Origin of the sequence: Rhodococcus coprophilus NBRC 100603, assembly GCF_001895045.1 — a bacterium.
GTDB lineage: Bacteria > Actinomycetota > Actinomycetes > Mycobacteriales > Mycobacteriaceae > Rhodococcus > Rhodococcus coprophilus.
The window spans coordinates 227,302-283,744 of sequence record NZ_BDAM01000009.1 but is presented as its reverse complement, the minus strand read 5'-3'; the positions used below and the strand labels follow the sequence as shown (position 1 = coordinate 283,744).

The following is a 56,443-nucleotide window of genomic DNA, read 5'->3' as shown; positions in this document are numbered from 1 at the left end:
CTAGACGGGTGTGAATTCGAGGTGGATCGAAGCTAGCCCGCGGAGGATGTACGTCGGCTCGTAGGTGAAGTGACGATCGTCGGCCGGCCCGTGCTTCTCCTCGGAGATCTTGATGTCTGCCATGCGGTCGAGCAGTCGTTCGATCGTGACCCGAGCTTCGACTCGCGCGAGAGGTCCTCCCGGGCAGGAATGCACGCCCCGTCCGAAAGCGATGTGTTCGCGGGCGTTGTCGCGGTCCAACCGGAATTCATGGGGGTCCGGGAAGCGCTGCGGATCGCGATTGCCGGCGGGCAGCGACACCATCACCGGGGTCCCCGCGGGTATATCGACGCCACCGAGCGTCGTCTTCTTCTTCGCGAGCCGAAAATCACTCTTGACCGGGCCTTCGAGGCGCAGTGCTTCTTCCACGAATTGCGGGACGAGACTGTGGTCTTCGCGCAGCTGTTTCTGTAGTTCCGGGTTCTCGCCGAGCAGCCTGAACGAAGCGGTGATCAGGCGGGCAGTCGTGTCCTGGCCGGCGCCGAACAGGAATGTGGCCAGGCGTACGAGTTCGACCACGTCGGGTGTCTCCCCGTCGGAGTACCTCGACTCGGCGAGTATCGACAGGACGTCGCCGACAGGTTCTCGTCGTCGGGTTTCGATGTAGTTCGAGAACTTGGAATCGAGGAACTCCAGGGGATTGGCGCCGAGTGCGCCGTCTTCTGCCATCGCGCCGGGAGTCTGGGAAGACAGGTGCGCGACGAATGCGGCGTGATCGGCCTCCGGAACACCAAGGAGATCCGCGACGGTCAGCAGTGCGAACGGTTGTGCGTATTCGTGGAGCAGTTCGACCTTGCCCGAGGCGTGGAACGTATCGATCAGTCGGTCCGCGAGCCGCCACATGAACTCTTCGTTCTCGTCGAGACGCCGAGGTGTGAACAGGCCGGCGAGCAGCCTGCGAATCCGGGTGTGCTTCGGCGGGTCCATGGTGACGAGGTGCTCGTTGAGGGGGATTTCGGGCCGATGCTGTTCGATCTGCTCGCTGATGTCGTCGCCCTCGGGCGTGAACGGCATGCCCGGAAACGGCCCTGTGGCGGCGTTGATGTTCGAGTACGTCGACGTATCCCGCAGTACCGCAAGGCATTCGTCGAATCCTGTGACGGCGACGACGCCACGTGGCTCTATGAACTGCACGGGGCATTTCGACCGGAGGTGGTCGAAGTAGGGATGCGGATCCGGGATGAAGGACGGGTCGGTGAAGAAATCCTTCGAGTCGAAGTCGTTCAATCGGGTCTCCTGACGTCGGCGCACCGGCGAGGTGCACAACTGAAGGTGGTACCGATGTCAACGCCAGCTTCGCCCGATGCTGAGCGCCTGCCTAGCAGTGCTGGATATATGGATAGCACGGTGCATGAATGTGGTCAAGGCCACACTCGGCATGGCGCTAGCATGATCGGAATCGTGCGGTACCGGCCGCCGGGCATGGAGGTCGAGTATGGCGTCGTCCAGGCGAATCGGTGCACCGGACGCAAAGAACCGCACCGTCTTACTCGATGCGGCCGAGCAGTTGATGGTCGAAAGTGGCTACGCCGCGGTCACTTCGCGCCGCGTCGCGGACAGGGCGGGACTCAAGCCGCAACTCGTCCACTATTACTTCCGGACCATGGACGATCTCCTGCTCGAGGTGTTCCGGCGCCGCGCCGAGGAAGGCTTGCGCTTCCAGGAGGCAATTCTCGGCTCGCCTCGCCCGCTGCGCGCGTTGTGGGAGTTCAGCACCGACCCGACGGCGGTGGCCGTGACCACCGAGTTCATTGCCCTGGCTCGTCACCGCTCCGCTCTGAGGTCGGAGATCGCGCGCTATTCGGAACTCTTCCGGGTGGGTCAGCGAGCTGCAGCCGAAAAGGTCCTCGCAGGTACCCGGTACGACGTCTCGCGGATTCCTCCCGTGGTGGTATCCGTTCTGATGACGAGCATCTCCCGGGTCGTGGTGATGGAGGAAGCGCTGGGGGTCACCTCGGGGCACGCGGAGACGATCGAACTCGTCGAGTGGTGCCTCGGGATGATCGAGAAGGAATCGGAAGCGCGACCCGGCGAAGGCGGCGCGACGTAACCGTCGAGGTCCGTCCAGAAGGTCCTCCGGCGCTGGTAGGAGGCCGTGTCGAAAACCATCGTTGCAGAAAAGAGAACTATCTTCTACTTTGATTGCGGGGAATTCAACGGACTCGGCGCCCGATCGCCCGCGGACCGCCGAAGAGCTGCCCCTCGGGGGTCCGCCGACATCGGTGCCTGGTTTGCCGCTGCCTGAATCGTAGTGCCCGGCCGCCCGGGCCGATTCCAAATTTTTCGATAAGCACACGCGCACAGAGCTTTTCAATGATGCTTTCGGGTGTACCGACGAATGTCGCGTACACGCTTTCTCACTCTTCGGGGGGAATGACCGTGGCACAACAATTTTCGCCATGGACGTGGTGGAGGCGAACGCTGCCGGGATATGTAGGCGGCGGCCCTACGGGCCGGCAGGAGTTCTACTGATGGCGACTCCGGCGATGAGCGAAATCGGTGGCTGGGCCCGCGGTTATCTTCGCCGGCACCCGATCGCTGCGCTGGAGACCGTCGGTGACCAGTGCATACTGGGGATACGCGCCGTCCGGTATCTGATTCTCGACGTCCTCACCTTGCGCTTTCCGTTCGCCGAGTTCGTTCGTCAGGCCGCCTTCATGGCGTCGGCGTCGGCATTGCCGACGATGTTTGTGGCGATACCCATCGGGGTCACCCTCTCGATCCAGTTCGGTCTGCTGGCAGGCCAGGTCGGCGCGACATCACTGGCCGGCGCGGCGAGTGGCCTCGCGGTCATCAAACAAGGTGCGCCGATGGTGGCGGCGTTGCTCATGGCGTCGGCGGCGGGTTCGGCAGTCTGCGCCGACCTCGGGTCGCGGAAGATCCGCGACGAGATCGACGCGATGGAGGTCATGGGATTGTCTGTGGTCCGCCGCCTGGTGGTGCCGAGACTCGTCGCAGCCGTCGTCGTCGGACTCGCCCTCACGGGACTGGTGTGCTTCGTCGGATTCCTATCCGGCTACATCTTCAACACTTTTGTCATGAACGGCACCCCAGGTAGTTTCGTCAGCACCTTCGCCTCCTTCGCGACCGTCGGCGACTTCGTTCTGACCATGATCAAAGCCATGGTGTTCGGTGCGATCGTGGCCGTGGTGGCGTGTCAGAAAGGTTTGGCCACCAGTGGTGGACCTGCGGGCGTCGCCAATTCCGTCAACGCCACCGTCGTCGCGTCCATCCTCCTGCTGATGACGGTCAACGTCGTCTTCACGCAACTGTATGTGCTGATGTTCCCGCGGACGGGGTTCTGAGTGGCCTCCCGGTATCTGCCTCCCGGCGCACGGCCGTTCGTCGTTGCGGCCGGGGCACAGGTGCGACTGGTCCAGAGGCTCGGTCACATGGTCGTGTTCTTCCTCCGCGCGACCGCTGCCGTTCCCACCACGCTGCGCAACTATCGCAAAGAGTTCCTCCGAATCCTCTCCGACGTGACCTGGGGAAACGGCTCCCTGGTAGTGGGCGGCGGCACCGCGGGGGTGATCATCGTCCTCGGAGCGTCCGCGGGAGCCATCGTGGCGATCGAGGGATACAACGCACTGCATCTCCTGGGCCTCGAGCCCGCGACCGGCATGGTCTCCTCCACGGCGACAACCCGGGAACTCGCACCGATCATGGCGTCGCTCGCCTTTGCCGCCCAGGCCGGATGCCGCTTCACAGCACAACTCGGTGCGATGCGGATCTCCGAGGAGATCGACGCCATGGAAGCCCTGGCCATTCGGTCGATTCCTTATCTGGTGACGACGCGGTTGCTCGCCTCGGTTGTCGCGGTGGTGCCGCTCTATCTCGTGTGCCTCGCGGTGAACTACCTGGCGGTCCAATCGGTCATCGGACTCACCGGCGGTGTCTCGGCGGGCAGTTACGGGCACTATTTCGGGCTGGTACTCAGCGCGACGGACATCTTCTACTCACTTCTCAAAACGATCGTCTTCGTGATCATCACATCGACGATCCAGTGTTACTACGGTTTCTACGCGGCGGGTGGGCCGCAAGGAGTAGGCGCCGCTGCGGGCCGGGCGATGCGTGCCGGCATTTCCGCGATGATCGTCGTGAATCTGCTCATGACCGTTGCGCTGTGGGGAATCGGTTCGGGCGCAAGGCTCGGGGGCTAGCAGATGGCGATGATGCTCGAAAGCGATATCGGCCGTGCTACTCCCGCAAAGCTGTTCGTCGCCGGAGCGGTCGCGTCACTCGTCGTCCTGACATTGGTGGCTGCGGTGATCGCGAAGGCCGACGGACGGTTCACGCCGACTGTCGGTGTGGAGGCCGCACTGTCCGACATGGGGGACGGTCTTCCGGTCCGGGCAGACGTGAAGTTTCGTGGCGTGCTGGTCGGAGAGGTCAGCGAGGTTCTCCGTCCGGAGGAAGGCCGAATCGCTGTCGTACGAATCCTGCTGAAACCCGAGTACGCGAACTCCGTGCCGAGCAGCGTCACGGCTCGCGTCGTGCCTAGCAACGTGTTCGCGGTCTCGTCGGTGCAACTCGTGGACAACGGCGATGCTCCGCCCCTCCCGGCGGGCTCGGTGATCCCGCAGGATTCGAGCTTGTCGACCGTGCAACTGCAGACCGCGCTGACGAAGTTGCGTGAGATCGTTGCGGCGACTGCGCGTATCGACACACAGCACACTCTCGGTGTCCTCGCAGCGGTCGCGGATGCGACCGACCACAGGGGAGACGACATCGTCACCGCGGGTGCACAACTCGACCGGATCGTTCGCGAGATAGGCGCAGTGTTCGGGCCGGGTGAAGAGGCGTCGACGCTTGTGGCACTTTCCGATGCTCTGCTCGGCCTGAGCGAATCAGCCCCGGACCTGCTCGACGCGGTCGGCCACGCAGTGGTCCCGATGCGCACGATCGCGGAGAAAGAGGTGGAACTGGAGACGTTCCTCGCGGCTGGAGTCGGCACCGTGTCCACATTGGCGACCGGACTGGAGAATCAGGCCGACACCGTCATGGGAGTGACATCCGCGCTCACTCCCGTCCTCGGTGTGATGGCGGATGGTTCCTCGTCGTTCACTCCGATCACGACCAGGATGCGTCGAATCTCCGAAAGGTGGTTCGAGACTTTCTGGCCGGCGGGCGAGGCGCGGGGCATGGGCAAGTTCATCTTCCAGTTCACGCCGCACAGGATGTACACGAGGATCGATTGCCCGCGCTACGGAGACCTCGAAGGACCGAGCTGCGCGACCGCCCCGGAGACCGGTGCCCCGAAGGTCTCGTCCCTGGACGACGGCAGGCAGGTGCACACCACCGTGCCGGTCGGGGGAAACGTCGGTTCGATCGGAAGCGAGCAGGAGAAAGACCTTCTCGGCCGGATCCTGGGTGGGGATGTGTCGGCCGCGTCGGAGTTGCTGCTCGGCCCGGTGGCCCGGGGCGCGGTCGTGAGCGTCGTTCCGGACGGCGACGGGAGCCCGAGATGAGCTACCGGAAACCTCTGATCGGACTGAGTCTGTTCCTGCTCGTGTCCCTGGCCTTGACGTGGCCTGTGGTGGTGACACTGAAGCGGGGGGTGAACGGCGACACCGCGCCCTACGCGGCCGTATTCAGCGACGTGTCCGGTCTCAGGGTCGGTGACGACGTGCGGATGGCCGGTGTCCGCGTCGGACGGATCGACTCGATCGAACTCGACGAGACGGTGGCAAGAGTCGCTTTCCGAATCGAGTCGAACCAGGTCGTGCACGACAACACCGAAGCCGCGATCACCTATCAGAACATCATCGGCCAGCGGTATCTCGGCTTGTCTCTCGCCGGAGGAGCGGCGGGGGCTGCGCTTCCTCCGGGCAGCGAGATTCCTCTCGAGCGAACGGAGCCGTCGTTCGACATCTCGGTGCTGCTCAACGGTTTCGAGCCGCTCTTCAGCGTCCTGGACCCCGCGAAGGTGGACGAGATCACCGGGGCGATCATCACGGCGCTCCAGGGCGACGCCGGATCAATAACGACGCTGGTCGCCGAAACCACCCGCCTCGCCGAATCTCTCGCCGAACCCGACAGGATCCTGGGCGACATCATTGTCGACCTGGACGGTGTGATTGCCGATATGGCCACGCAGAGTCAGGACATCGACTCGGTCATCGGCAGTGCCCGTGCCATCTTCACCGAGCTGTCGGCACAGCGGGCCGAGACGGTCGAATCGATGGACTCGATCGCGACCACGGTCGACAGGCTGGCCACCCTCACCTCCGAGGTGGAACCCGAGCTACACGACCTGCTGGTTCGTGAACCCGGATTCTCGCAGCACTACATGGACAACCTCGACGAATTCGCCTATTTCGGGGCCAATCTGCCGGCCTTGCTCAAGGGGCTGGCGCGGGTGAGCCAGGACGGGAGCTACCTCAGTACGTACCTGTGCAATTTCAACGTGACGATGATTCCCGCGCTGAGCAATGTCATTCCGTCCCTCGTCGCGCAGGCCACTCCCGAAGGCCGGATCACCCAGTCTGCGGTGTGCAGATGAGAACCACGAATCGAGCGGTTCTCGACGAACGCAACCGCCTCGGCCTCGGCATCTTGACCGTCGCCGTCATCGTCGTGGCGCTCGTGGCGACGGTACTCGTCTCGGGGGCCGGCATCGGGTCGGTGCGGTACGAGGCGGAGTTCGCTCAGGCTGCCCGGATCACCTCCGGCGATGCCGTGACGATCGCCGGTATCCAGGTGGGGACCGTCGAGGGCGTGCGTCTCGACGGCACCCACGTGCTCGTCGAGATGGATGTCGACCGCAGTGTCGAACTGGGAGCCGACACGGTGGCCTCGATCAAGCTCACCACGCTGCTGGGGTCGCGGTACGTCGAATTGCGGCCCGCGGGTAGCGAACCGCTTGCGGAGCGACGGATTCCGTTGCAGAACAGTGTTGTCCCGTACGACCTCCAAGAGGTGCTGGCCGACGCCACCACCACGTTCGAGCAGGTGGACGCGGAACGGCTCGGCGCCACCCTCGACACGCTCGCCACCGAACTCGACGGCGTACCTGCGCTCCTGCCGCAGGTGCTCGCGAACATCGAAAGTCTGTCGGGCACGGTTGCCGACCGCCGCGAACAGATCGGCGCGATCCTCGACGCAACCGCGTCGATGACCAGTGTGGTGCGCGCACAACAGCACAGCCTGGGTTCACTGGTGCGCGACGGTCGTGATCTGCTTCTGGAACTCGAATCCCGGCAGAATCTCGTTCAGCGGTTGCTGACCGCCACCGCGGAGCTCGTCACGGTACTCGATTCGATCGTCGTCGACGACCGAGCGCAGATCGACGCCCTGATCGTCAGCCTGAACGGACTCCTGCGCACTTTGAGCGACAACGACGCGCTGTTCCGCAACATCCTCCAGATCCTTCCCGTCCCCATCCGGAACTTTGCGAACGCGTCGGGAACCGCAAACGAGGTCGATTTCACCGCTCCCGCGGGACCGATGATCGACTCCTGGATGTGTGCCCTCGCCGGGCACACCGACGACCCCACCTTGACCGCCTATCTCGGGGAGTGCGAATGAAAGCGAGGACCGCCCTCGTGACGATTGCGGCTGCCGCGGCACTCGTCCTCGTAGGAGGCTTGGTGGCAGAACGGATGTCGTCCGGCCCGGATTCGATCCTCGTGACCGCGAACTTCGACAACGCCGCGGGTCTCTACGAAGGAAACGACGTGTCGGTGCTGGGTATCCCGATCGGGCGGATTGTGAGCATCGACCCCACCGGTACCCACGTCGCCGTCGGTATGGAGATCGACGCCGGCACGCAGGTTCCTGCCGACGTTCGCGCGGTCGCAGTTTCCACCTCCGTGCTCACCGACCGCCACATCGAACTCACTCCCGCCTACGACGGCGGAGCGGTGCTCGAACACGGTGCCACCGTCGGCCTCGATCACACCCGCACACCCATCGAATTCGACAGGCTGCTCGCGATGGCCGACACGATGGCGGTGGAACTGGCAGGGGACGGGGAGGGCAACGGTCCGGTATCCGCTCTGCTCGACGTGGGCGTCGGAGCGACCGCCGGGAACGGCGTCGGAATCAAGAGCGCGCTCGGGACGCTCTCTCGAGCAATGGCATTGAGCGCCGATCAGGGCGCGGGTACACGAAACAGCATCACGGCGATCGTGGACAACCTGTCCGTCCTCAGCAGTGCCGCCGCCGCGAACGACGCCGACATCCGGGAGTTCGGAGAAGCAACGAAGAGACTCGGCGAGGTGCTCGCCGAGTCGAATCTCGGTGCGGGAACCACCGGTTCACAGATCAACGAGATACTCCAGCAGGCAGACCAGTTGCTGCAGAACCGCCGTGATGCGGTGCGCTCCACCGTCACCGATGCGCAGACGGTCACTCGTGCGCTCGCCGACTACCGCAACGAAGTCGGTGAGTTCCTGGATCTGACCCCGCTCTTGATGGACAACGCATACAACGCGATCGATCAGGAGACTGGCGCCGCCCGGGTCCACGCCCAGCTCGAGAAGGTCTTCTTCGACGGCGAACTCGTGTCCCAGGTGTGCAATCTGCTCGAGGTGCGCGATCTGGGGTGCACGACCGGCACAGTGAAGGACTTCGGCCCCGGATTCGGCATCGCGTCCATGCTCGAGGGAATCGCGGGGTTGCCGCGATGATCGCATTGTGCTGGAGGCGAACAGGTTCGGTGGCGGCCGGGCTTGCTGTTCTGGTCACGTCGGCGTGTTCGGCCGGACTGGAGGACCTTCCGCTTCCCGAACCCGGCGTCAGCGGCGGTACGTATTCGGTGCAGGCGACGTTCGACAACGCATTGAACCTTCCGACGAAGGCGAAGGTGAAACTGTCGGGCGCCGACATCGGAGAAGTCGGGTCGATGAAAGTGCAGGATTACGCGGCAGTGGTGACTCTGCGGATCGCCGAGGGGGTGATCCTCGAGCCGGGCACCACCGCAGAGTTGCGCTCGGCGACTCCCCTCGGCGACGTCTTCGTCGCGCTGCAACCCCCCGTGGGCCGGGAGTCCGGCGCCGTTCCGCTCGAAGACGGCGCCGTCATTCCGATCTCGTCCACGTCGTCGGCCGCGACCATCGAGGAACTGCTCTCCACCGCTTCGGTTCTCGTCAACGGCGGTGCGCTGCGCAACTTCACGAAGATCGTCAACGGACTCGGGGACGCTGTCGCCGGCCGCGGCGACAGGCTGGCGAGCCTGGTGGACGAATCGACGCGGCTCGCCGGTCTGATCGCGCAACGAACGGACGAGATCGAAGAGTCGCTCGCTCGCACCGGCCGACTCGTCGACACCGTCGCCGAACGGAGGTCGACCATCGACGACGTCGTGCAGGCCGCGCGGCCCGCACTGGAGGTCGTCGCTGCCGATACCGCGCGCGTACTCGATCTCGTCGGACAGGTCGATCGGATCAGCCGGCAGATTCAGCGGTTCCCCGCGGTACAGGACACCGATACGCGCAGCATGGTCGCGGACATCAATCGGATTGCCGCAGAGCTGAATGCGGCGGCAACTCATCCCGATGCCGAATTGTCGGCTGTCAACCGAATACTTGCCCCGATCATGAAGGTCACCAGCAGCACGGCCGCGAACACCGACGCAGATCTCGAGCAGTTGATCCTCGGCGCGGTTCCGGTACCGGGCCATCCCGGGGACCCGGGAAGCCGGCTACCCGACGGAACGGACGTGCAAGCCCTCGCGGGAACGATCGCGTACACCCTCCTGCGACTCCAGGGCCGACTGGAGAACGGCGGATGAGCGACGGATCGCAGCGGCGACGCATCCCCGAAGCGTTCGCAGCGGTGACGGTCGCCGGAGTTCGGCGCGGGTACGCGCATCGCGCGGGTCTCTCGGTGGCCGCCCTCGTGACGACCTTCGTCGTGGGGGTGGGTTATCTGGCGTTCGACGTGTTCGACCTGAACCCGGCGGACCGGCAGATCAGGGTGAGTGTGCATTTCGACGACTCGGGCGGAATTCTCCCGGGGCGCGACGTGACTCTGCGTGGTGTGCCGGTGGGGGAAGTGGCATCGGTCGACTTCACGGAGGACGGTGTCGTCGTGCTCGCCGAGATCGACGCGCGGACGAAGATTCCGGTCGGTGGCGAGGTGCGGGTCGCCGGATTGTCGCTGGCAGGCGAACAGTACCTCGACTTCAGGCCGACCACGGACGGTGGTCGTTATCTCGCGGACGGCGCCGAGATAACGTCCGAGAACACGACCACGCCCGTCCCGCTGTCGGCTCTCCTGCACGACATGGACGGCATGCTCGCGCAGGTCGATCCCGGAGCATTGCAGACCATCGTGGACGAGCTCGGGGTGGGACCCGAGGGGCCGCAGAAGTTGTCGGACATCGTCGACGGCGGCGCCTTTCTCCTGTCCACTCTCGACGGGGTGCTGCCGCAGACCGTGTCGCTCCTGCGAACGGGGAAGATCGTTCTCGGAACGCTGGCCGACGCGGCCCCCGGGTTGCAGGAAACCTCGAAGCAGGTCTCTCACATGCTCACCGGCGTCGAATCCATGGACGGCGGCTTCCGGTCGTTCCTCGACACCGCTCCCGGCACCATGCGGGTGATCGACGAGATCCTCGCCGAGAACTCACCCACGATGGTGCAGTTGCTGGGCAACCTCACCACCGTCGCGCAGATGGCGCACGTGAGAGTGCCTGCCCTCCAAGAGTTCTTCTTTCCGTCCGAACGCGACGGATCCACTCTGGAAGCGCTGATGACCGCCTTCCGCGACGACGGTGTGTGGGCACTGGTCAACATCTACCCCCGGTATTCGTGCGATTACGACCTATTGCGCGAGTCGCCGACCGTTCCGAGCTTTCCGGAGCCCTATCTGTACACGTACTGCAACGATCCGGATCCCTCCACGCTCGTCCGGGGCGCGCGCAATGCACCGCGGCCGCCCGGGGAGGAATACGCCGCCGGGTTGCCGCCCGGCGCCGATCCTCTCCGGCGATCCGATCCGACACCTGTCGGACCACACACCGTTCCGCTCGACTACGGCGGTCCGGCCCTTCCCTGGACCGGAGCCAACTGACATCTCCGAAGGAGACGCACATGAGCAGCGACAGCACTTCTGTCACCGCTGATCGAACCGGCGCAGATCAGGTCCTCGAGGACCCGGATGCCGACAGCGGAGACCGGTCGGTGGGCACTGCCGATCCGGGTAAGCCCGATGCGGACACACCGGCCCGGACTTCGCCGAGAGTGCGGCAGCTCGGCACGGCGCTCCTCGTCGTCCTTCTCCTCGTCGCCGCCACGGCCGCAGGTGTTCTCGGCTGGAAGTTGCTGGAGGCGCGGGCGGTCGAGACCGCGGCGCGCGCGGCCGCCGACGCCGCACGCACGTACGCGGTCACGCTCACGTCGGTCAGCGCCGACGACCTGGAGGGCGATTTCGGTGCGGTGCTCGACGGTGCGACCGGCGAGTTCAAGAAGATGTACACCGAATCGAGCGAACAACTCAGGCAGTTGCTCATCGACAATCAGGCACACGCGGAAGGAGTCGTCGTCGATTCGGGCATCAAGTCGGCGACACGGACGAAAGTCGAAGTTCTCCTGTTCATCGACCAGTCGGTGACCAACGCGCTCGTCACCGAACCGCGCCTCGACCGCAGCCGAGTCGCCATGACGATGGAACTCGTCGACGGTCGCTGGCTCGCCTCGAAGGTCGATCTACCCTGAACGGTCGCGTCGTGGCCGATCAGATTCTCGGTGGTGCCGGAAGTTCCCTCTGGCCCAGCCACGCATCCCACAGCGGGCGCAGCGACGTGTCGGAGAAGCGAGCAGCGAGATCTTTGAATTGCGTCGTCGTGACGTTGGAATGCCGGTGTTCCGACGTCCACGTCCGAAGCAGCGTGAAGAACGAGTCGTCACCCAGCGCCAGGCGCAACGCGTGCAGGGTGAGGGCTCCGCGCTTGTATATCCGGTCGTCGAACATGTCCTTGGCGCCCGGATTCTCGAGGAGGATGTCCTGAGGCTTGCGGGAGAGACCTCGATACGCGTCGGCTGCGAGGGCTTGGGCTGACGGCCCACCGGAGTTCTCGGACCACAACCACTCCGCGTAGCACGCGAAACCTTCGTGCAGCCAGATGTCGCACCAGCGCGACAAGGTCAGGCTGTTCCCGAACCACTGGTGGGCCAATTCGTGTGCGACGAGCCGTTCTTCGGTCCGGTGCCCATCGCAGAAGTTCGCGCCGAATGTCGACAGGCCCTGCGCTTCGATGGGGATCTCGAGGTCGTCGTCCGTCACCAGCGCCGTGTAGTGCGCGAACGGATACGGGCCGAAGAGTCGCGTGAACAGCTCGAGCATCTCGGCTTGCCGCCCGAAGTCCTTGTCGAACGCGTCGCGCAGACGTGGCGGATGCACCGCGTACTGCGGCACCGGCGACGACGCGATCTGGCGGATCTCGTAATGACCGATCTGCACGGTCGCCAGATAGGTCGCCATCGGCTCGGGCTGTTCGTACACCCAGGTCGTCCGGCTGGATTTCGTCGTCCTGTGTACGAGTGTCCCGTTGGCGATCGCCTGGAACGGCGCGTCCGTGGTGATCGAGATGCGGTAGGTGGCCTTCGATCCGGGATGGTCGTCGCAGGGGAACCACGACGGAGCGCCGTTCGGCTGGCTTGCGACCAGCGAACCCTCCTCGAGCTCCTCCCAGCCGACCTCACCCCACATGGTGCGCAGCGGCGTAGGGGTGCCGGCATACTGCACCGAGATCGTCAGCACCGCGCCCGCGGGGATCACGTCGGCGGGCGTGACGGTGAGTTTGCCGTTGCGGTGGACGTACTTCGCGGGCCGCCGTCCGTTGACCGTCACCTTGGACACGCGCATCGACGCCGCGAGGTCGAGTGCGAACTTCCCGCGCACATCGGTCGTGGTCGCGATGATCACGGCCCGGCCTTCCAGCCTGTTGGCCATGACCCGGTAGCCGAGTTCGAGTTCGTACCGGGACACGCGGTAGCCACGGTTGCCGCTGGTCGGCAGGTACGGGTCGAGGGGGCGGTCGGCGGCGACGGGCGGCACCGGCTTCGCGGCCTTGATCGGCTTCACCGCGGCGACCAATCACCCGGGGAGGTCCACGCCGAAATCGGATTGCCCTGCCAGCGGGTCGAGGGCGGTACGACGTCGCCCCGCATCACGAGAGATGCGGGTCCCACCGTGGCGCCGTCACCGATCCCCGATGCGGGCAACGCGACACACTGTGGGCCCAGGGTCGCGCCGTTGCCGAGCGTCACGGTGTCCATGGCCATGATCCGATCATGGAACAGGTGTGTCTGTACAACGCAGCCGCGTTCGACGGTCGCGCCGTCGCCCAATGTCACGAGATCCGCCTCGGGCAGCCAGTAACTTTCGCACCACACACCACGTCCGATCGTGGAGCCCAGCGCGCGCAGCCACAGATTCGTCGCGACGGTGCCCGTCGCCGCCCGGGCGAACCACGGTGCCGCGACGGTCTCGACGAAGGTGTCCGACACTTCGTTGCGCCACACGAACGAACTCCACAACGGATGCTCGTCGCGCCCGATTCGCCCGACGATCAGCCATTTCGCAACGATCGTGATCAGGCATGCGACGGCACCGGCCGCCATCAACACCACGCCGCCGAGCAGCGCGGCGAACCAGTAGCCGATATGTGCCGCGAAGGTGTTGAGGGTGAACAGGACTCCCAACCCGATTCCGAACGTCACGATCATCGGCACGAGCCGGCACGTCTCGACCAGGCCACGCGCGATCCGCAGCCGCGGGGAGGGCGTGAACGTGCGGCTCGAATCGGCGTCGCCCGCGGCGCGGCGCAGGCGCACCGGGGGACTGCCCAGCCAGGACGAACCCGATTTCGCTTTCTCGGGTGCGGCGGAGAGCACCGCGACGAGGCCGTGTTTCGGGACGCGCCGGCCGGGACCCGCCATGCCGGAATTACCGAGGAATGCCCGCTTGCCGACCTTCGCGTGCGAGATGTAGAGCCAGCCACCTCCGAGTTCGTACGACGCGACCATCGTGTCGTCGGCGAGGAAGGCGCCGTCGGCGACCTTGGTGAATTTCGGAACCATGAGCACTGTCGAAGCCTCGACGTCCTTGCCGATGTCGGCGCCGAGCAGGCGAAGCCAGGTGGGGGTGAGCATCGACGCGTACAGCGGGAACAGGAAGGTTCGCGACGAGTCCATCAGGCGCTCGGTTGCCCACACCTGCCACCCGACGCGACTCCGGACGGGATGCCACCCCTCGGTCATCCGGATCGACAACAACCGCACGGTGATCAAGGTGGTCAGGGCGAAGACGAACATCGTGAGCAGCGCGGCGACCGGCAGCATCGCGAGGGACCGGGGGACGGCCTCCGCGACGGTTGCGGTGTCGCGCACCCACCACACGAGCAGGGCGACCCCCGCCCCGATCGAGGCGATCGGGAGGCCACCGAGCAGGACCGAGGTCAACGCGTAGACCGGAATCCAGCGGGCTCCGCGGGGCGGTGCCTGGTCCGGCCAGGGACGATCGGCCTTGCCGGTCTTCTTCGCGGGCGAGCCCGCCCAGTGCTGCCCGGACTTCACCCGTCCGAACACCGCCGACCCGGCCTCGACCTCGGCGTTCTTGCCGATGCGAGCACCGGGGGCGAGGAACGAACGGGCACCGACCGCAGCGCCGGCACCCACCCGGATCGTGCCGATATGGACGAGATCGCCGTCGACCCAGTGACCCGAGAGATCGACCTCGGGTTCGATCGAGCACCCGTCGCCGAGTTCGAGCATCCCGGTGACCGGGGGAAGGCTGTGCAGGTCGACATCCCGGCCCACCTTCGCGCCCAGAGCCCGAGCGTAGTTCCGCATCCACGGGGCACCCGAAATGTTGGTGGCCCCGGTGGCGTCGGACAGGCGCAGCGCCGCCCACAAGCGCAGGTGCACGGAGCCGCCTCGCGGGTAACTCCCGGATGTCACACCCCGGAGCAACAGTCGCGCGCCCGCCACCGCGATGGCCATGCGTCCGGGTGGGGTCAGGAACAACGCCGCACCGAGCGCGGTCCACCACCACGACGGCGTCACCGTCCAGGGCACGTCGACGACCAGCGTGATGATCCCGTTGAGGATGGCGAGCCAAGTGACCCACTGCAATCCGGTCAGCGTCATGAGCGGCAGGGTCGCGGCGATCTGCGCAAACTGCGCGCGGCGCGGTACCGGCCCGACCACCCGGTGGGCGGCCGCGGTGGTAGGCGCGAGTTCGTCGAGGTAGACGGCCAGGGAACCGAGGCGCGGCCGGTCGTACAGCTGGGCGACCGTCATTTCCGGATAACGCGCGCGGATCGCCGTGACGAGCTGTGCGGCGGCGAGCGAACCGCCGCCGAGTTCGAAGAAGTCGTCGTCGAGACCCTCGATACGGGTGCCGAGGATGTCGGTCCACAGCGCGGCGAGCCACGCGGCGGTGGGATCGAGCCCGAGGGCGTCGATCGAATCGGCGTCTGCGCCGGGAAGAGGCCACGGCAGAGCGTTGCGGTCGACCTTCCCCGACGTCCGTGTGGGGAGTTCGTCGACTCGGGTGAGCCGGGGCACGAGGGCTGCGGGCAGTTGTTCGGAGAGCAGGTCGTGTGCCGCCGCGAGGTCGAAGTCGGGGTCCGTCGACGCGAGGTAGCCGACGAGGACCGGATGTCCGGCCGTGGTCGTGCGTACAGCGCATGCCCCGCCCGCGACGCCCGGCAGATTCTGCAGGGCGGTGTCGACCTCGCCGAGTTCGATCCGGCGCCCACCGATCTTGACCTGATCGTCGGCGCGGCCCTGGAACAGCAGTCCCCGCCGGTCGAGTACCACGAGGTCGCCGCTGCGGTAGGCGCGATCCCACCCGAGAGTCGGCATGGCGGCGTACTTTTCGACGTCCTTCACCGGATCGAGATAGCGCGCCAGGCCCACACCTCCGATGACGAGTTCGCCGGTCTCTCCGTCGGCGACCGGGTGACCCTCGGGGTCGACGACCGCGAGATCCCAACCGTCGAGAGGCAGACCGATGCGTACCGGGCCGGACCCGTCCATGAGTGCCGCGCAGGCGACGACGGTCGCTTCCGTCGGGCCGTAGGTGTTCCACAACTCCCGTCCCGGAACCGCGAGTCGCCGGACGAGGTCGGGCGGGCACGACTCGCCGCCGAAGATGAGCAGACGCACCGCTTCGAGGGATTCCGCGGGCCACATCGCCGCGAGTGTCGGGACGGTGGAGACCACGCTGATGTCCCGGGCGATCAACCACGGGCCGAGGTCCATTCCGGACCGGACCAGTGCACGCGGCGCCGGCACGAGGCACGCGCCGTGCCGCCACGCGAGCCACATCTCCTCGCACGACGCGTCGAAGGCGACCGACAATCCGGCCAGTACCCGGTCGCCGGGTCCGAGTGGCTCATCTTGGCAGAACAAGCGTGCTTCGGCGTCGACGAACGCCGCGGCATTGAGATGGGTGACGGCCACACCCTTCGGGGTGCCGGTCGAGCCCGAGGTGAAGATGATCCACGCGTCGTCGTCGAGGCGCGGACCGCGCAGCGCCCGTTCGTTCCGCAGAGGCGCGGTACCGGGGCCGATGCCCTCGTCGGTGACGATCGCGGTCACCCCGGCCTCGGAGAAGACCAGGTCGGCGCGTTCGTCGGGATCGTCCGCGTCCACGGGAACGTAGGCCGCGCCGGCAGCGAGAATCGACAGGATGGTCACGTACAGTTCGGCACGGCCGGAAGTCATCCGAACCCCGACCCGATCTCCTGCTCCGACGCCCGCATCGATGAGCGCGTAGGCACCGACCGTCACCTTCTCGACCAGTTCCGCGTAGCCGACGGGGCTCGTGCCGTCGTCGATCGCGGGCGCGTCGGGAAAAGCGTCGGCGGTCGCGCGGAGGATGTCGACGAGGGTGCGGGCCGGCGGTGCGTGCGACGCGCGAAGAAACTCCGCGGGGATCGCGGAACCGAGGTGTTCAGCGGGGAGGTGGGCAGGCAAGTCCGCGTCGTCCTTCTACTCGATGGTGCTCCGGTTATCTCACGTTCAAGTGGACACGAGGTGAACTTCGGGCCGTCCCGTCGACCCGGGTGTGTCGACCGTGCGGTACTGCGTCGGCGAGATTTCGGCAGGTAGGAGGGGTCCCGACGCGTCGCTGTGGGACCGCCGCGGCTGTGCCGTTTGACACCGGACCGTCCGGCTGCCATCCTCTTCGGCAGGTCATGAGTACCAGCATCGAGCCCCGGCTTGCTGGTCGGCAACCCTCCTCCGCGGTGGGGTGCTCCGGGTGACGACCTGGCTGTGTTTCCGAAACCGGACACGGCAAGCGCGGACTCCGCCGGCGATCGATCTCCTTCGTCGCGGCGATCACCGACGGGTCCCTGGAACGACGAGGGATTTGTCATGACTGCTGTATCGACCACCACCTGCATCGCGCCGTTCGCCCGTGTCTCCGGCTGTGACGTGCAGGTGCCGCTCGTGCAGGGCGGTAGCTGCACCTACGCCAACTTCGACTATGCGGCGAGCGCACCGGCACTGGCCACGGTCACGGACCGCATCGCCGAGTTGCTGCCCTACTACGCGAGCGTGCACCGCGGTGCGGGTTACGCGTCGCGGGTGAGCACCGCGAGCTACGAGGACGCGCGAGAGTCGGTGGCGCGCTTCGTCGGTGCCGATGCCGACCAGGTGGTCGTGTTCACCCGCAACACCACCGACTCCCTGAATCTGCTGGCGGGTGCGGTGCCCGGCGATGTCGTGGTCCTCGACATCGAGCATCACGCAACTCTGCTGCCGTGGAAGAACTCTCGTGTCGTCGTGGCCGCTGACACCATCTCGGAGACGGTGCGGCGCCTCGCTGCGGAGCTGATCCGGAAACCGGCGGCGCTGCTTGCCGTCACGGGTGCCTCGAACGTCACCGGTGAGGTGCTGCCGATCGGTGAACTCGCCGCCCTCGCTCATTCCTGCGGTGCACGGATCCTCGTCGACGGTGCGCAGTTGGTGCCGCATCGGCGTGTGGACCTCGCCGCCGACGGCATCGATTACCTAGCCTTCTCCGGTCACAAGCTCTATGCCCCGTTCGGCGCGGGGGTTCTGGTTGGCCGCCGCGACTGGCTGGACACCGCCGAGCCGTACCTGGCAGGTGGCGGAGCGGTACGCGAGGTGACCATCGACGGTGCCGAATGGGCCTGTGCTCCTGCGCGTCACGAGGCAGGCACCCCGAACGTGCTGGGTGTCGCGGCCCTGGCGGCAGCGTGCGACACCCTCGGAGGATTCGACACCGGCGCTGCGATCCGTCACGAGGAGGAGTTGTGCCGCCTGCTCGTCGACGGACTGAGCGGCCTCGAGGGAGTCGAGATCCTGAAACTCTGGGACGATGCGACCGATTGCGTCGGCATCGTGACCTTCACCGTCGCGGGATACGAACCCGGGGAGGTGGCGTCGTATCTCTCGGCGGAACACGGGATCGGTGTGCGCGACGGGCGTTTCTGCGCGCACCCGCTGCTCGCCCGCGTGGGGCGGCCGGGTGGAGCGGTACGTGCGTCGCTGGGGTTGGGTAGCTCGTCGGAGGACGTGGACCGGCTCATCGCTGCGCTGCAGACCCTGATCGCCGACGGGCCCTCATGGACACACGCGAAGGCGGACGGGGTGTGGAGCCCTTTGCCCGAGACCCGGACCGGACTCGCGCAGTCGGGAGAAGGTGCGTCGCAATGCATCTGACGACACAGGTGGCGGTCGACAATTCCCCACAAGATCGGTAGGGTGCTCGCCATGACCTCGGAGGCGACCACCGCGCACTGGTGCCGTCGGCATGTCGACCTGTGCCGGACAGCCTCCGGCATCTGTCCGGCCTGAGTTCTCTCCGCACGCTTTCTTCGGCTGCTGCCGCTTGCGGCTCATTACGAGAGGTCATCATGTCGTACAACGATTCTGTCCATTCGGATTCCGCGCAGCGGTTGCTGCGCGTTGCAGTCGAACTCTCCCGGCCGTCCGGGCCGGATTACTGGGCCGATCTCACCGTCGGCCACCCGGGCGAACCGCCCCTCGACCCTGCGGCACCGTCCGGCAACGTGATCCGGGTTCGTGCGACAGATCTGCGGGAGGCAGGGAAGGTTCGCGATCGACTCCGCTCCGAGGCCGCCGCAGAAGGCCGTGACCCCGAGTCCGTGACGGTGCTCGTCGATCTCGAGGTGCTGGTCGATCCCGATGCGCGTGCTGCGCGCAGGCACGCCCGGATCGAGAGTGCCGCCCGCCGGGAGCCGGGCACGCTGTCGTATGTGGGGACTCCCGAGGGGCTCGCGAGCCTCATCGCCGACATCCATTCCGTCGGGGTGGCCGACGGCGTCACGCTCGTGCCCGTACCCGCACCGTTTACCGTCGAGCATCTCGTCGACGGCACCCTCCCGTGGCTGGAAGCGCGAGGGCTTCTCACGATCTCACCGACCGTCGTGGAGGTGCTGCGCAGATTCGGCGAAGGAACACCCCCGGTCGCACGGGCGTCCTAGCGCGGGGAGGGAAAGACGAAGGGGCAGGAGAACTCTCCTGCCCCTTGGTCTTTGTCAGGCGCTCCGTCGATGGAGCAGTTCGACGACGTGAACGCGCGCATCGGGGTCGAACCGGTATCCGGACCCGCGCACGGTGGTGACGACGTTTCCGAATCGGCCTAGCTTCGAGCGGATACGCGAGACGTGCACGTCGACGGCCCGGTTGCCGCGTTCCGCATCGACGTAGCCGGCGCCGAGGGCGCGCAGCGTTGAGCGCGGCACCGCTGTGCCTGGACGGCCGACGAGATGCGCGAGAATCTCGAACTCGGTGTGGCTCAGCTCTACTCGGCTTCCGTCGAGTATCAGGCCGCGGGCGGGAAGGTCTACCACGAGTGGTGCGGGGCCGGAACTGAGGAGCGTATGGGTACGCGCACCGGGGAGAAGCCCGGTCGCTGTTTCGCGGAGGGCGTCGGCGAGAGCAGCGAGATCGCCGGGTTTGACGGCTCCGGTATCCGAAACCTGGACTATCAGAACAAGTTCCGGCTTGTCGGGCGGGAGGGCGTTGTCTGTGCGTTCGAGATGGTCGGTGGTCATCGAGGGAGCTCCGCTCGGAGAATGGGCGTGCCGGCGCCGCGGACACGACCGGTGACGGTCGTAGATGCCGGAAAGAAGGAGGGCTGGTGCGTATCTCAGTACGCACACAGACTCGAGCGGGTGCGGCACAGGTCGACGTGCCTGCGGCTCCACGCTTCGGTCATGAGTCGAAGTGTACCGCGCGGGGCGCACCGGACGGTGTCGGGACGACAGGTCTCAGTCCACATCCACGTCGACACCCGCCGTGATGCGAATCAATTCTCGATATGTCGTGCGGAACAATGTATTTGTGCAACCGCCCGCGGCCCACAATTCACCGTGGTCCTGAAGGGAACGGTCGATGTAGGTGGGCAGGTTGGTGGGATGGCCGAGCGGGGCGACGCCGCCGACAGGCTGCCCGGTGACCTCGACGACCAGTGACCGCGGAGCCGGCACGAGTGTTCCGCCGAGGCGCTCACCCGTTCGGTCGAGCGCCACGCGATGTGCCCCGGACACGAGCAGCAGGATCGGGTCGTCGTCGAGGAGGAACACCAGCGACTTCACGATGGCGGCCGGATCTGCGCCCACGGCCGCCGCGGCTTCTTCCGCGGTCCGCACGGAGTCGGGTTGCCGGACGATGAGTCCGTGGTGTCCGCGGGCGATGAGCGTGTCGGCTACACGGGCGACGTTCGGGTGCCAGAACCTGCTCATGGGTCAAGAGTAGGACCTGTCGGCGGGCCGCGAGTACACGAAACTCCCGGTTGTTCCGGGGCGGACGCTGTGCGCGCGGACGAAAGATATTACCCTCGAGTAATGACCGATCACACCAGCTGGAAAGCGTTCACCGTCGAGCGTAAGGACCACGTCGCCCAGGTCACGCTGATCGGGCCAGGCAAGGGCAACGCGATGGGCCCGGACTTCTGGTCCGAACTCCCCGTTCTGTTCGCCGAACTCGACGCCGACCCGGACGTACGAGCGGTGGTGCTCGCCGGTTCGGGCAAGCACTTCACCTTCGGTCTCGACCTCGTAGCGATGGGCGGTGACCTCGCGACCGTTCTCGAGGACGGGGCGCGCGCGAAGGCACGCACCGATTTCCACGAGATGGTCAAGCGGATGCAGGCTGCCATCACGGCCGTCGCCGACTGCCGCAAGCCCGTTGTCGCCGCGATCCAGGGGTGGTGCATCGGGGGCGGCGTCGACCTCATCACTGCCGCCGACATCCGCTACGCGAGCGCCGACGCCAAGTTCAGCGTCCGGGAAGTGAAGGTCGGCATGGTCGCGGACGTCGGGACGCTGGCGCGGTTGCCGTACATCATCGGCGACGGGCACGTTCGCGAACTCGCTCTCACCGGCAAGGACATCGACGCCGCCCGCGCCGAGAAGATCGGTCTGGTCAACGACGTGTTCACCGACGCCGAAGCAGTCCTCGCTGCCGCCCACGAGACCGCCGCCGAGATCGCCGCGAACCCGCCGCTGGTCGTCCACGGCATCAAGGACGTGCTCGACCACAGCCGCTCCCCACAGGTCGACGACAGCCTGCGTTACGTCGCAGCGTGGAACGCCGCGTTCCTGCCCTCCGAGGACCTCGGCGAGGCGATCAAGGCGATCTTCGAGAAGCGTCCGCCGCAGTTCAAGGGTCGGTAGCGACCGGCCGGTGGACACCGGCACACGGAAACGACGAACTCCCGGCCGATCCGAGGATCGACCGGGAGTTCGTGTCGTCACAGCCGAGCGCGGGACGGCGCCCGCTGGAACTCGGTTCCCGCAGGAACTCAGTGTCCCGGAGACTCAGTGCTCCCGGAGACTCAGTGCCCGCCGTTTGCCTTCAGGCGTGCGATGGAGGCGTGGACCTCGGTCTCGGCGTCGGCGCGGCCCGTCCAATCGGCAGCCTCGACATGCTTGCCCGGCTCGAGATCCTTGTAATGCACGAAGAAGTGCTTGATCGCGTCGAGTTCGAACTGCGGAACGTCGTCGATGTCCTGGATGTGATCCCACCGCGGGTCGCCCGCAGGAACCGCGAGGACCTTGTCGTCGCCACCGGCCTCGTCGACCATCTTGAACATGCCGACGGGGCGGGCCTCGACGATGACGCCGGGGAACACGGACTCGGGCAGCAGCACCAGGCAGTCGAGCGGATCACCGTCTTCGCCGAGGGTGTTCTCGATGTACCCGTAGTCGGCGGGGTACCCGAACGAGGTGTAGAGGTAGCGGTCGAGCTTGACGCGGCCGGTCTTGTGATCGACCTCGTACTTGTTCCGCTGTCCCTTGGGGATCTCGATGGTGACCTCGAACTCCACGCGTTGCCTCACTTCGTAGGTGTTTTCGCTCGCGATACGACATCCGTATCTGCGGTGATGGTCCGCAGAGAGGATAACGTTCGCGGCGCTAGGCTGGACGAAGCAGGTACCGGGACCACGAAGGCGGCCACCAGGGCGCGAGTGTGCACGACACATCGGAGGCGTGTTGGCGGGGCAGGACAACAACAAGAGGCAAGGTTCGTTGGTCGTACGTAGGCGCAGGAACGTCCGCATCCTGTTCGCCATATGGACTGCGGGTTTCCTCGCTCTCGTCGTCGGAGGGGCATTCGCCGTCTACGACGTACGCACCACTTCCAGCGCCACGATCGTCCCGGCCCCCGCGCCGGTCGTCGCGGATCCGCTGGTCGCGCCCGTGGCAGACGATGCTCCGGCACCGGTCCCCGCGGCTCTGGCCGCTGCGCTCGACGGTGCCGTGAAGAACCCGGCGCTCGGCACTTTCGGTGGCTCGGTCACCGACGCGGCGACCGGCACCGTCCTGTGGTCCCAGGACCCCGATCGCCCCATGACGCCGGCGTCGACGACGAAGATGCTCGTCACAGCAGCCGCATCCCTCCTCCTGCCCAGCGATCACCGCATCACCACGCGGGTGGTCGAGGGCTCGCGCCCCGGCGAGGTCGTCCTCGTCGCCGGTGGCGACCCGACGCTCACCGCACAGCCGGTGGGCGAAGACGGTTTCTACCCGGGTGGACCGCGTATCGCCGATCTCGCGCAACAGCTCCAGCGCAGCGGAGCCGCGGTCGATGCCGTGGTCGTCGACGTCGGGATCTACAGCGGACCGACCCTCGCCACCGGATGGGACCCCTCGGACGTGGGTGACGGGTTCGTCGCGCCCATCGAACCGGTGATGCTCGACGGCGGACGCCTGCAGCCGCTCGAAGACGAATCGCCTCGTTCGGCAACACCCGCGCTCGATGCCGGGCGGGCGCTCGCCGTGGCCCTCGGTGTCGATCCCGCGAACGTCACCATCGGGACCGCATCGCCGGGGACCGCACCGATGGCGTCGGTCCAGTCCGCACCGTTGCGGACTCGTCTGGAGCAGATGGTGCAGCGCTCCGACAACGTGCTCGCCGAAACCATCGGGCGCGAGGTAGCCATCTCGGCGGGCACCGCACCCACTTTCGCCGGAGCGGTCGAAACCGTCACCCGCACCTTGCAGGACGCCGGGATCGATACCACCGGTGTCACGCTCCAGGATCTGAGCGGCCTGTCCCTGGACAACCGCATCCCGGCGCGGGCGCTCGACTCGATCCTCGCCCGGGCCGCCGGTCCGGACGAGCCGGCACTGCGTCCGATGCTCGACTACCTGCCGGTCGCGGGTGCCACCGGCACCCTCAGCGACCGTTACGGCACCACTGCGAGAGCCGGAGCCGGGTGGGTGCGCGCGAAAACGGGCACACTGAGTCTTGTGAGTGGACTTTCGGGATACGTCGTGGACGTCGACGGGCGGGTGCTGACGTTCGCGCTGCTCTCCAACGACCGGTTCCCCGGTGAAGCACGGCCCGCGTTGGACGACATCGCAGCAGTACTTCGAGGATGCGGCTGCCGATGAGCGGGGAGGAGCGGGGCATCGGCGACGCGATCGACTGGGAGTTCGCGGCGGGCGTCGGTGCCCGGCTCAGCCGTCCCGGTCCCGCGATGTCGCGCTACACCCACGACGCCGTGACCGAGGAACTCTATGCCGCGGCCGAGCGCGCCGAAGGCCCGGTGCGCGAGCAGACCGGGATGGGTGACGGAACGGTGCCATCGCCGGCGCGCGTCGTCGACCGTCCCGACTGGGTGCGCGCCGCGGCCGGGTCGATGGCCGACCTCACCGGAGCCGACCGGACCGGGCGCTGGCTCGGGAAACCCGCAGGTGCGCAGGCAGGTGCGATGCTCGCGTATCTCGCCTCCGCGGTCCTCGGCCAGTACGACCCCTTCTCGCGCACGCTGCTGCTCGTCGCGCCGAACGTCGTGGCCGTCGAGCGCGCACTGAAGGTTCCGACCGCGGATTTCCGTTTGTGGGTGTGTCTGCACGAAGTCACCCACCGGATCCAGTTCGAACAGGCTCCGTGGATGGCCGACCTCATGCGCGACTCCACCGCCGACCTCACCGCAGCGGTGGACGAACCGATCGGTGAGGTCGTGAGCAGATTCGCCGCCGCGGCCCGCGAACTGCGCACTCCCGGCGACAAGCCGATGTCGCAACGCGGAATGGTCGGATTGCTGCGCGCCACCCAGGCGGAACCGCAACGTGAATCGCTCGACCGGATGCTCGCACTCGGCACACTGCTCGAAGGCCATGCCGATCACGTCATGGACGGGGTGGGACCGTCCGTGGTTCCGTCGGTCGCCCGGATCCGCCGTGCCTTCGACAGCCGGCGCCGTCGCAACGGCAATCCGCTCCACCGCATGATCCGGATCGTGCTCGGTGTCGACGCCAAGATGGCGCAGTACGTACACGGCAAGAAGTTCGTCGACGCGGTCGTCGCAAAGGTCGGCATGAACGAGTTCAACGCGGTGTGGTCCGGCCCCGACGCGCTCCCGACGCTCACCGAGATCGACCATCCCGACGCCTGGATCGCTCGGGTGCTGGGCTGACCGTGCCGCTCGACCCGCTGCTGCCCGAGACGCCCGCCATCCACGAGGTGCGGTTGGCCGTGCGCGCCTGGCTGTCGGCGCACGACGCGCGGAAGGTGTGCGTCGCGCTGTCGGGCGGTGCCGACTCCGCCGCCCTCACCGCCGCAGCTGTGGCCGAAGCCGACGAGGTACACGCGATAGTCGTCGATCATGGTCTGCAGGAAGGCTCCTCGGGCATCGCCGCCCGGGCCGCGGAGTTCGCGTATGCGCGCGGGTGCGTCGCCGCCCGCGTGGTCGCGGTGGAGGTGACCGGCCCTGGCGGACTCGAGGCCGCCGCTCGCGCCGCCCGGTACCGGGCTCTCGACGACGCGCGCGGCGAAATGCCGGTGCTTCTCGGCCACACCCTCGACGACCAGGCCGAGACCGTGCTGCTCGGCCTGGGGCGAGGATCGGGTCTGCGGTCCATCCGGGGAATGGCACCCTTCGACAACCCTTGGGGTAGACCGCTCCTCGGCGTGCGGCGCGAGACCACGCGACGCGCGTGCGACGAACTCGGCTACCGCCCCTACGAGGATCCGCACAACGCCGACCCGCGATTCACCCGCGTCCGTTTGCGGACCGAGGCCCTTCCGCTGCTCGAAGAGATCCTCGGCGGCGGAGTCGCCGCGGCGCTCGCGCGCACGGCCGCACAACTGCGGGACGACGGGGACGCACTCGATGCGGCTGCGGCCGACCTGCTCGACCGTGCCGCTGCCCCGCGCGATGCCACCGGCGAGAACGGCGTGGATGTGACGGTGCTCACCGATGCGCCGTCGGCGGTCCGCCGCCGCGCCGTTCGGCTGTGGCTCCTCGCGCGGGGTGCGTCTGCGCCGAACGACAAGTCGCTGCGCGCAATAGACGATCTGGTCGTGCGATGGCACGGGCAGGGTCCCGTCGCTGTGGGCAGAGGTCCTCGACCGGGGACCAGGTTGGTCGTGTTGCGGCGGCGTGGCAGGCTGAGTACGGAGTTCGTCGACCAGCAGCGGTGCGCGGACGACTGACGGAAGGTGGTAGGACCCGGTGTACGAAGGTGACATTGCCTCGGTGCTGATCTCCGAGGAGCAGATCGCAGAGCGGACGGCCGAACTGGCGGCATCGATCGCGGAGCGATACCCCGAGGGCGCCCCGGAAGGCGACCTGTTGCTCATCGGCGTGCTCAAAGGCGCGATCTTCTTCATGACCGACTTCGCCCGGGCGCTGCCGATCCCGGCCCAGATGGAATTCATGGCGGTCAGCTCGTACGGTTCCTCGACCTCGTCCTCGGGCGTGGTGCGCATCCTCAAAGACCTCGACAAGGACATCGCCGGCCGCAACGTCCTGATCGTCGAGGACATCATCGACTCGGGTCTGACCCTGTCCTGGCTCATCCGCAACCTGTCGACACGCAACCCGGCGTCGCTCGAGGTCGTGACCCTGCTGCGCAAGCCCGAGGCCCAGAAGATCGACGTCGAGGTCAAGGACGTCGGATTCGACATCCCCAACGAATTCGTCGTCGGGTACGGCCTCGATTACGACGAGCGGTACCGCGACCTGCCCTACATCGGCACGCTCCACCCGAAGGTCTACAGCAGCTAGTACCCGCGCGGTCCAAGCGCAGACGCCGCAGGATGCGCCGCCCGCAGCTCGCCGGGGGTGGGAACAAGGGACGCCCCCGGTTCGTTGTGTCTTCGAACGACCTGCTGCGACTCGGCGGTGGTTCGTCGTCACGCGGTAACCTTGCGGTGCCTGGTCGGTCACTGCTTGCGACGACGCGACCGCACCGGGTGTAGCGACCTCGACACGACATCTGATGACGTCACTATCGAAAGGACCGGCCGGCCGGGCCGAACCTGTATGAACCGCAAGACAGTGTTCCGTAATCTGGCGATTGTCGCCGGCATCCTGTTGGTCATCTACGCCTTCAGCTATTTCGGCGACGATACGCGCGGCTTCACGAAGGTGGACACGTCTGTCGCGATCTCCCAGCTCGAGGCGAAGAACGTCAGCGAGGCGCGCATCGACGACCGTGAGCAGCAGCTTCGTCTGTGGCTCAACAACGGCGACGACGCGACCGAGGGCAGCACCGAGATCATCGCGAAGTACCCGGCGTCGGCGTCGGAGCAGATCTTCGACCTGGTCGGTGACTCCGGCGTTCCGAAGTACAACACGCAGGTCACCCAGGAGAGCTGGCTCACCTCGATCCTGCTGTTCCTGGTGCCGATGGCTATCCTGCTCGTGGTCTTCTTCCTCGTCATGAGCCGCATGCAGGGCGGTGGTCGCGGCGGCATGATGGGCTTCGGCAAGTCCCGTGCCAAGCAGCTGACCAAGGACATGCCGAAGACGACCTTCAACGACGTCGCCGGTGCGAACGAGGCGGTCGAAGAGCTCTACGAGATCAAGGACTTCCTGCAGAACCCGAGCCGCTACCAGGCCCTCGGCGCCAAGATTCCCAAGGGCGTCCTGTTGTACGGCCCTCCCGGCACCGGTAAGACCCTGCTCGCGCGTGCGGTCGCGGGCGAAGCCGGAGTTCCGTTCTTCACGATTTCCGGTTCGGACTTCGTCGAGATGTTCGTCGGCGTCGGCGCGTCGCGTGTGCGCGACCTGTTCGAGCAGGCCAAGCAGAACGCACCCTGCATCATCTTCGTCGACGAGATCGACGCCGTCGGCCGGCAGCGTGGTGCGGGTCTCGGCGGTGGTCACGACGAGCGTGAACAGACCCTCAATCAGCTCCTTGTGGAGATGGACGGGTTCGGCGACCGTTCCGGCATCATCGTCATGGCCGCCACCAACCGGCCCGACATCCTCGACCCCGCGTTGCTCCGGCCGGGACGTTTCGACCGCCAGATCCCGGTGAGCAATCCCGATCTCGCAGGTCGCCGCGCAATTCTCGCGGTGCATTCCAAGGGGAAGCCGATCGACCCGAACGCCGATCTCAGCGGCCTCGCGAAGCGCACCGTGGGTATGTCCGGTGCCGACCTGGCGAATGTCGTGAACGAGGCGGCACTGCTCACCGCCCGCGAGAACGGCACGGTCATCACCGAGGCGACCCTCGAAGAGGCCGTCGACCGGGTGATCGGTGGGCCGCGCCGCAAGAGCCGCATCATCAGCGAATACGAGAAGAAGATCACCGCCTATCACGAGGGCGGTCACACGCTCGCCGCGTGGGCGATGCCCGACATCGAGCCGGTGTACAAGGTCACCATCCTGGCGCGCGGTCGCACGGGCGGACACGCGATGACCGTGCCGGAAGACGACAAGGGCCTGATGACGCGATCCGAGATGATCGCGCGCCTGGTCATGGCGATGGGTGGCCGCGCCGCGGAGGAGCTGATCTTCCGCGAGCCCACCACCGGTGCCTCCTCGGACATCGATCAGGCGACGAAGATCGCGCGTGCGATGGTCACCGAGTACGGCATGAGCGCGAAGCTCGGTGCCGTGCACTACGGCAAGGAACAGGGCGACCCGTTCCTCGGCCGGTCGATGGGGACGCAGACCGAGTACTCGCACGAGGTGGCGCGGGAGATCGACGAAGAGGTCCGCAACCTCATCGAGGCTGCGCACACCGAGGCGTGGTCGATCCTCAACGAGTACCGCGACGCACTCGACGTGCTCGCCGGGGAGTTGCTCGAGCACGAGACGCTCACCCGTAAGGACCTCGAGCGGATTCTGGCCGATGTCCAGAAGCGCCCGCGCATCACCACGTTCAACGATTTCGGTGATCGTGTGCCCTCCGACAAGCCGCCGATCAAGACTCCGCGCGAGCTCGCGGAAGAGCGCGGCGAGCCGTGGCCTGCCGAGCCGCCGAGCTTGACGAAGTCGCCGCAGCAGCCGCATCCGCAGCACTCCGCGCCTCCCAACGGCGGGCCGTCGCACGGCGACGACCGCCGGCCCGGCGAGCAGCAGCCGCAGTACCCGGGCGCGCAGCCGCAGTACCCCGGTGCTCCGCAGCAGGAGCAGCCGCGCTACCCCGGAGACCAGCCGGCGCAGCCGCAGTACCAGCCGTCTGCTCCCGCGAACGGCTACGGCGCTCCCCAGCCGATCCCGTCGTCCGAGCCGCTGCCCGGCTTCCCGCCGGCGCCGTATCCGGGCGGACCTCGGCACGCGACCCGGCCCGACTACGGTGCTCCTGCAGGATGGTCGGCACCGGGCTGGCCGCCGGAGGAGCAGCAGGACGAGCGCGGGACCTTCCGGGGCGGTTACCCCGATTGGACCCGAACGGGTTCCGACAACCCCGATGAACAACGGGACGAGGGGCAGCCCGCCCCCGAACCGCCACCCACCCAGCCGTGGGACGGGCCGTCCGGCCAGCGTTGAGACGACGAGCAACTTCAAGAGTGGAGGACTGGCGGGTGTCGGTTGATCACGTGAGTACCGCAACGGGTTCCGGTATGGACGACGACGACGTGGTGTCGCAGACGCTGAGCGTAGAGGCGGGCCGGGTCTTCGATCAGGCCCGTGCCGAGGCAGCCGTGCGGGAACTGCTGATCGCAGTCGGTGAGGATCCCGAACGGGAAGGACTTCGCGACACCCCGGCGCGGGTCGCGCGGGCATACCGCGAGGTTTTCGCGGGCTTGTTCACCAACCCCGACGAGGTTCTCAACACGACCTTCGACGAGGGGCACCGGGAACTCGTGCTGGTGCGCGACATTCCGATGTACTCGACGTGCGAGCACCACCTGGTCTCTTTCCACGGTGTCGCTCACGTCGGCTACATCCCCGGCCCGACCGGTCGCGTCACCGGCCTGTCCAAGCTCGCGCGCGTCGTCGACCTCTACGCGAAGCGCCCGCAGGTGCAGGAGCGGCTCACCAGCCAGATCGCCGACGCGCTGGTGCGCAAGCTCGAGCCGCGCGGCGTGATCGTGGTCGTCGAGGCAGAACACCTTTGCATGGCGATGCGGGGAATCCGGAAACCGGGAGCCAGCACGACCACCTCGGCCGTGCGGGGCCTGCTCCAGACCAGTTCGGCGTCGCGCGCCGAGGCCCTGGACCTCATCCTGCGCCGGTGAGTGTCATCCCGGCCGAACAGCGGCCCATCGTCATGGGCGTCCTCAACGTCACCAGCGATTCGTTCTCGGACGGGGGACGCTATCTCGATCGTGACTCCGCCATCGCCCGGGGACTCGAACTGCGTGAGCTCGGCGTCGACATCGTCGACGTCGGCGGCGAATCGACGCGTCCCGGCGCGGCCCGGATCGACCCGGCGGTCGAGGCGGATCGGGTCACACCGGTCATCGAGGCTCTCGCCGCCGAAGGGATTCGCACGAGCGTCGACACGATGCGCGCATCGGTGGCGGAGGCCGCGGTCGCTGCGGGTGTGACGATCGTCAACGACGTCTCCGGTGGCCGCGCCGACAGCGACATGGCGTCGGTGGTCGCATCGGCCGGCGTGCCGTGGATCCTCATGCACTGGCGGCCGACCGACGGATTCGTCCACGCAGGCGGCTCGTCGCACTACGACGACGTGGTCACCGAGGTGCGCGACGAACTGCTCACCCAGGTCGATGTCGCAGTCGCCGCAGGTGTCGAGCCGTCGAAGATCATCCTTGATCCGGGGCTCGGGTTCGTGAAGGAACCGGACCACAACTGGCAGTTGCTGCACGGCCTGCCGGAGCTAAACGCGCTCGGATTCCCGGTGCTTATCGGGGCATCCCGCAAACGTTTCCTCGGATCCCTCCTCGCGGCTCCCGACGGCTCCGTGCGTCCGCCCGCGGGCCGGGAGGTCGCGACGGCCGTGGTGTCGGCGCTCGCCGCCACCCACGGCGCGTGGGGTGTGCGTGTGCACGATGTACAGGCGTCGCGCGACGCGCTGGCGGTCGTTCGGGCATGGCAGCACGGCGGGGCGGAGAGGATGCACGTATGAGTGACCGGATCGAACTGCGCGGACTACGGGTCCGCGGGAACCACGGCGTGTTCGACCACGAGAAGCGTGACGGACAGGATTTCCTCGTCGACATCGTCGCCTGGCTCGATCTGGCGCCGGCCGCGGCGAGCGACGACCTGAACGACACCCTGCACTACGGCGAGCTCGCCGAGCGCGCGGCCGCCGTCATCGCGGGACCGGGCCGGGACCTCATCGAGACGGTGGCCGGGGAGATCGCAGACGGTGTTCTCGCCGACCCACGGGTGTCGCGAGTCGAGGTCACCCTCCACAAGCCGTCGGCGCCGATTCCGCTGACGTTCTCGGATGTCGCCGTCGTGGTCGATCGGACCCGGAGCGCGTCGTGAGCCGGGCCGTGTTGTCGATCGGTTCCAACGTCGGCGACCGCGTCGCGCATCTGCGTTCGGTGGTCGACGCGCTCGGGCCGCGCGTCGTCGCCGTCTCTGCGGTGTATTCGACGGCGCCCTGGGGTGGGGTGGAACAGCAGGATTTCCTCAACGCGGTGATCGTCGCGGAAGACGTGGCGTTCGGGCCGTACGACTGGTTGCGGTTCGGCCGGGAACTCGAGGCGGCAGCCGAACGGGTGCGTCTCGAGCGGTGGGGCCCGCGAAGTCTCGACGTGGACGTCGTCTCGTGCGATACCGGTGACGGGGAGCTTCTCAGCGAGGATCCCGAGTTGACGTTGCCGCATCCGCGAGCACACCAGCGGGCGTTCGTGCTCGTGCCGTGGCTCGACGTGGAACCCGACGCGATACTCACCGCAGAGGGGGAGACGCGACGGATCGCCGACTGGCTCGCGGGACTCGACGCGGCAGAGCGCGACGGCGTGCACCGCACGGAGTCGGACTTGACTGTCGCCGGTGCGAGGGAGCACGAGTGATGAAACCGACCCGGGTTCGCGACCTGCTGGCGCTGGCATTGCTGGCGGCGGTGATCACCTGGCTGCTGGTGCGCACGTTGTACGGCTCGCTGCCGGCTATCCCGGTGTACGCCGGCGCGTCGCTGTACGTGGCGGCGGTGATCGAGGCGATCCTCGCGTTCGTCATCCGTTCGCGGGTCGGCAAGGACGAGATCGGTGAGGGGCCGGGCCGGATCCACCCGATCACGGTCGCGCGCTCGGTCGCGCTCGCGAAGGCGTCGGCTCTCGTCGGCGCGGCCAGTACAGGCGTATGGATCGGGTTCCTCGTCTACCTGCTTCCGGAGCGAGCCCAGATCCGGGCCGCAGTGGAAGACACCTCCGGAGCGGTCGTCGGGGCTGTTGCCGGTGTGGCTCTTGTGGCTGCTGCGCTGTGGCTCGAATACTGTTGCAAGGCACCGGAGGACCCCGAAGATCCCGGAGAACCCGCGGCCTGAGCGGGGCTACGGAAGGACCGGCCGTGCGGCCGAACGGGTTTCGTTCGGAGAGGTGGGGCTTTGCCCGTCCTACCTGGGAAGACACGTACCCTGATAAGTATGGTTTCCCCGGGACGAGAGAACAGAAATCGTCGCCCGTGGCGCAGTACCGGGTCGATGATCGTGGCCGGTCTGCTCGCATTGGCCATGATCGCGTCCTTGCTGTTGGTCATCAGTGACAGCGTGCAGGTATTGCGCATCGCGGTGGTCGTGGCGCTGTGGGCGGCTACCGTCGGAGCGATCGCAATGACCAAGTACCGCCGCGAGTCGGCGCTCGACAGAGCCAAGGTCGAGGACCTCAAGACGGTCTACGATCTCCAACTCGAACGCGAGATCTCCGCGCGCCGCGAATACGAATTGACGGTCGAGGAACGGGTCCGGTCCGATCTCCGCATCGACGCGGAAGAAATGGCAGCCCTGCGCCGTGACCTCGCGGCACTTCGCCACAATCTCGAGGTGCTGTTCGACGGTCGTCTTCCCGACGACAACGTGGCCCTCGACGGGCAGACCGAACGCAGGCGCGAACTCGACGCCACGACCCGCGTCACCGCGCCGCGGCCGTCGGGTCCGGCATTCGCCTCGCCCGACGACGAACCGTTGACCGCGGAAACGACGACGGTCTCACCGGAGGAGCACATCGACACCCGTGGTGCTCGTGCGGCCGAGACCGGTCCTTCCCGACCGCGTCCTTCCGAACCGCGCACTTTCGGGCCCCCTCCGGAACGCGGTGCTCCCGAAACGCCCGCAGCCGAAGGCTCGGCCGCCGATTCGCGCCCGACCGACGTCCCGACTGCCGAGCCCCCGACGGGTCGGCGCGGCCGCCGCCGGGCGGAAGGCGCCCACTCGGAAGGCCGGAGCGTCGCGGAAATCCTCGCCGCTCTCTCTTCCGAACGCTGATCCTCTTCGTCACGCGGTCCAGCCGTATCGGCTGCTCGGGGGCGGGTGAGGCACAGATCACTCTCCTCCGTCGTGGCGGGCGCAGAACGCAGCGCGCTATTGTCGGTCGAACGTCCGGTACCCGCAGAGCGGGACTGGAACGAATGAGAGGACTCCCGTGAATTCCTTCGGGATCACAAATGCGCCTGCGCCTGCCCGGTTGTCGGTCGGAATTGTTTCCGCAGGTCGCGTGGGCACCGCGCTGGGTGCGGCGCTCGAACGTGTGGGCCATGTCGTCGTCGCCTGTTCGGCGGTGTCCGACGTCTCGAAGCATCGCGCGAGCATCCGCCTGCCGGACTCGGAGATCCTGCCGGTCGACGAGGTCGCCGGCCGCTGCAATCTGCTTGTCCTCGCTGTTCCCGATTCGGAACTCGAATCGCTCGTCGACGGGCTCGCCACGACCGGGGCGGTCAAGCCCGGCACCATCGTCCTTCACGTATCCGGTGCACACGGCATCGGCATTCTCGCTCCGCTCGCCGAACTGGGTGCGGTGCCGCTCGCAGTCCACCCCGCCATGACGTTCACCGGACACGACGAGGACACCTCACGTCTGGCGTCCACATGCTTCGGAATCACCGCGGCCGACGAGATCGGCTACGCCATCGCACAGGCGCTCGTCCTCGAGATCGGTGGCGAACCGGTGCGCGTCTCCGAGCAGATGCGCCCGCTCTACCATGCGGCGCTCGCCCACGGCAGCAACCATCTGGTCACACTGGTCGCCGACGCTGTCGAAGCGTTACGGGTCGCGCTCGCGGGCGAGGAACTGCTCGGGCAGCAACTCGTCGACGGTGACCCCGGTGGGGTCGCCGAACGGGTCCTTCAACCGCTGCTCACCGCTGCCCTGGACAACGTGTTGCGGCGGGGACCCGCCGCACTCACCGGTCCGGTTGCGCGCGGAGATGCGGAGACGGTGGCCAAGCACCTCCAGGTGCTCGAGGACGCCGATCCGCAGATTGCGGCGGGTTATCGCGCTTTGTCGCTGCGATCTGCGCAGCGAACCGGTTCGAAGCCGGAACTTATGGAAATTCTCGAAAGGGCTGATCACGGTGAGTGAAGCGCGACAGGGCGGTTACGTGCGTGGAGAGACCACCGTGCACCACGAACCCGCGGAACTGCGAAAGGTCACCAGGGCCCTGCGCAGTGTCGGCCGGACGGTGGCACTCGTACCGACGATGGGTGCCTTGCACTCCGGGCACCTGGAACTGGTGAAGCAAGCGAAGCTGACGGGCGCGGTCGTCGTCGTATCGATTTTCGTCAATCCGCTGCAGTTCGGTCCCGGCGAGGACCTCGACGCCTACCCCCGCACGCTCGACGCTGATCTCGAGCTGCTCCGCGATGCCGGTGTGGAACTGGTGTTCGCGCCGTCGGCTGCGGCGATGTACCCGAACGGACCGCGGACCACGATCCACCCCGGCCCGCTCGGTTCGGAACTCGAGGGCGCTGTGCGGCCGGGCCACTTCGCCGGCATGTTGACGGTGGTCGCGAAACTGCTGCAGATCGTGGCCCCCAACTCCGCATACTTCGGGGAGAAGGACTACCAGCAGCTGGCGTTGATCCGGCAGATGGTGTCCGACCTGAACTTCGATGTCCGCATCCTGGGTGTGCCCACCGTCCGGGAAGCCGACGGGCTCGCCATGTCCTCCCGCAACCGCTACCTCTCCGAGGCGCAGCGCGAGGTGGCCACCACGCTGTCGGCAGCGCTGGTCGCCGGAGCGCACGCGGCCGCCGGCGGCCCGGACGCCATCCTGGCGGCAGCCCGTGACGTGCTCGCCTCCGCTCCCGAGATCGAGGTGGACTACCTCGAGGTGCGTGGCGCCGACCTCGGGCCCGCGCCCGAACGAGGTGACGGCCGGTTGCTCGTCGCCGCACGACTCGGTACCACTCGCCTGATCGACAATGTCGGGGTCGCCGTGGGTACCGGATTTCTCGAACGCGCGGTCGGACAGGTGGATCCGACCGTCGCGGACGACCTGTTGACCCGCTGACCGAGTTCGCGAAACGAGAAGGAAACCGAGGACGAACATGTTCCGCACCATGATGAAGTCGAAGATCCACCGCGCCACGGTGACCCACGCGGACCTGCACTACGTCGGTTCAGTGACCGTCGATCAGGATCTGATGGACGCCGCCGATCTGCTCGAGGGCGAGCAGGTGTGCATCGTCGACATCGACAACGGCAACCGCCTCGAGACCTACGTCATCGCCGGTGAACGCGGCTCGGGCGTGATCGGAATCAACGGCGCCGCTGCACGTCTCGTCAGCCCCGGCGACCTCGTCATCCTCATCGCCTACGGCGTGATGAACGAGCAGGAATGCAAGGACTACAGCCCGGCCGTCGTGTTCGTCGACGCCGACAACCGTCCCGTCGAACTGGGTAACGATCCGGCGCACGCACCCGAGGGATCCGGTCTCATCACTCCCCGGATGCTGTCCACACTCGACGCACCGTCCCTGGTGTAGACATGCTCCTCGCCGTCGACGTCCGGAACACCAACATCGTTCTGGGCGTCTTCACGGGAAGCGGGACACATTCGAAGTTGGTATGCGACCGTCGCGTTCGCACGGACCCGCGGATGACGGCCGACGAACTGGCGCTACTGTTCCGGGGCTTGCTCGGAGACGACGTCGACCGCATCACCGGCGTGGCCGCGTTGTCCACCGTGCCGTCGGTGCTGCGTGAGCTGAGGATCATGCTCGGACGGTACTGGTCGCAGGTACCGCACGTGGTCGTCGAACCCGGCGTCCGGACGGGGGTGCCGCTGCTCGTCGACAACCCCAAGGAGGTCGGGGCCGACCGCATCGTCAACAGCCTTGCGGCCCACCACTTCTACGGATCGCCCTGCGTCATCGTGGACTTCGGCACCTCGACGTGTGTCGACGTGGTGTCCGCCAAGGGGGAGTTCCTCGGCGGGGCTATCGCCCCCGGCGTCGAAATCGCGATGGACGCATTGGCGTCGCATTCGGCGGCGCTCCGGAAGGTCGAGTTGGTCAGGCCCCGCGGCGTTCTCGGTAAGAACACCGTCGAATGCATGCAGTCCGGTGCCGTCTTCGGTTTCGCCGGCATGGTCGACGGTCTGGTGCGGCGGGTCTGCGCGGAAGTGCCCGGATTCGGAGCCGACGACGTCGCGGTGATCGGCACGGGCGACAGCGCGCCGCTGATCATGCCCGAATCACGCACTCTCGAGCACCACGAACCCGATCTCACCCTCGAGGGCCTGCGCCTCGTCTTCGAGCGGAACCAGGTGAGACGCGCTACGCGCGCCCCGGGTTCCGCAGGGCGCGGTTCTGTGTAAAGATGCTTCCGTGATCCGTTGCATGAGCGCCCAGGAGTGTTGTCGAGGCTGACGCCTGCCTCGACTGTCGACACTTTTCCTGGGAGATCTCTCATGCGCGCTGCGCTGCTCGATTCTGTTTCTGCATCTGTTTCTTCTGCTCCGGTCGCTGTGTACCTGCCGGCCGTCGAGCGCACCTACCCGAGCGAACTCGCCGCGGCGGTCGCCCGCGGTGCCGTCGTCGTCGACATCCGCGAGAGCGGTGAACGAGCCGTGCAGGGCACATTGCCCGGCGCACTGGCGATCGGTGCCGAGCTTCTGCCCGCGCGCCTCGACCCCACTCATCCGGGGCGACTCGCGCTGGCCACCGACCGCGACAGGGAGTGGATCCTCGTGTCCGCCCGCGGCGCCGAAACCCGCCGCGTCGTCCTCGACCTGCGTCGACGCGGGCTGCGGAGGGTGACGATGCTCGTGGGTGGTTATGCCGCGATCCGGTCCGCGGATCTCGTCGGCGCGGTCACCGCGGCGCAGCACGTCGCCGAGGACGTGGCGCGCGTCACCGCGCACTGATCTGACCGCGCGAACTCCGGTAGCTGGGGAATATCGGGCCTGGGCTTTCCGATAGTCTGATTACCCGTGAGTGATGCCAGCGTTCAGCAGCCCGACGACACCCCCGAGCAGATCCGTGTCCGCCGCGACAAGCGCGAACGACTCTTGGCGGAGGGTAAGGACGCTTATCCGGTAGTCGTGCCGCGTACGCACACCCTCGCCCAGATCCGGGCCGCGTACCCGGACCTCGAACCCGACGCCACGACAGGCGAGCAGGTAGGCGTGGCCGGACGCATCATCTTCCTCCGCAACACCGGAAAGCTCTGCTTCGCGACCCTGCAGGAAGGCGACGGGACCCAGCTGCAGGTCATGATCAGCCTCGCCGGTGTGGGGGAGGACGCTCTCGCGGCGTGGAAAGCCGAGACCGACCTCGGCGACTTCGTGTTCGTCCACGGCGAGGTCATCAGCTCGCGCCGCGGTGAGCTCAGTGTCATGGCCGACTCCTGGAGCATGGCGTCGAAGGCGTTGCGCCCGCTGCCGGTCGCGCACAAGGAAATGAACGAGGAGACGCGAGTCCGTCAGCGTTACGTCGACCTTGTCGTCCGGGCGGATGCGCGCAAGAATGCCCGGATGCGTGTCGCGGTGGTACGCGAACTGCGGAATGCTCTCGAACGCCGCGATTTCCTCGAGGTCGAGACGCCGATGCTCCAGACATTGCACGGTGGTGCCGCGGCCCGTCCGTTCGTCACCCATTCGAACGCACTCGACATCGACCTGTATCTGCGGATTGCTCCCGAGTTGTTCCTCAAGCGATGTGTCGTGGGTGGCATCGAGAAGGTCTTCGAGATCAACCGGAATTTCCGCAACGAAGGCGCGGACTCCACGCACTCTCCCGAATTCTCGATGCTGGAAACCTACGAGGCATACGGCACCTACGACGACTCGGCCAAGATGATCCGCGAGGTCGTCCAGGAAGTTGCGATGGCCGTCTTCGGCAGCCACGTGGTCACATTGGCCGACGGCTCCGAATACGACTTCGGGGGCGAATGGAAGACCCTCGAAATGTACCCGTCTCTGTCGCAGGCCATCGGTGTCGAGGTGACGCCGGAGACCACCGTCGACGAATTGAAGTCGCTTGCCGAACGTGTCGACCTCACGGTTCCCGAAGGCAAGGGCTGGGGCCACGGCAAGCTCGTCGAGGAACTCTGGGAGCACATGTGCGGCGACCAGTTGTACACGCCCACATTCGTCCGTGATTTCCCGGTGGAGACGTCTCCGCTCACGCGGGACCACCGCTCGGTGAAGGGTGTCACCGAGAAATGGGACCTCTACGTTCGCGGCTTCGAACTCGCCACGGGCTACTCGGAACTCGTCGACCCGGTGATTCAACGAGAGCGTTTCCTCGACCAGGCGCGACTTGCGTCGGCAGGTGACGACGAGGCCATGGTTCTCGACGAGGATTTCCTCGCGGCTATGGAACAGGGAATGCCGCCCACGACGGGCACGGGAATGGGAATCGACCGTCTGCTGATGGCGCTCACCGGCCTCGGAATCCGGGAAACAATCCTGTTTCCGATTGTTCGTCCGACCACCCGCTAATTCCGCACAGCGGTTTTCGTATTGCCATGGGTTAATTCCGGGGTATCGTGGTCGTGTCCCGGGGGGGACCGCTTTCTTCATTCGAGAGGATTCTCAACACATGGCAAAGAAGGTCACCGTCACTCTCATCGACGATGTGGACCAGGAAACGGCCGCAGATGAATCGGTGGAGTTCGGACTCGATGGAGTTACCTACGAGATCGACCTATCGGAAGAAAATGCTGCCAAGTTGCGCGACCAGCTGGAATTCTGGATCGAGCACGCACGAAAGGTCGGGGGCCGCAAGCGCGGCAAGGTCGGCCCGTCGGCCGCACCCGCGACGCGAAAGCCCGCACGTGCGGGTTCGGATCGGGAACAGACCGCTGCCATTCGTGAATGGGCACGGAACAATGATTGGCCGGTGTCTGCACGTGGCCGGATCTCTGCCGAAATCGTAGAGGCCTACAACCAGGCCCACTAGGAATTTCATTGCGGAACTGATGCCCGGGGGCGTCGTCACGATGTGGCGGCGCCCTCGTTCACGTCTCGACCGGGGTTCGCGACGAGGGCACATCGGTTGTTTTCCGGAACACAATTCCGGGGCCTCCATCCGTGCCGGAGTAGGATGCACAGGATGGTTGACAGAGTGCTCGAACCCGGAAAAACGTGTTGGCGTACCGAAAGTGCGGCCAATCTTACTTCGATCGTCGACGCTGCCACGTATTTTCGTCACGTAAAATCAGCCATGCTCGATGCGAAGAAACGCATCATGCTCATCGGGTGGGATTTCGACACCAGGATCAAATTCGAGCCGAACGGTAAGACCCTCGAGGGCCCGAACAAGCTCGGGGCACTGTTGAAGTGGCTTCCGGAGCGTCGTCCCGACCTCGAGATCTATCTGCTCAAGTGGAATATCGGTGCCTTCAGCGCGCTCGGGCGAGGGATGACCCCCGTGTTCGTGCTCGATTGGTTCACCGATTCCCGCCTGCACCTCGAGATCGACGGCGCGCATCCGGTCGGTGCCGCGCACCACCAGAAGATCATCGTCGTCGACGACACGATCGCGTTCTGCGGTGGTATCGACATGACGGTCGACCGCTGGGACACCTCCGACCACGCGGACCGGAGCCGGTACCGCCGTGAGCCGAGCGGCAAGCGTTACGGCCCGTGGCACGACGTCACCACAGCGGTGGACGGCGAGGCCGCCCGGGCGCTGGGCGAACTGGCGAGAGCCAGGTGGAAGGCCGCCACCGGCGTCGAACTCGAACCCGTCGACGGAACCGATCCGATCTGGCCCGACGGGCTCGAGCCCACCGTGCGCGATGTCGACGTCTCGATCGCACGCACGTTGCCGAAGTACGGAGACCAGGAGGGCGTGCACGAGATCGAATCTCTGTACCTCGCCATCATCGAGAAGACCCGCCACACCCTCTACCTGGAAAGTCAGTACCTGGCGTCGCGCACTCTCGCGGAGGCGCTCGCGGCGCGTTTGCAGGAACCGGACGGTCCGGAGATCGTGCTCGTCATCCCGCGTAATGCCGACGGATGGCTCGAGCAGAAGGCGATGGACGGCGCACGACGGGCCCTGCTCCACTTGCTGTGGAACGCCGACGTGCACGGCAGGTTCGGCGCCTACTATCCGGTCACCGAGGGCGGTAAACCGATCTACGTGCATGCGAAGGTCGTCGTGATGGACGAGAACCTGCTGCGGATCGGGTCCTCGAACCTCAACAACCGGTCCATGGGGTTCGACACCGAGTGCGACCTCGCGATCGAAGCGGCAGAGCCGGGGGATCGTGTGGGCAGGGCAGCCGTGGACCTGCGCAACACGCTGCTCGCGGAACACCTCGGCGTGGACGTGGCGCAGATCGCGGAAGCCACCGCGAACGGCGGGTCGCTGCTCGCAGCGGTCGAACGCTTCCGGGGACCGGGCCGGTCGCTGCGCCCGTTCGAGCCCGGTACCGTCGATGGTGAGGACAGCGTGCTCGCCGAGAGCAGCCTTGCCGACCCTGAGCGGGCCCCCGACAGTCTCGGGCGCCGGCTGCAGCGCGTCCTCGCAGGCTGACGGACTGTTCGCTTGTGGCGTACAGCTTGCGGAAACGTATCCGCCACGTGCAGCGTTACAACCCATAGCCGGGCTTTTCCGCTACCCACGAAGGGTGGAGGGAGAGCGGGTCGATACCACGCCAACTAGAGTGTGCAGTGGGAACGTGGAACCTTCACCGGTTCCGATGAACGACTCGAGTGCCGGAGCGAAGAGCGGCAGCAGAGGTCCGGGACGATCTCGTATCGGATTCTGCAGCCGGAGAGTGTGAGGGAGTGCGATGTTCGAAAGGTTCACCGATCGCGCGCGGCGCGTCGTTGTCCTGGCTCAAGAAGAGGCCAGGATGCTCAACCACAACTACATCGGCACGGAGCACATCCTCCTCGGCCTCATCCACGAGGGTGAGGGTGTGGCGGCGAAGTCTCTCGAGTCGTTGGGGATCTCCCTCGAAGGCGTCCGGAGCCAGGTCGAAGAGATAATCGGCCAGGGCCAGCAGGCGCCGTCCGGGCATATCCCGTTCACCCCCCGTGCCAAGAAGGTCCTCGAGCTGAGCCTGCGCGAAGCGCTGCAGCTCGGCCACAACTACATCGGCACCGAGCACATCCTCCTCGGTCTCATCCGTGAGGGTGAGGGCGTGGCCGCTCAGGTCCTCGTCAAGCTCGGCGCCGACCTCAACCGGGTCCGGCAGCAGGTCATCCAGCTGCTGTCCGGTTACCAGGGCAAGGAGCCTGCGGAGTCCGGCACCAGTCGCGGCGAGTCCGGCACCCCGTCGACCTCGCTCGTTCTGGATCAGTTCGGTCGCAACCTGACGCAGGCCGCGCTCGAAGGCAAGCTCGATCCGGTCATCGGCCGGGCGAAGGAAATCGAGCGGGTCATGCAGGTGCTCTCGCGTCGCACCAAGAACAACCCGGTGCTGATCGGCGAGCCCGGTGTCGGTAAGACGGCCGTCGTCGAAGGCCTTGCACAGGCCATCGTGAACGGTGAGGTCCCCGAGACCCTCAAGGACAAGCAGCTCTACACGCTCGACCTCGGATCCCTCGTGGCCGGCAGCCGTTACCGCGGTGACTTCGAAGAGCGCCTGAAGAAGGTTCTCAAGGAGATCAACAGCCGCGGCGACATCATCCTGTTCATCGACGAGCTGCACACGCTCGTCGGCGCGGGTGCGGCCGAAGGCGCGATCGACGCCGCGTCGATCCTCAAGCCGAAGCTGGCCCGCGGTGAGCTGCAGACCATCGGTGCCACCACTCTCGACGAGTACCGCAAGTACATCGAGAAGGACGCCGCGCTGGAGCGTCGCTTCCAGCCGGTCCAGGTCGGCGAGCCGACGGTCGAGCACACCATCGAGATCCTCAAGGGTCTGCGCGACCGGTACGAGGCGCACCACCGCGTCTCGATCACCGACAAGGCGCTCGTCGCGGCGTCGACCCTCGCGGATCGCTACATCAACGACCGGTTCCTGCCGGACAAGGCGATCGACCTCATCGACGAGGCGGGCGCGCGGATGCGCATCCGCCGGATGACCGCACCGCCGGACCTGCGCGAGTTCGACGACCGGATCGCCGACGCCCGTCGCGAGAAGGAATCGGCGATCGACGCGCAGGACTTCGAGAAGGCCGCGAGCCTGCGCGACAAGGAGAAGCAGCTCGTCGCGCAGCGAGCCGAGCGTGAGAAGCAGTGGCGTGCGGGCGACCTCGACGTGATCGCCGAGGTCGACGAGGAGCAGATCGCGGAAGTTCTCGCGAACTGGACCGGAATCCCCGTGTTCAAGCTCACCGAGGAGGAGACCACCCGTCTGCTCCGCATGGAGGACGAGCTGCACAAGCGGATCATCGGCCAGGAGGATGCCGTCAAGGCAGTCTCGAAGGCGATCCGTCGTACGCGTGCCGGTCTGAAGGACCCGAAGCGTCCGTCCGGCTCGTTCATCTTCGCCGGACCGTCGGGTGTCGGTAAGACCGAGCTGTCCAAGGCGCTGGCGAACTTCCTGTTCGGCGAGGACGACGCCCTCATCCAGATCGATATGGGCGAGTTCCACGACCGGTTCACCGCGTCGCGTCTGTTCGGTGCTCCTCCCGGCTACGTCGGGTACGAGGAGGGCGGCCAGCTCACCGAGAAGGTGCGCCGCAAGCCGTTCTCGGTCGTGCTCTTCGACGAGATCGAGAAGGCCCACCAGGAGATCTACAACACGCTCCTGCAGGTCCTCGAAGACGGCCGTCTCACCGACGGTCAGGGACGCACGGTGGACTTCAAGAACACGGTGCTGATCTTCACGTCGAACCTCGGTACGTCGGACATCTCGAAGGCTGTCGGCCTGGGCTTCAGCCACGGCAGCGACAGCGGGTCCAACTACGAGCGGATGAAGAACAAGGTCAACGACGAGCTCAAGAAGCACTTCCGGCCGGAGTTCCTCAACCGCATCGACGACATCATCGTCTTCCACCAGCTGACGAAGGATCAGATCATCCAGATGGTCGATCTGATGATCGGACGCGTGGAGGTGCAGCTGAAGAACAAGGACATGGGCATCGAGCTCACGGAGAAGGCGAAGTCGCTGCTCGCGAAGCGCGGATTCGATCCCGTTCTCGGCGCTCGGCCGCTCCGCCGCACCATCCAGCGCGAGATCGAGGATCAGCTCTCCGAGAAGATCCTGTTCGGCGAGATCGGCCCCGGCCAGATCGTGCTCGTCGACGTCGACAACTGGGACGGCGAAGGCGCCGGCGAGGACGCGAAGTTCACGTTCACGCCGAGCGAGAAGCCGGCCGAGGTGCCCGACACCCCGGCAGTCGTCATGGCGAAGACCCCCGAAGGGGAGCCGGAAGCCTGATGTTGCTCGCCTGATTTCGTACGGAATCGACGCCGAGGGGCGGTACCCGCAAGGGTGCCGCCCCTCGGCGTTTCCGTACCTCGCAGGTCCAGGAGGTGTGGCGATTCAGCCGGTGCAGTGCCTCAGGCGCGGTGCATCCAGGGGGCGGTCACGCGTCCGCACCAGTTCGCGAGCCGTTCGGTCGGTCCCGCGTCCGGTGCCGGGTCGACGACCGGCCCGAACGGTAGCCCTTCGCGCGGCGTGGCGGGGAGGACGCGCTGCATGACCTCGTAGGCGGCCTGAGCGAGTTGGGGATCCGCCTCCGTGTTCTGACCGGTGGCGGCCGCAAGGTCCCAGCCGTGCACCAGCACCTCGTTGAGCGACACGAGAACCGCGGCCCTGCCGGGAAACGTCCCCCACGGCGCCGTGACGGGCGTGTCGAGGAGTGCGTCGTTGCTCCACACCTCCCAGTACCGCTTCGTGACATCGTCCAGGGTGCTCGACCACTCGTCGCCGGGCGACGAGAGGCATTCGGGAACCGTGTGGACGTCGCCGCCTTCACCGACGACGCGGCCACGGTCGATGGTCGAGGCGAGATGACCGAGCAGTGCCCGGACATCGAATTCGGGACAGGGCGTCGGATCGGTCAGCTGCTCGGCGCGGACGCCTGCGAACAAGTCGCCCGCCCACTCGAGAGCGCCGCGGAACAGGGGTCGAGGGTCGTGCTGCGCTGTGGTCATGCAAACAGGATCTGCGGTTACGAGGACCGGCGCTGCCTCGAAGTGGGCGAGCGATGCCGTATCGATACCTCCCTGCCACGGATCGGAGGACCGCGAGTGTGGGTCCGGCCGGGGACGGGTACGCGACCGGAGAACCCGGAAGACGACAGGAAGGACACACGATGCCCACACGGACCGCGCGAACCGCTTGGAACGGTGATCTTCAGAAGGGCTCCGGCCAGGTGGAACTGACCAGTTCGGGACGCGGCACGTTCGACGTCTCGTTCCCGAAACGGTCGGCGGAGAACGCCGACGGCACCACCAGCCCCGAAGAACTGATCGCTGCCGCCCACTCGTCGTGCTACGCCATGCAGCTGTCCGCCCTCATCGCGGAAGCGGGTGGAACACCGCAGAGTCTCGACGTGGCCGCCGATGTGTCCCTGGGACCGGACCCGGCCGGCGGTTTCCGGCTCACGGGCATCACTCTGAAGGTGCGTGGAGAGGTCGAGGGCCTCGACGCCGCTGGGTTCACGAAAGCCGCCGAGGATGCGAAGGCGAGTTGCCCGGTGAGCAAGGCACTCACGGGAGTGGATATCTCGTTGGACGCCGCTCTCGAGTCCTGAGGGAACAGGGCGCGGGGCAAGCGTGTTGGATGGATGCGTGACCCATCCACACCTTGCTCCGCCTGCCGTCCACGTCGAAGTGTGGTCGGACATCGCCTGCCCGTGGTGCTACATCGGCAAGCGCAGGTTCACCGCCGCACTCGACAAGTTCGAGCACCGCGACCGCGTCCGGGTCACGTGGCGGTCCTACCAGCTGGCGCCGGACACCCCGGCAGGAACCCGCACACCCGAGTCCGAGGCGCTCGCGAACATGAAAGGCATGCCCGTCGAGCAGGTCCGGCAGATGTTCTCCCAGGTCGCCGCTGCTGCTGCCGAGGTGGGCGTGGACATCGACTTCGACACAGTGATTTCCGCGAACACCTTCGACGCGCACCGACTGCTGCATCTCGCAGGGACGCAGCGTGACGCACTCCTCGAGGCGCTGTTCCGCGCGCACTTCGTCGATGGCGAGGTGGTGGACGATCGGGAAGCCCTGGTGCGAATCGCATCGTCGGCGGGAATGGACGCGGACGCGGTTCGCGCCGATCTCGAATCCGGCGCAGCGTCGGAGGCGGTGCGTGCCGACCTGCGCGAGGCGCGCGATCTCGGCGTAACCGGCGTGCCGTTCTTCGTCGCCGACCGGGCTCTCGCAGTGTCGGGAGCACAACCCGAAGACGTTTTCCTCATGATGCTGCAACGCGCGATCGACGATGCGGGCGCGCGTACACGCGAGGATCAGGCGCAGAGCGACGCCAGATAGCGGCGAGCAGTCCACCGCTGCAGAAGCGGGCCCACCGGACCGGCGAGCCGCGTGAACCACCGGCCGGGGCGCGAAAACGCGGTCACCCGGCCCACCACCCGACCGTCGGGACGATGTTCGACGAGGAAGCTCTCTTCACCGATCTCCGGATGGCCGGAGAGGGTTCCGTAGGTGAATCCGCGGCGCTGCGGGCTGTCGACGACCTCGACCACCCGGCACCATGCCGGCAGCCGCAGCGGACCGACACCGAATCCGAGTTGCACCTCGACGCCGAGTGCGGCCGGGGGAGTACCTCGAGCGACCCGGAGTCCTGCGGCACGGTGCATCTCCCACGCGAACAAACGGGCAACGGCGACGTCGAACACGACAGCGCCGTTGCCCAGTTCGCGCTCCACCTCGAGGTGGCGGTACCCGGGGGGAAGCACGCCGAGCGACGCGCCGACTTCCGGATACGTCAACTCGCGCGCGGAGTCCGCGGGCATCAGGACTTCTTGACGTCCAGCACTACTTCGAACTCCAGCAGCGACGCTCCGGACGCGACGGGGTTCTTCGCTTCGCCCGCGTGAGCGGCGCGGGCGCCACCGTCGCGCCACGCCGCGAAGTCTTCCTCGGTTTCCCACTGGGTCACCACGAAGTAGCGGTTCTCACCCGCGGTGGGACGCAACAGTTGGAAGCCCAGGAATCCGGGCGAGTTCTCCACTGTGTGCGCCCGATTGGCGAACCGCTTCTCCAGTTCCGGTCCGGCACCTTCGGGGATTTCGATTGCGTTGATCTTCACGACTGCCATGGTCGCGAGACTACTCCGCTACCTTGGGCGACTGTGTTGCATGACGAAGGTGGTAGCGGACGGCCGATCCTGTTGTTGCACGGGCTGATGGGCAGCGCCCGGACTTGGCGCCGGCAGGTCCCGTGGCTTCGCGAACACGGCCACGTGTACTCGTTCGATGCCGCCGGTCACGGCCGCCCGGCACCTGAGAACCTCGGCACCGACGCATTCGTCGCAGATGTGGCGGCACACCTGCCCGACGAGACCGAACCGTTCGTCGTGATCGGGCATTCGATGGGCGCGCTGCACGCGTGGTGCCTGGCTGCTGCGCATCCCGGAAAGGTCACCGCGCTCGTCCTCGAAGACATGGCACCCGACTTCCGGGGCCGTACCGCCGAGAACTGGGCGGCGATGGTGGGGCAGTGGCCCCAGCCGTTCCCCACCGAGGACGCGGTGATCGAGTTCTTCGGACCTGTCGCCGGACGGTATTTCCTCGATTCGTTCACTCGTCGCGCGGACGGCTGGTACCTGCACGGCGACGTCGCGACCTTCCGGGACATCTCGGAAGAGTGGGGGCGCCGGCATTTCTGGGAGGAGTGGACGGCACTCACCGTCCCGGCTCTTCTCATCGAAGGCGAGTTCACGATCACGCCGCCCGGTCAGATGCGCGAGATGGCGACACGTCCGGGAACCGAGTACGTCTGTATCGCGGGTGCGGGGCATCTCGTGCACGACGATCGGCCCGACGAGTATCGCGCCGTCGTCGAGGAGTTCCTCACCCGACTGTCGTGATCCGGTCGTCGTGATCCGGCGTGTCTCCGCAGCGCCGGGCCGGGTCAGCGGCCGCCTTCACCGGCAAGAGCGAAGAGACCGTCGTCGGTCTGTTCGACGAGTCCGTCGACGAGCAGCGAATGCAACGCCCGGTCGCGCTGGCCGGGGTCGGTGAGCCACACGCTGTCGAGCGCAGGACGTTCCACCGGGCCCGTGCTGTCCCGGAGGACGGCCATCAGGCGTCCCCGGACCTGACGGTCGGTGCCGGCGAACTTCTGGACGCGTTTGGCGGGACCGTCATGGGCCGGGCGGCCCGCCTGCACCCACGCGCATTCCGGCAACGGGCACCGGCCGCAGTCGGGGGTACGAGCGGTGCAGATCGTTGCGCCCAGTTCCATCAGAGCCGCGGAGAACGTCGCGGCCCGTGCTCGGGTACGGGGAAGCATCGCTTCGACGTCGGCGAGATCCCGCGTGGTGGAGGGATTTCCCGGTTCCGCGCGACCGTGCTCGGCGCGCGCCACGACCCGTCGCACGTTGGTGTCGACCACCGGAACACGGCGACCGTAGGCGAAACACGCGACCGCACGCGCGGTGTAGGTGCCGACGCCGGGCAGCGTCAGGAGCACATCGACTTCCTCGGGGACCCGGTCGCCGTGTTGCGCGGCGAGCACCCCCGCGCATTCGTGCAGACGCAACGCCCGGCGGGGATAACCCAGCTTTCCCCACGCGCGCAGGACATCGGCCTGGCTCGACGCGGCCATCGCCGACGGCACGGGCCAGCGTTGCACCCACTCTTCCCAGATCGGTGCGACACGCACGACGGGCGTCTGCTGGAGCATCACCTCGGACATGAGGATCTGCCAGCCCGTCACACCTTCGCGGCGCCACGGTAGGTCGCGTGCTTCCGCGGCGTACCAACGCACGAGCGAGGTGGCGTCAACAGGCATTTCTTCTCCTCTCGTCCCCTCGGCGGGGACGTCCGTGCGCGTAGCGGTACCACTGCGTGAGGGTCGTGACGGGCGCGGGTGAATAATGTGCCCTATGCCCAACTCAAACCCGATCTCCGCGTGGAAAGCTCTGACCGAGGGTAATCAGCGGTTCGTTGCCGGTACCCCGCAGCACCCGAGCCAGGGGATCGACCGACGGACCGAACTGGTCAACGGACAGCATCCCACCGCAGTGCTCTTCGGTTGCGGCGACTCTCGTGTCGCCGCCGAGATCATCTTCGATCAGGGCCTCGGCGACATGTTCGTCGTCCGGACCGCCGGTCACGTCATCGACAGCTCGGTTCTCGGCTCGATCGAATACGCGGTCGAGGTGCTCGGCGTTCCCCTCATCGTGGTGCTCGGGCACGACAGCTGTGGCGCAGTCGGCGCCACGCTGAAGGCGCTCGACACCGGTGAGGTTCCCCGCGGGCACATCCGCAGCATCGTCGAGCGGGTCGCCCCGTCGATCCTGCTCGGGCGCGCGGACGGCCTGGTCACGGTCGACGATCTCGAGGTCCGCCACGTGGTCGAAACCGGCCGGCTCCTCACCGACCGGTCCCGGATCATCGCCGAACGGGTTGCCGACGGCCGGTGCGCGATCGCGGGCGTCACCTACAAGCTGGACGACGGCCACGTCAAGTTGCAGGGGCACATCGGCGACATCGGTGTGACCTCGGACTGAGCGACACGCCGGGCGCTATGCCGCAGCGGGTCCGGCCCGGCACTTACCGTGTGAGACGTGCTTGAACCCACCGGCCCGCTGCCCCCCGAGATCTACCGGCGACGACGCGTCCTCGCGATCACCGTCCTGGCGGTCGTGCTGGCGTTGGTCGTGTGGCTCGTCGTCGCCCTGACCGGCGGCGGTGACGCCGAACCTGAACCCGCCGCAGCCCAGTCGACGATCACCTCGACGACGAGTGCGCCCGACAGCTCCGAGGAGAACTCGGGCGATGAGAGCGACGGTGAGGGAACCACCTCGGCGAGCGCGTCGGATTCGGGCGGCACGACGTCGGGGAGCACGACCTCGGAAGGCGAGTCCGAGACCACGTCGTCCGGCGCGGAAGCCTCGGCGGATTCGGCCCCGCCCGGTCAATGTCCCGACCAGTCGCTCGCGGTGCGGGTCACGGCCGACGAGCCGAACTACCAGGTGGGTACCGAGCCCGGGTTCACGATCGTCATCACCAATATCGGCACCACCGGATGCGATCGCGACCTGGGGGCAGGGCTTCAGCAGGTCCTCGTCTACAGCCTCGACGGGAACGACCGACTCTGGTCCAACACCGACTGCTTCGCGGAACCGACCACGGACATGCGCACGTTGCAGCCGGGCGATCAGGCTGCCTACTCCGTCAAGTGGTCCGCGTCGACCTCCGAGCCGGGATGCGAGTCGCCGCGCGAGCCCGTCGGGCCGGGTGCGTACACGGTGGTGGGCCAGCTCGGCGGTCTGCGCAGCACGCCGGAGCCGTTCAACATCACCCCGTGACAGGGCGTCAGTCGTAGTGGTTGATGGCCGATTCGGCCAGTCGTGACAGTCCCTCGCGGATGTACCGCGCCCAGAGCGCACCGATGCCGTCGACCGCCTGCAGATCCGCCGCGGTAGCTGCGAGCATGCCCTGCAGCGTGCCGAACGCGCCCACCAGACGATGGATCTGCTGGGGCTGCAGACGTGGCACGCGGTGCAGCACCCGGTAGCCACGAGGGCTCATCGGTGCGTCCAGCGCCTCGATGGTCTGGGGGTAGCCGAACGCGCGGGCGAGGGTGGTCAGGTCCAGTAGGTCCGTGTCGCTGAGGCCGGCGAGACGATCCAGGGCCCGTTCCACATCGAGTGTCGAGGGTGCCTCGTCTCCCGACAGGTAGTCGCGGACGATCAGCTGACGCGCGAGCTGATTGTCGCCGACGAGTTCTTCGAGTTGCAGCGCCAGCTGTCGCCCGTCGGTACCGAGCTCGAGGACGTCCTGTTCGATCTCCACCGACAAGCGGTGCATCATCTCGAGCCGCTGGGCCACGGTGAGGGCGTCGCGCAGGGTGACGATGTCCTCGATCTCCACCACCGACAGTTGCCGCGTCACGTCGTCGAGGCGAGCCTTGTAGCGCTCGAGGGTGGAGACGGCCTGGTTCGCGCGCGAGAGGATCGTCGCGGAGTCGTCGATCACGTGGCGGCGACCCGCGACGTACACGCTGACGATGCTCATCGACTGGCTCACCGACACGACGGGATAACCCGTTTCGATGGCCGTGCGCTCCGCTGCCCGATGCCGGGTTCCGGATTCGACGGTCGGGATGCTCGGATCGGGGACGAGCTGGACGTTGGCACGGACGATGCGCGTGCCGTCGGTCGAGACCACGACGGCGCCGTCCATCTTCGACAGCTCACGCATCCGGGTCGGAGCGAACTCGACGTCGAGTTCGAATCCGCCGTCGCACAGCGCGGCGACCTTCTCGTCGAATCCGAGAACGATGAGTCCACCTGTCCGGCCACGCATGATGCGCTCCAGCCCGTCGCGGAGTGCGGTGCCGGGGGCGAGTCGGGCGATGGTGTCACTCAGCGTCGCGGACCGCGCCGACTCGGTCATGTGGCAGATTCCTTCCGTGTCCCGGACCCTGCGGTCGTGGTCACATTCTGGGGAGGGAAGAGAAAGACCCTCGTGACCGCGCAACTACATTACTTGTTCATGAGCAGTACCTGGATCTTGCCCGACGACCTCGCTGTACCCGATTTCCCCGCCGACCACCCCGGTCCCGGCGCTCCCGTTCCTCAGCACTGGTCCAAGTGCTTCGGATGCGGAGACGACCAGCCCACCGGCCTCGGGATGGAGTTCACGACCGGCGAGGGACTCGAGGTGATCGGCCGCTTCGAGGTTGCGAAGCGTTACCAGGGCGGTCCGGGATTCATCCACGGCGGCATCCTGATGACGGCGTTCGACGAGGCGCAGGGAATGGCGTGCAACGCCGCGCTCCGGTCGGCCGTGGTCACTGCGCATCTGGGCATCGATTTCGCCCGTCCCATTCCCCTCGGTGCGGTGCTCGAACTGCGGTCCCGCGTCGAAGGCACGGTGCGCCGCAAGGTCTACACGCGCTCGGAAGCGCGGATCGTCGACGGTCCGCTGGCAGATCCCGACGTGGTCGTGGGTTCGTCGTACGGCCTGTTCATCGTCGTGGGCCACGAGCATTTCGAAAAGGGCAAGGATTTCGTCGACGGCATGCCGACCGGCGACCAGGACATCTCCGCCGTCTGACACCTCCGGCGCAACCGGGGATCTCACGGCTGGGCGTCGGGTAGCAGCGGTACGCCGGGCCGATGGTGGCGGCCCAGCAGCGTCGCCGACGTCACCGAGCCCGCGCCGAATCTTCCGTGAAGGTCGTCGAGCACGGAATCGAGTGCGTGCCGGTCGATCGGGGGGTGGGTGAGCCGCCGCCGTTCGCCGGCACATTCCGTGTCCGCTGTCGGCGGTCCGTTCGGGACTTCCGCGTCGAACGGCAACTCGAGCTGCTCGGTGCCTTGCTTGTCGAGGTTGGTGACGGCGACGCCCACGAGGGTCACTCCGCGCTCGGCGATCACCGGGCGTGCCGCCTCGAGGAGTTCGCGGGCGGTGTCGCCGATCAGGTCGGTTCGGGCCGTGGGGCTGCCGAGCGTGTGCGACCGCGTGACGCGGGTGTAGTCGGCGAACCGCAGTCGCAACACCACGGTGCGGCCGAGGCGGTCTGCGCGCCGCATGCGACGGCACACCCGGCCGACGAGCAGTTGCAGCGTCGCCTCCAAGGACTCGTGGCTGTGTGGCCCGCGCCCGAGGGCATGTTGCGCGCCCATCGAACTTCGTCCGCGGTGCCGGACGCGTCGTGGATCGTGACCGAGCGCGAGGGCGCGCAGATGACGTCCCGATGCCGCGCCGAGCAACGCGACGAGATCGGATTCGGAGTGGAGGGCCAGGTCGCCGACCTTCCGTAACCCGTGTGCGTGCAGTTTTGCGGCGGTGACCTTTCCGACGCCCCACAATCGCTCCACCGGCAGCGGGTGCAGAAAGTCGAGTTCGGCGTCGGGCGAAACGAGAAGCAGCCCGTCCGGTTTCGCGACTCCACTCGCGACCTTGGCGAGAAACTTCGTGCGTGCGACGCCGACCGTGATGGGCAGGCCCACCTCGCGGGCCACTGTGCGACGGAGTCGCGCGGCGATCTCGACGGGCTCGCCCGAGATGCGGCGCACTCCCGACACGTCGAGGAACGCTTCGTCGATCGAGATGCCCTCGACGATCGGGGTCGTGTCGGCGAACACTGCGAACACGTCGCGCGACGCCTTCGTGTACGCCTCCATTCGGGGCGGAACCGAGATCACCTCGGGGCAGAGCGCTCGCGCCGCGCGGCCCGACATCGCGGTTTTGATCCCGTAGGCCTTCGCCTCGTAACTCGCGGCGAGCACCACGCCGCCGCCGACCACGATCGGCTTTCCCCGGAGCCAGGGATCGTCGCGCTGCTCGACCGACGCGTAGAACGCGTCTAGGTCGGCATGGAGGATCGTGGCTTCACCGGACACGAACATATGTTCGCATGCGGGTGCGACACGATGCCCGGGATCAGCGGGACAACGTCGACAGCGCCTGCCCCACGTTGACGACCTCGGTGGATTTCATCCCCTTCGGCACGCCTTCGACACCCCTGGGTACCACCCCTCGGGTAAACCCCAGCCGGTTCGCCTCGGCGAGCCTGCGACCCGCCCCGGCGACGCGCCGCACCTCGCCGGCGAGGCCGACTTCTCCGAGCAACACGGTGCCGGCGGGTACCGGCTGGTCTCGCACTGCCGACGCCACTGCCAGCGCCAATGCGAGGTCGGCGGAGGGGTCGGTGATCCGCATACCGCCCACCGTGGAGGCGTAGACGTCGCAGTTGCCGAGCTTGCCGAGCCCACAGCGGCGCTCGAGCACCGCGAGGACCATGGCCACCCGCGCCGAGTCGAGTCCGCTCACAGCGCGACGTGGCGACGGGTTGTGTGTGGGTACCACCAGCGCCTGCACTTCGCCGAGCAGCGGGCGCTTCCCGTCCATCGTCACCGTGACTGCAGTGCCGGGAACCGCTTCGTCGCGGTGCTGCAGGAACAGCCCGGACGGATCGCTGACCCCGACGATGCCGTTCTCGGTGAGTTCGAAGCAGCCCACCTCGTCGGCGGCGCCGAACCGGTTCTTCACTCCGCGCACCATCCGCAGCGTCGAGTGCTTGTCGCCTTCGAAGTGCAGCACCACGTCGACGAGATGCTCGAGCGACCTGGGCCCGGCGACGGCGCCGTCCTTCGTGACGTGTCCGATCAGGAGCACAGGCACGCCGCTCGACTTCGCGAGCGAGGTCAACGCGCTCGTCACAGCCCGGACCTGGGTGACGCCGCCGGTGACGCCGTCGACGTCCGCTGCGAGCATCGTCTGCACCGAGTCGACGACGAGGAGCGTCGGGCGAACCTGTTCGACGTGTCCGAAGATCGTCGCGAGGTCGGCCTCCGCCGCGAGGTAAACCCGGTCGTGCACAGCGCCGGTGCGGTCGGCCCTCAGCCGTACCTGTCCCGCCGATTCCTCCCCGGTGACGTACAGGGCCCGCTCGTCGCTGCCGCGCTGCGCCCACCGATGGACCACCTCGAGGAGCAGCGTCGACTTGCCGACGCCGGGTTCTCCCGCGAGCAACACGACCGAACCGGGAACTATCCCGCCGCCGAGGACGCGGTCGAGTTCGTCGACACCCGTGGATTTCGCGTAGGTGGCTTTTCCGTCGATCTGGGACAGCGGGGTCGCCGGGGTCGACGGCAGTACCGCGGCAGCGCCCGCGCGGGCGAGGGTGGTTCCGGCCCGCGCCGCCACAGCCGTGGGTTGCGGGGCGGCTTCGTCCATGGAGCCCCAGGTCCCGCATTCGGGGCAGCGGCCGACCCATTTCCCGACGGTGTGTGCGCAGTCGGAACAGCGGTAGAGCGACTTGGTTTTGGCCACTGCCGGAGGATAGTGGCCTGCCCCGACAGGAAAGACCCCGGTCGAGCAGGTGCTCGACCGGGGTCTTTCGGGCTGTGGGTGCGTTAGTGCGCTTCGCCGATGATCGGCGACATGTCGGACTCGTCGCGCGGAAGGATCGGGCCTGCGTCGATCGGCACGGAGATGGTCAGATCGCCGGCTTCCTCGAAGGAGAACGTGACGGGGACGGTCAGTCCCGGCCGGACGAGTTCGTTCAGGCCGACCAGTTCGACGGTGGCGACACTCGGCGCGTCGGGCGGGGTCTCCTTCGTCTGAGCGGGCTGAGGAGCCTCGTCGAGTGCGGCCGTCTCGGTGGACTCACCGGCGACGACGGACGACTGCGGAGCAATCTCGATCTCCTCCGCATTCACGGAGTCCGCGAACTCGGTGGAGATGTCGGTGAGCACGTCCGGGGTGTACGGATCGAGGTTCACCACCGTGAAGCCGAGCAGCGCAGTGCCACCCGGTTCGATGCTGTACTCCTCGGAGTTCGGGTAGATCACGTGCACATTCCGCAGGGCGATCGATCCGACCTCGGCGTTGTTGCCGTTGATCGCCGCGACCTGTACGGCGGTCTGGCTGATCTGGCCGGCACCGCATGCCGACAGCGTGAGCGTCGCTCCCGCCGCCAGGGCGAGGGCTGTCACGACTCGCCGAGTCGGCGCTTTGAGAGCAGTCACGGGTTCCTCCATCGAGTAAGGCTCGCAATCCACTAGGCAGAGTAGTAGTCAGCGAGCGACCTGTGTGCGGCGGGGCCGGAACTCGCAACTTTTGCTGTCGCCTCCCGAAAGCCCGGACATGCCCAGTCCCGAAGGGTGACACACGTCACATAAAGCACGGAACCGACTGCCTGTCAAGCCCTGCGCTCACGTATCGATGCCCCTGACCTGCATCGTTGATGAGAGGACGAGGTAGTCACGTGTTAAACTCGGTGAATCGAAAGGGGCACGGGACACATGATTTTCAAGGTCGGAGACACCGTCGTATACCCCCACCACGGTGCGGCGCTGATCGAAGCTATCGAAACGCGCACCATCAAGGGTGAGCAGAAGGAATATCTGGTTCTGAAAGTCGCGCAGGGCGACCTCACAGTGCGAGTTCCTGCAGATAACGCAGAGTACGTCGGAGTTCGCGACGTTGTTGGGCAAGAGGGTCTCGACAAGGTTTTTCAGGTGTTGCGTGCGCCGCACACCGAAGAGCCGACCAACTGGTCGCGGCGGTACAAGGCCAACCTCGAGAAGTTGGCCTCCGGCGACGTCAACAAGGTCGCGGAAGTTGTCCGCGATCTGTGGCGCCGGGAGCAGGATCGCGGCCTTTCCGCAGGTGAAAAGCGCATGCTGGCCAAGGCTCGCCAGATTCTCGTGGGCGAACTCGCTCTCGCCGAGGGCACGGACGACGTCCGGGCCGCGAGCATGCTCGACGAGGTTCTCGCAGCCGCGTCCTGAGTGGCGAACTGCGTGAAGAACCCCGAACACAGCAAGTGAACGATCGCAACGGGCCGGTCGTCGGGATTGTTCCGGCGGCCGGCCGCGGCGTTCGTCTGGGCCAAGAACTGCCGAAGGCGTTCGTCGAACTGGACGGGCGGACGATGCTCGATCGCGCCGTCGAATCGATGCTCGACTCCGGTGAGGTAGACCGGGTCGTCGTCGTGGTTCCGCCCGAACTCGCCGCGACACAGCCGGAACAACTGGTGCGGGCGCCCTTCTCTGAGCGGGTATCCGTCGTCGCAGGAGGTGCCGAGCGCGCCGATTCGGTGCGTGCCGGACTCGCCTGCGCATCCGACGCGCGATTCGTGCTGGTGCACGACGCTGCTCGGGTGCTCACGCCCCCCGGCTTGTTCGCCCGCGTGGTGGCCGAACTGCGGCGCGGGAGCGACGCGGTGATTCCTGTCCTGCCCGTCACCGACACCATCAAGAGTGTCGACGCGCAGGGTGCTGTCACCGGCACGCCCGACCGCGCGTCCCTTCGTGCGGTACAGACCCCCCAAGGTTTCGACGTCGCACTGCTGAGCCGGGCGAACACGGACGCCGGCGACGCGACCGACGACGCAGGTCTCGTCGAGCGACTCGGTGAGCGTGTCGACACCGTCGCGGGCGACCCGCTCGCCTTCAAGATCACCACACCGTTGGATCTCGTCCTCGCGCGCGCACTGCTCGCGTCGGGGGCTCGAACCGCAGAGGAGCGCTGAACCGTCGTGCGTGTCGGAATCGGAACGGACGTGCATCCCGTCGAGCCTGGCCGGCCGTGCTGGATGGCCGGACTGCTCTTCGAGGACGCCGACGGATGCTCAGGCCATTCCGACGGTGACGTCGCCGCGCACGCCCTGTGCGATGCGTTGCTCTCGGCCGCCGGTCTCGGCGACCTGGGAGCGGTGTTCGGCACCGACCGGCCGGAGATGGCAGGTGCCTCGGGCGCGGCCATGCTCGTGGAGGTGCGCCGCCTGCTCGCCGACGCCGGCTGGACGATCGGCAACGCGGCGGTCCAGGTGATCGGCAAC

General features: G+C 66.9%; 58 protein-coding genes and 1 riboswitch (2 of these 59 running past the window's edge). Of the genes, 43 read left to right on the top strand and 15 right to left on the bottom strand.

Going from position 1 to position 56,443, the window contains the following annotated elements; all coding sequences use genetic code 11:
- Positions 1–36: part of a carbon-nitrogen hydrolase family protein coding region (locus RDCOP1_RS16585; protein WP_255311420.1), annotated on the top strand (this coding region is incomplete at its 5' end). Its footprint begins 861 nt before the window's first position; the window shows 36 of its 897 annotated nt.
- On the opposite strand, the gene RDCOP1_RS16580 is transcribed toward RDCOP1_RS16585, so the two are convergent.
- Positions 1–1,266 (bottom strand): cytochrome P450, encoded by a 1,266-nt coding sequence (locus RDCOP1_RS16580; protein ID WP_072702678.1) that lies wholly within the window; start codon positions 1,264–1,266, stop codon positions 1–3. The genes RDCOP1_RS16585 and RDCOP1_RS16580 overlap by 36 nt on opposite strands.
- Positions 1,267–1,474: 208 nt before the next feature.
- On the opposite strand from RDCOP1_RS16580, the gene RDCOP1_RS16575 reads away from it, so the two are divergent.
- The 10 genes from RDCOP1_RS16575 to RDCOP1_RS16530 all read left to right on the top strand — a co-directional run bounded on the left by RDCOP1_RS16575 (position 1,475) and on the right by RDCOP1_RS16530 (position 11,699).
- Positions 1,475–2,089 (top strand): TetR/AcrR family transcriptional regulator, encoded by a 615-nt coding sequence (locus RDCOP1_RS16575; protein WP_072702675.1) that lies wholly within the window; start codon positions 1,475–1,477, stop codon positions 2,087–2,089.
- 421 nt (positions 2,090–2,510) lie between these two features.
- Positions 2,511–3,344 carry an MlaE family ABC transporter permease gene (locus RDCOP1_RS16570; RefSeq protein WP_072702672.1) on the top strand — a complete coding sequence of 278 codons (834 nt, stop codon included), beginning with the start codon at positions 2,511–2,513 and terminating at the stop codon, positions 3,342–3,344.
- Positions 3,345–4,199 carry an ABC transporter permease gene (locus RDCOP1_RS16565; RefSeq protein WP_072702670.1) on the top strand — a complete coding sequence of 285 codons (855 nt, stop codon included), beginning with the start codon at positions 3,345–3,347 and terminating at the stop codon, positions 4,197–4,199.
- A gap of 9 nt (positions 4,200–4,208) precedes the next feature.
- Complete coding sequence (locus tag RDCOP1_RS16560) at positions 4,209–5,507, top strand: MlaD family protein (RefSeq protein ID WP_231922846.1); 1,299 nt, start codon at positions 4,209–4,211, stop codon at positions 5,505–5,507.
- Positions 5,504–6,541 carry an MCE family protein gene (locus RDCOP1_RS16555; protein WP_072702665.1) on the top strand — a complete coding sequence of 346 codons (1,038 nt, stop codon included), beginning with the start codon at positions 5,504–5,506 and terminating at the stop codon, positions 6,539–6,541. The genes RDCOP1_RS16560 and RDCOP1_RS16555 overlap by 4 nt, the downstream gene beginning before the upstream one ends.
- On the top strand, positions 6,538–7,566 hold the full coding sequence (locus tag RDCOP1_RS16550; protein ID WP_072702788.1) for an MCE family protein: 1,029 nt from the start codon (positions 6,538–6,540) through the stop codon (positions 7,564–7,566). The genes RDCOP1_RS16555 and RDCOP1_RS16550 overlap by 4 nt, the downstream gene beginning before the upstream one ends.
- Positions 7,563–8,669 carry an MCE family protein gene (locus RDCOP1_RS16545; protein ID WP_072702663.1) on the top strand — a complete coding sequence of 369 codons (1,107 nt, stop codon included), beginning with the start codon at positions 7,563–7,565 and terminating at the stop codon, positions 8,667–8,669. Before RDCOP1_RS16550 ends, RDCOP1_RS16545 begins: the two co-directional genes overlap by 4 nt.
- Positions 8,670–8,698: 29 nt before the next feature.
- A complete protein-coding gene (locus RDCOP1_RS16540; RefSeq protein ID WP_231922845.1) occupies positions 8,699–9,772 on the top strand; it encodes an MlaD family protein in 1,074 nt (357 codons plus the stop codon).
- Positions 9,769–11,055, top strand: a complete 1,287-nt coding sequence (locus RDCOP1_RS16535; protein ID WP_072702659.1) for an MlaD family protein — start codon at positions 9,769–9,771, stop codon at positions 11,053–11,055. The genes RDCOP1_RS16540 and RDCOP1_RS16535 overlap by 4 nt, the downstream gene beginning before the upstream one ends.
- A 20-nt stretch (positions 11,056–11,075) precedes the next feature.
- The gene (locus tag RDCOP1_RS16530) at positions 11,076–11,699 is read left to right on the top strand and encodes an Rv1363c family protein (RefSeq protein ID WP_072702656.1); all 624 of its coding nucleotides are present in this window, start codon (positions 11,076–11,078) and stop codon (positions 11,697–11,699) included.
- 19 nt (positions 11,700–11,718) lie between these two features.
- Here RDCOP1_RS16530 and RDCOP1_RS16525 read toward each other — a convergent pair whose 3' ends face one another.
- The gene (locus RDCOP1_RS16525; RefSeq protein ID WP_231922844.1) at positions 11,719–13,068 is read right to left on the bottom strand and encodes a M1 family metallopeptidase; all 1,350 of its coding nucleotides are present in this window, start codon (positions 13,066–13,068) and stop codon (positions 11,719–11,721) included.
- Entirely contained in the window at positions 13,065–16,970 is a 3,906-nt protein-coding gene (locus tag RDCOP1_RS16520; protein ID WP_072702653.1) for a Pls/PosA family non-ribosomal peptide synthetase, read from the bottom strand. Before RDCOP1_RS16520 ends, RDCOP1_RS16525 begins: the two co-directional genes overlap by 4 nt.
- Positions 16,971–17,187: 217 nt before the next feature.
- A riboswitch (SAM riboswitch) is annotated at positions 17,188–17,304 on the top strand.
- Between the two features lie 68 nt (positions 17,305–17,372).
- On the opposite strand from RDCOP1_RS16520, the gene RDCOP1_RS16515 reads away from it, so the two are divergent.
- Both RDCOP1_RS16515 and RDCOP1_RS16510 read left to right on the top strand, forming a co-directional pair.
- Positions 17,373–18,686, top strand: a complete 1,314-nt coding sequence (locus tag RDCOP1_RS16515) for an aminotransferase class V-fold PLP-dependent enzyme (RefSeq protein ID WP_072702650.1) — start codon at positions 17,373–17,375, stop codon at positions 18,684–18,686.
- A 194-nt stretch (positions 18,687–18,880) separates the two neighbouring features.
- Positions 18,881–19,471, top strand: a complete 591-nt coding sequence (locus tag RDCOP1_RS16510; protein ID WP_072702647.1) for an LLM class flavin-dependent oxidoreductase — start codon at positions 18,881–18,883, stop codon at positions 19,469–19,471.
- Between the two features lie 54 nt (positions 19,472–19,525).
- On the opposite strand, the gene RDCOP1_RS16505 is transcribed toward RDCOP1_RS16510, so the two are convergent.
- From RDCOP1_RS16505 to RDCOP1_RS16500, 3 genes are all read right to left on the bottom strand, one after another.
- Positions 19,526–20,044 carry a winged helix-turn-helix domain-containing protein gene (locus tag RDCOP1_RS16505; RefSeq protein WP_072702644.1) on the bottom strand — a complete coding sequence of 173 codons (519 nt, stop codon included), beginning with the start codon at positions 20,042–20,044 and terminating at the stop codon, positions 19,526–19,528.
- 95 nt (positions 20,045–20,139) lie between these two features.
- A complete protein-coding gene (locus tag RDCOP1_RS22035; protein WP_358474337.1) occupies positions 20,140–20,208 on the bottom strand; it encodes a putative leader peptide in 69 nt (22 codons plus the stop codon).
- Positions 20,209–20,260: 52 nt separating this feature from the next.
- Positions 20,261–20,734: a YbaK/EbsC family protein gene (locus RDCOP1_RS16500; RefSeq protein ID WP_072702641.1), complete on the bottom strand. Its 474-nt coding sequence runs from the start codon at positions 20,732–20,734 to the stop codon at positions 20,261–20,263.
- Positions 20,735–20,836: 102 nt separating this feature from the next.
- Here RDCOP1_RS16500 and RDCOP1_RS16495 point away from each other — a divergent pair, with 102 nt between their 5' ends.
- Entirely contained in the window at positions 20,837–21,667 is an 831-nt protein-coding gene (locus RDCOP1_RS16495) for a crotonase/enoyl-CoA hydratase family protein (RefSeq protein WP_072702638.1), read from the top strand.
- A 161-nt stretch (positions 21,668–21,828) separates the two neighbouring features.
- Here RDCOP1_RS16495 and RDCOP1_RS16490 read toward each other — a convergent pair whose 3' ends face one another.
- Positions 21,829–22,320 (bottom strand): inorganic diphosphatase, encoded by a 492-nt coding sequence (locus RDCOP1_RS16490; RefSeq protein ID WP_072702635.1) that lies wholly within the window; start codon positions 22,318–22,320, stop codon positions 21,829–21,831.
- A gap of 166 nt (positions 22,321–22,486) precedes the next feature.
- Here RDCOP1_RS16490 and dacB point away from each other — a divergent pair, with 166 nt between their 5' ends.
- The 20 genes from dacB to RDCOP1_RS16390 all read left to right on the top strand — a co-directional run bounded on the left by dacB (position 22,487) and on the right by RDCOP1_RS16390 (position 43,385).
- A complete protein-coding gene (gene dacB / locus RDCOP1_RS16485; protein WP_072702778.1) occupies positions 22,487–23,890 on the top strand; it encodes a D-alanyl-D-alanine carboxypeptidase/D-alanyl-D-alanine endopeptidase in 1,404 nt (467 codons plus the stop codon).
- A complete protein-coding gene (locus tag RDCOP1_RS16480; RefSeq protein ID WP_072702775.1) occupies positions 23,887–24,918 on the top strand; it encodes an Rv3626c family coenzyme F420 biosynthesis-associated protein in 1,032 nt (343 codons plus the stop codon). The genes dacB and RDCOP1_RS16480 overlap by 4 nt, the downstream gene beginning before the upstream one ends.
- Positions 24,894–25,937 carry a tRNA lysidine(34) synthetase TilS gene (gene tilS / locus RDCOP1_RS16475; RefSeq protein WP_072702782.1) on the top strand — a complete coding sequence of 348 codons (1,044 nt, stop codon included), beginning with the start codon at positions 24,894–24,896 and terminating at the stop codon, positions 25,935–25,937. Before RDCOP1_RS16480 ends, tilS begins: the two co-directional genes overlap by 25 nt.
- A 19-nt stretch (positions 25,938–25,956) precedes the next feature.
- Positions 25,957–26,511, top strand: a complete 555-nt coding sequence (gene hpt / locus RDCOP1_RS16470; protein WP_072702632.1) for a hypoxanthine phosphoribosyltransferase — start codon at positions 25,957–25,959, stop codon at positions 26,509–26,511.
- A gap of 258 nt (positions 26,512–26,769) precedes the next feature.
- A complete protein-coding gene (ftsH, locus tag RDCOP1_RS16465) occupies positions 26,770–29,229 on the top strand; it encodes an ATP-dependent zinc metalloprotease FtsH (protein ID WP_072702629.1) in 2,460 nt (819 codons plus the stop codon).
- A gap of 74 nt (positions 29,230–29,303) precedes the next feature.
- Positions 29,304–29,921, top strand: coding sequence for a GTP cyclohydrolase I FolE (gene folE, locus RDCOP1_RS16460; protein ID WP_072702772.1), 618 nt, complete (start codon positions 29,304–29,306; stop codon positions 29,919–29,921).
- 32 nt (positions 29,922–29,953) lie between these two features.
- On the top strand, positions 29,954–30,775 hold the full coding sequence (gene folP, locus RDCOP1_RS16455; protein WP_174555829.1) for a dihydropteroate synthase: 822 nt from the start codon (positions 29,954–29,956) through the stop codon (positions 30,773–30,775).
- Positions 30,772–31,140, top strand: coding sequence for a dihydroneopterin aldolase (gene folB, locus RDCOP1_RS16450; protein WP_072702622.1), 369 nt, complete (start codon positions 30,772–30,774; stop codon positions 31,138–31,140). Before folP ends, folB begins: the two co-directional genes overlap by 4 nt.
- A complete protein-coding gene (folK, locus tag RDCOP1_RS16445) occupies positions 31,137–31,673 on the top strand; it encodes a 2-amino-4-hydroxy-6-hydroxymethyldihydropteridine diphosphokinase (RefSeq protein ID WP_072702618.1) in 537 nt (178 codons plus the stop codon). Before folB ends, folK begins: the two co-directional genes overlap by 4 nt.
- Positions 31,673–32,146 carry a DUF3180 domain-containing protein gene (locus RDCOP1_RS16440; protein WP_072702615.1) on the top strand — a complete coding sequence of 158 codons (474 nt, stop codon included), beginning with the start codon at positions 31,673–31,675 and terminating at the stop codon, positions 32,144–32,146. Before folK ends, RDCOP1_RS16440 begins: the two co-directional genes overlap by 1 nt.
- Positions 32,147–32,245: 99 nt before the next feature.
- Complete coding sequence (locus RDCOP1_RS16435; protein WP_174555824.1) at positions 32,246–33,082, top strand: DUF6779 domain-containing protein; 837 nt, start codon at positions 32,246–32,248, stop codon at positions 33,080–33,082.
- Positions 33,083–33,239: 157 nt separating this feature from the next.
- Positions 33,240–34,175, top strand: a complete 936-nt coding sequence (locus RDCOP1_RS16430; protein WP_072702609.1) for a Rossmann-like and DUF2520 domain-containing protein — start codon at positions 33,240–33,242, stop codon at positions 34,173–34,175.
- Positions 34,168–35,106, top strand: coding sequence for a pantoate--beta-alanine ligase (panC, locus tag RDCOP1_RS16425; RefSeq protein WP_072702605.1), 939 nt, complete (start codon positions 34,168–34,170; stop codon positions 35,104–35,106). Before RDCOP1_RS16430 ends, panC begins: the two co-directional genes overlap by 8 nt.
- A 37-nt stretch (positions 35,107–35,143) precedes the next feature.
- A complete protein-coding gene (panD, locus tag RDCOP1_RS16420) occupies positions 35,144–35,581 on the top strand; it encodes an aspartate 1-decarboxylase (RefSeq protein WP_072702601.1) in 438 nt (145 codons plus the stop codon).
- 2 nt (positions 35,582–35,583) lie between these two features.
- Positions 35,584–36,414 (top strand): type III pantothenate kinase, encoded by an 831-nt coding sequence (locus RDCOP1_RS16415; RefSeq protein ID WP_072702598.1) that lies wholly within the window; start codon positions 35,584–35,586, stop codon positions 36,412–36,414.
- A 93-nt stretch (positions 36,415–36,507) separates the two neighbouring features.
- On the top strand, positions 36,508–36,963 hold the full coding sequence (locus tag RDCOP1_RS16410) for a rhodanese-like domain-containing protein (protein WP_072702595.1): 456 nt from the start codon (positions 36,508–36,510) through the stop codon (positions 36,961–36,963).
- Between the two features lie 66 nt (positions 36,964–37,029).
- Entirely contained in the window at positions 37,030–38,541 is a 1,512-nt protein-coding gene (gene lysS / locus RDCOP1_RS16405; RefSeq protein ID WP_072702591.1) for a lysine--tRNA ligase, read from the top strand.
- Positions 38,542–38,641: 100 nt separating this feature from the next.
- Positions 38,642–39,001 (top strand): histone-like nucleoid-structuring protein Lsr2, encoded by a 360-nt coding sequence (locus RDCOP1_RS16400; RefSeq protein ID WP_072702588.1) that lies wholly within the window; start codon positions 38,642–38,644, stop codon positions 38,999–39,001.
- A gap of 153 nt (positions 39,002–39,154) precedes the next feature.
- A complete protein-coding gene (locus RDCOP1_RS16395; protein WP_072702585.1) occupies positions 39,155–40,585 on the top strand; it encodes a phospholipase D-like domain-containing protein in 1,431 nt (476 codons plus the stop codon).
- 259 nt (positions 40,586–40,844) lie between these two features.
- The gene (locus RDCOP1_RS16390) at positions 40,845–43,385 is read left to right on the top strand and encodes an ATP-dependent Clp protease ATP-binding subunit (RefSeq protein ID WP_072702582.1); all 2,541 of its coding nucleotides are present in this window, start codon (positions 40,845–40,847) and stop codon (positions 43,383–43,385) included.
- Between the two features lie 122 nt (positions 43,386–43,507).
- Here the strand turns inward: RDCOP1_RS16390 and RDCOP1_RS16385 are convergent, their stop codons facing one another.
- Entirely contained in the window at positions 43,508–44,104 is a 597-nt protein-coding gene (locus tag RDCOP1_RS16385) for a TIGR03086 family metal-binding protein (protein ID WP_072702576.1), read from the bottom strand.
- Between the two features lie 161 nt (positions 44,105–44,265).
- Between RDCOP1_RS16385 and RDCOP1_RS16380 the strand changes: the two genes are divergently transcribed.
- Both RDCOP1_RS16380 and RDCOP1_RS16375 read left to right on the top strand, forming a co-directional pair.
- Positions 44,266–44,706, top strand: a complete 441-nt coding sequence (locus tag RDCOP1_RS16380; protein WP_072702769.1) for an OsmC family peroxiredoxin — start codon at positions 44,266–44,268, stop codon at positions 44,704–44,706.
- 37 nt (positions 44,707–44,743) lie between these two features.
- Positions 44,744–45,445 (top strand): DsbA family oxidoreductase, encoded by a 702-nt coding sequence (locus RDCOP1_RS16375; protein ID WP_072702573.1) that lies wholly within the window; start codon positions 44,744–44,746, stop codon positions 45,443–45,445.
- Here RDCOP1_RS16375 and RDCOP1_RS16370 read toward each other — a convergent pair.
- Together RDCOP1_RS16370 and RDCOP1_RS16365 are read right to left on the bottom strand one after the other, a co-directional pair.
- Positions 45,421–45,927, bottom strand: a complete 507-nt coding sequence (locus RDCOP1_RS16370) for a DUF1990 domain-containing protein (protein ID WP_072702570.1) — start codon at positions 45,925–45,927, stop codon at positions 45,421–45,423. The genes RDCOP1_RS16375 and RDCOP1_RS16370 overlap by 25 nt on opposite strands.
- Entirely contained in the window at positions 45,927–46,232 is a 306-nt protein-coding gene (locus RDCOP1_RS16365; protein WP_072702568.1) for an antibiotic biosynthesis monooxygenase family protein, read from the bottom strand. Before RDCOP1_RS16365 ends, RDCOP1_RS16370 begins: the two co-directional genes overlap by 1 nt.
- Positions 46,233–46,265: 33 nt before the next feature.
- On the opposite strand from RDCOP1_RS16365, the gene RDCOP1_RS16360 reads away from it, so the two are divergent.
- Complete coding sequence (locus tag RDCOP1_RS16360; protein ID WP_072702565.1) at positions 46,266–47,003, top strand: alpha/beta fold hydrolase; 738 nt, start codon at positions 46,266–46,268, stop codon at positions 47,001–47,003.
- A 44-nt stretch (positions 47,004–47,047) separates the two neighbouring features.
- Here the strand turns inward: RDCOP1_RS16360 and RDCOP1_RS16355 are convergent, their stop codons facing one another.
- Positions 47,048–47,929: an iron-sulfur binding domain-containing protein gene (locus RDCOP1_RS16355; protein ID WP_072702563.1), complete on the bottom strand. Its 882-nt coding sequence runs from the start codon at positions 47,927–47,929 to the stop codon at positions 47,048–47,050.
- Between the two features lie 94 nt (positions 47,930–48,023).
- On the opposite strand from RDCOP1_RS16355, the gene RDCOP1_RS16350 reads away from it, so the two are divergent.
- Both RDCOP1_RS16350 and RDCOP1_RS16345 read left to right on the top strand, forming a co-directional pair.
- Positions 48,024–48,650, top strand: a complete 627-nt coding sequence (locus RDCOP1_RS16350) for a carbonic anhydrase (RefSeq protein ID WP_072702560.1) — start codon at positions 48,024–48,026, stop codon at positions 48,648–48,650.
- A gap of 57 nt (positions 48,651–48,707) precedes the next feature.
- Positions 48,708–49,451, top strand: a complete 744-nt coding sequence (locus tag RDCOP1_RS16345; protein WP_072702557.1) for a hypothetical protein — start codon at positions 48,708–48,710, stop codon at positions 49,449–49,451.
- A 7-nt stretch (positions 49,452–49,458) separates the two neighbouring features.
- Here RDCOP1_RS16345 and disA read toward each other — a convergent pair whose 3' ends face one another.
- Positions 49,459–50,541 carry a DNA integrity scanning diadenylate cyclase DisA gene (gene disA, locus RDCOP1_RS16340; protein WP_072702553.1) on the bottom strand — a complete coding sequence of 361 codons (1,083 nt, stop codon included), beginning with the start codon at positions 50,539–50,541 and terminating at the stop codon, positions 49,459–49,461.
- Between the two features lie 99 nt (positions 50,542–50,640).
- Here disA and RDCOP1_RS16335 point away from each other — a divergent pair, with 99 nt between their 5' ends.
- Positions 50,641–51,204 (top strand): PaaI family thioesterase, encoded by a 564-nt coding sequence (locus RDCOP1_RS16335; protein ID WP_072702766.1) that lies wholly within the window; start codon positions 50,641–50,643, stop codon positions 51,202–51,204.
- A gap of 23 nt (positions 51,205–51,227) precedes the next feature.
- On the opposite strand, the gene dinB is transcribed toward RDCOP1_RS16335, so the two are convergent.
- The 3 genes from dinB to RDCOP1_RS16320 form a co-directional block, all read right to left on the bottom strand.
- On the bottom strand, positions 51,228–52,502 hold the full coding sequence (dinB, locus tag RDCOP1_RS16330) for a DNA polymerase IV (protein ID WP_072702550.1): 1,275 nt from the start codon (positions 52,500–52,502) through the stop codon (positions 51,228–51,230).
- A gap of 34 nt (positions 52,503–52,536) precedes the next feature.
- Positions 52,537–53,928 (bottom strand): DNA repair protein RadA, encoded by a 1,392-nt coding sequence (gene radA / locus RDCOP1_RS16325; protein ID WP_072702547.1) that lies wholly within the window; start codon positions 53,926–53,928, stop codon positions 52,537–52,539.
- 83 nt (positions 53,929–54,011) lie between these two features.
- Positions 54,012–54,626 carry a copper chaperone PCu(A)C domain-containing protein gene (locus tag RDCOP1_RS16320; protein WP_072702763.1) on the bottom strand — a complete coding sequence of 205 codons (615 nt, stop codon included), beginning with the start codon at positions 54,624–54,626 and terminating at the stop codon, positions 54,012–54,014.
- Positions 54,627–54,902: 276 nt separating this feature from the next.
- Between RDCOP1_RS16320 and RDCOP1_RS16315 the strand changes: the two genes are divergently transcribed.
- The 3 genes in view from RDCOP1_RS16315 to ispF are tightly spaced (at most 35 nt apart) and all read left to right on the top strand, a layout consistent with a single transcriptional unit that may run on beyond the window.
- Positions 54,903–55,391 carry a CarD family transcriptional regulator gene (locus RDCOP1_RS16315; protein WP_072702544.1) on the top strand — a complete coding sequence of 163 codons (489 nt, stop codon included), beginning with the start codon at positions 54,903–54,905 and terminating at the stop codon, positions 55,389–55,391.
- Positions 55,392–55,426: 35 nt separating this feature from the next.
- Complete coding sequence (gene ispD / locus RDCOP1_RS16310) at positions 55,427–56,134, top strand: 2-C-methyl-D-erythritol 4-phosphate cytidylyltransferase (protein WP_072702542.1); 708 nt, start codon at positions 55,427–55,429, stop codon at positions 56,132–56,134.
- A 6-nt stretch (positions 56,135–56,140) separates the two neighbouring features.
- A protein-coding gene (gene ispF / locus RDCOP1_RS16305) for a 2-C-methyl-D-erythritol 2,4-cyclodiphosphate synthase (protein WP_072702539.1) crosses the window boundary here: on the top strand, positions 56,141–56,443 show its 5' portion. It continues 174 nt past the right edge of the window; only the first 303 of its 477 coding nucleotides appear in the window; its start codon is at positions 56,141–56,143; the stop codon falls past the right edge of the window.

Bases quoted from the DNA above. Each gene is read 5' to 3' on its own strand.
- RDCOP1_RS16385 (WP_072702576.1), bottom strand. From the start codon at position 44,104: ATGACCACAGCGCAGCACGACCCTCGACCCCTGTTCCGCGGCGCTCTC.
- RDCOP1_RS16555 (WP_072702665.1), top strand. From the start codon at position 5,504: ATGAGCTACCGGAAACCTCTGATCGGACTGAGTCTGTTCCTGCTCGTG.
- RDCOP1_RS16380 (WP_072702769.1), top strand. From the start codon at position 44,266: ATGCCCACACGGACCGCGCGAACCGCTTGGAACGGTGATCTTCAGAAG.
- RDCOP1_RS16505 (WP_072702644.1), bottom strand. From the start codon at position 20,044: ATGACCACCGACCATCTCGAACGCACAGACAACGCCCTCCCGCCCGAC.
- RDCOP1_RS16415 (WP_072702598.1), top strand. From the start codon at position 35,584: ATGCTCCTCGCCGTCGACGTCCGGAACACCAACATCGTTCTGGGCGTC.
- RDCOP1_RS16400 (WP_072702588.1), top strand. From the start codon at position 38,642: ATGGCAAAGAAGGTCACCGTCACTCTCATCGACGATGTGGACCAGGAA.
- RDCOP1_RS16370 (WP_072702570.1), bottom strand. From the start codon at position 45,927: ATGCCCGCGGACTCCGCGCGCGAGTTGACGTATCCGGAAGTCGGCGCG.
- RDCOP1_RS16480 (WP_072702775.1), top strand. From the start codon at position 23,887: ATGAGCGGGGAGGAGCGGGGCATCGGCGACGCGATCGACTGGGAGTTC.
- dinB (WP_072702550.1), bottom strand. From the start codon at position 52,502: ATGTTCGTGTCCGGTGAAGCCACGATCCTCCATGCCGACCTAGACGCG.
- folE (WP_072702772.1), top strand. From the start codon at position 29,304: ATGGACGACGACGACGTGGTGTCGCAGACGCTGAGCGTAGAGGCGGGC.
- RDCOP1_RS16510 (WP_072702647.1), top strand. From the start codon at position 18,881: ATGTCGTACAACGATTCTGTCCATTCGGATTCCGCGCAGCGGTTGCTG.
- RDCOP1_RS16575 (WP_072702675.1), top strand. From the start codon at position 1,475: ATGGCGTCGTCCAGGCGAATCGGTGCACCGGACGCAAAGAACCGCACC.
- RDCOP1_RS16550 (WP_072702788.1), top strand. From the start codon at position 6,538: ATGAGAACCACGAATCGAGCGGTTCTCGACGAACGCAACCGCCTCGGC.
- RDCOP1_RS16335 (WP_072702766.1), top strand. From the start codon at position 50,641: ATGAGCAGTACCTGGATCTTGCCCGACGACCTCGCTGTACCCGATTTC.
- RDCOP1_RS16500 (WP_072702641.1), bottom strand. From the start codon at position 20,734: ATGAGCAGGTTCTGGCACCCGAACGTCGCCCGTGTAGCCGACACGCTC.
- RDCOP1_RS16535 (WP_072702659.1), top strand. From the start codon at position 9,769: ATGAGCGACGGATCGCAGCGGCGACGCATCCCCGAAGCGTTCGCAGCG.
- RDCOP1_RS16395 (WP_072702585.1), top strand. From the start codon at position 39,155: ATGGTTGACAGAGTGCTCGAACCCGGAAAAACGTGTTGGCGTACCGAA.
- RDCOP1_RS16570 (WP_072702672.1), top strand. From the start codon at position 2,511: ATGGCGACTCCGGCGATGAGCGAAATCGGTGGCTGGGCCCGCGGTTAT.
- folB (WP_072702622.1), top strand. From the start codon at position 30,772: ATGAGTGACCGGATCGAACTGCGCGGACTACGGGTCCGCGGGAACCAC.
- RDCOP1_RS16495 (WP_072702638.1), top strand. From the start codon at position 20,837: ATGACCGATCACACCAGCTGGAAAGCGTTCACCGTCGAGCGTAAGGAC.
- RDCOP1_RS16440 (WP_072702615.1), top strand. From the start codon at position 31,673: ATGAAACCGACCCGGGTTCGCGACCTGCTGGCGCTGGCATTGCTGGCG.
- RDCOP1_RS16435 (WP_174555824.1), top strand. From the start codon at position 32,246: ATGGTTTCCCCGGGACGAGAGAACAGAAATCGTCGCCCGTGGCGCAGT.
- RDCOP1_RS16515 (WP_072702650.1), top strand. From the start codon at position 17,373: ATGACTGCTGTATCGACCACCACCTGCATCGCGCCGTTCGCCCGTGTC.
- RDCOP1_RS16560 (WP_231922846.1), top strand. From the start codon at position 4,209: ATGATGCTCGAAAGCGATATCGGCCGTGCTACTCCCGCAAAGCTGTTC.
- RDCOP1_RS16315 (WP_072702544.1), top strand. From the start codon at position 54,903: ATGATTTTCAAGGTCGGAGACACCGTCGTATACCCCCACCACGGTGCG.
- RDCOP1_RS16530 (WP_072702656.1), top strand. From the start codon at position 11,076: ATGAGCAGCGACAGCACTTCTGTCACCGCTGATCGAACCGGCGCAGAT.
- disA (WP_072702553.1), bottom strand. From the start codon at position 50,541: ATGACCGAGTCGGCGCGGTCCGCGACGCTGAGTGACACCATCGCCCGA.
- ftsH (WP_072702629.1), top strand. From the start codon at position 26,770: ATGAACCGCAAGACAGTGTTCCGTAATCTGGCGATTGTCGCCGGCATC.
- RDCOP1_RS16355 (WP_072702563.1), bottom strand. From the start codon at position 47,929: ATGCCTGTTGACGCCACCTCGCTCGTGCGTTGGTACGCCGCGGAAGCA.
- RDCOP1_RS16390 (WP_072702582.1), top strand. From the start codon at position 40,845: ATGTTCGAAAGGTTCACCGATCGCGCGCGGCGCGTCGTTGTCCTGGCT.
- RDCOP1_RS16410 (WP_072702595.1), top strand. From the start codon at position 36,508: ATGCGCGCTGCGCTGCTCGATTCTGTTTCTGCATCTGTTTCTTCTGCT.
- RDCOP1_RS16350 (WP_072702560.1), top strand. From the start codon at position 48,024: ATGCCCAACTCAAACCCGATCTCCGCGTGGAAAGCTCTGACCGAGGGT.
- RDCOP1_RS16365 (WP_072702568.1), bottom strand. From the start codon at position 46,232: ATGGCAGTCGTGAAGATCAACGCAATCGAAATCCCCGAAGGTGCCGGA.
- RDCOP1_RS16545 (WP_072702663.1), top strand. From the start codon at position 7,563: ATGAAAGCGAGGACCGCCCTCGTGACGATTGCGGCTGCCGCGGCACTC.
- panD (WP_072702601.1), top strand. From the start codon at position 35,144: ATGTTCCGCACCATGATGAAGTCGAAGATCCACCGCGCCACGGTGACC.
- folP (WP_174555829.1), top strand. From the start codon at position 29,954: ATGGGCGTCCTCAACGTCACCAGCGATTCGTTCTCGGACGGGGGACGC.